General features: G+C 72.5%; 36 protein-coding genes, 1 tRNA gene and 1 riboswitch (1 of these 38 only partly in view). Of the genes, 22 read left to right on the top strand and 15 right to left on the bottom strand.

Translation table 11 applies throughout. The features are described from left to right. Positions 1–97: 97 nt before the first annotated feature. Positions 98–171 (bottom strand) — tRNA-Thr (locus ACZ6TB_RS29715). A 135-nt stretch (positions 172–306) separates the two neighbouring features. On the opposite strand from ACZ6TB_RS29715, the gene ACZ6TB_RS29710 reads away from it, so the two are divergent. Continuing rightward, on the top strand, positions 307–1,392 hold the full coding sequence (locus tag ACZ6TB_RS29710) for an ABC transporter ATP-binding protein (RefSeq protein ID WP_465559242.1): 1,086 nt from the start codon (positions 307–309) through the stop codon (positions 1,390–1,392). Between the two features lie 53 nt (positions 1,393–1,445). Here the strand turns inward: ACZ6TB_RS29710 and ACZ6TB_RS29705 are convergent, their stop codons facing one another. After that, positions 1,446–4,325: an Hsp70 family protein gene (locus tag ACZ6TB_RS29705; protein ID WP_465559239.1), complete on the bottom strand. Its 2,880-nt coding sequence runs from the start codon at positions 4,323–4,325 to the stop codon at positions 1,446–1,448. Between the two features lie 165 nt (positions 4,326–4,490). Here ACZ6TB_RS29705 and ACZ6TB_RS29700 point away from each other — a divergent pair, with 165 nt between their 5' ends. Then, positions 4,491–4,922, top strand: a complete 432-nt coding sequence (locus ACZ6TB_RS29700; RefSeq protein WP_465559236.1) for a GNAT family N-acetyltransferase — start codon at positions 4,491–4,493, stop codon at positions 4,920–4,922. Further along, positions 4,915–6,105 carry a low temperature requirement protein A gene (locus ACZ6TB_RS29695; RefSeq protein WP_465559234.1) on the top strand — a complete coding sequence of 397 codons (1,191 nt, stop codon included), beginning with the start codon at positions 4,915–4,917 and terminating at the stop codon, positions 6,103–6,105. The genes ACZ6TB_RS29700 and ACZ6TB_RS29695 overlap by 8 nt, the downstream gene beginning before the upstream one ends. Before the next feature lie 215 nt (positions 6,106–6,320). Here the strand turns inward: ACZ6TB_RS29695 and ACZ6TB_RS29690 are convergent, their stop codons facing one another. Further along, positions 6,321–6,962 (bottom strand): TetR/AcrR family transcriptional regulator, encoded by a 642-nt coding sequence (locus tag ACZ6TB_RS29690; RefSeq protein WP_465559231.1) that lies wholly within the window; start codon positions 6,960–6,962, stop codon positions 6,321–6,323. 69 nt (positions 6,963–7,031) lie between these two features. Here ACZ6TB_RS29690 and ACZ6TB_RS29685 point away from each other — a divergent pair, with 69 nt between their 5' ends. Beyond that, entirely contained in the window at positions 7,032–7,568 is a 537-nt protein-coding gene (locus tag ACZ6TB_RS29685) for a peroxiredoxin-like family protein (protein WP_465559228.1), read from the top strand. Here ACZ6TB_RS29685 and ACZ6TB_RS29680 read toward each other — a convergent pair. Then, on the bottom strand, positions 7,546–7,971 hold the full coding sequence (locus ACZ6TB_RS29680; protein WP_465559225.1) for a MarR family winged helix-turn-helix transcriptional regulator: 426 nt from the start codon (positions 7,969–7,971) through the stop codon (positions 7,546–7,548). The two genes, ACZ6TB_RS29685 and ACZ6TB_RS29680, sit on opposite strands and share 23 nt — an antisense overlap. A gap of 88 nt (positions 7,972–8,059) precedes the next feature. Between ACZ6TB_RS29680 and ACZ6TB_RS29675 the strand changes: the two genes are divergently transcribed. Next, positions 8,060–9,790: an FAD-dependent oxidoreductase gene (locus tag ACZ6TB_RS29675; RefSeq protein WP_465559223.1), complete on the top strand. Its 1,731-nt coding sequence runs from the start codon at positions 8,060–8,062 to the stop codon at positions 9,788–9,790. Between the two features lie 54 nt (positions 9,791–9,844). Here ACZ6TB_RS29675 and ACZ6TB_RS29670 read toward each other — a convergent pair whose 3' ends face one another. Beyond that, positions 9,845–10,810, bottom strand: coding sequence for a hypothetical protein (locus tag ACZ6TB_RS29670; RefSeq protein WP_465559220.1), 966 nt, complete (start codon positions 10,808–10,810; stop codon positions 9,845–9,847). A gap of 99 nt (positions 10,811–10,909) precedes the next feature. Between ACZ6TB_RS29670 and ACZ6TB_RS29665 the strand changes: the two genes are divergently transcribed. Beyond that, positions 10,910–12,697 (top strand): potassium channel family protein, encoded by a 1,788-nt coding sequence (locus ACZ6TB_RS29665; protein ID WP_465559218.1) that lies wholly within the window; start codon positions 10,910–10,912, stop codon positions 12,695–12,697. Here ACZ6TB_RS29665 and ACZ6TB_RS29660 read toward each other — a convergent pair. Beyond that, complete coding sequence (locus ACZ6TB_RS29660) at positions 12,677–13,897, bottom strand: DUF4032 domain-containing protein (RefSeq protein ID WP_465559215.1); 1,221 nt, start codon at positions 13,895–13,897, stop codon at positions 12,677–12,679. The two genes, ACZ6TB_RS29665 and ACZ6TB_RS29660, sit on opposite strands and share 21 nt — an antisense overlap. Before the next feature lie 114 nt (positions 13,898–14,011). Here ACZ6TB_RS29660 and ACZ6TB_RS29655 point away from each other — a divergent pair, with 114 nt between their 5' ends. Both ACZ6TB_RS29655 and ACZ6TB_RS29650 read left to right on the top strand, forming a co-directional pair. Further along, a complete protein-coding gene (locus ACZ6TB_RS29655) occupies positions 14,012–15,409 on the top strand; it encodes a trypsin-like serine peptidase (protein WP_465559213.1) in 1,398 nt (465 codons plus the stop codon). 10 nt (positions 15,410–15,419) lie between these two features. Further along, the gene (locus tag ACZ6TB_RS29650) at positions 15,420–16,109 is read left to right on the top strand and encodes a phosphatase PAP2 family protein (protein WP_465559210.1); all 690 of its coding nucleotides are present in this window, start codon (positions 15,420–15,422) and stop codon (positions 16,107–16,109) included. Here ACZ6TB_RS29650 and nagA read toward each other — a convergent pair. Genes nagA through ACZ6TB_RS29635 form a run of 3 tightly spaced genes read right to left on the bottom strand, consistent with a single transcriptional unit; the run spans position 16,075 to position 19,024 of the window. Continuing rightward, entirely contained in the window at positions 16,075–17,169 is a 1,095-nt protein-coding gene (nagA, locus tag ACZ6TB_RS29645) for an N-acetylglucosamine-6-phosphate deacetylase (protein WP_465559207.1), read from the bottom strand. The two genes, ACZ6TB_RS29650 and nagA, sit on opposite strands and share 35 nt — an antisense overlap. Next, positions 17,166–18,104 (bottom strand): ROK family protein, encoded by a 939-nt coding sequence (locus tag ACZ6TB_RS29640; RefSeq protein WP_465559205.1) that lies wholly within the window; start codon positions 18,102–18,104, stop codon positions 17,166–17,168. The genes nagA and ACZ6TB_RS29640 overlap by 4 nt, the downstream gene beginning before the upstream one ends. Further along, positions 18,101–19,024: an SIS domain-containing protein gene (locus tag ACZ6TB_RS29635; protein ID WP_465559202.1), complete on the bottom strand. Its 924-nt coding sequence runs from the start codon at positions 19,022–19,024 to the stop codon at positions 18,101–18,103. Before ACZ6TB_RS29635 ends, ACZ6TB_RS29640 begins: the two co-directional genes overlap by 4 nt. Positions 19,025–19,216: 192 nt before the next feature. Here ACZ6TB_RS29635 and ACZ6TB_RS29630 point away from each other — a divergent pair, with 192 nt between their 5' ends. The 4 genes from ACZ6TB_RS29630 to ACZ6TB_RS29615 all read left to right on the top strand — a co-directional run bounded on the left by ACZ6TB_RS29630 (position 19,217) and on the right by ACZ6TB_RS29615 (position 22,433). Beyond that, positions 19,217–20,002, top strand: coding sequence for a DeoR/GlpR family DNA-binding transcription regulator (locus tag ACZ6TB_RS29630; RefSeq protein WP_465559199.1), 786 nt, complete (start codon positions 19,217–19,219; stop codon positions 20,000–20,002). A gap of 53 nt (positions 20,003–20,055) precedes the next feature. Further along, positions 20,056–21,042: an ATP-binding cassette domain-containing protein gene (locus ACZ6TB_RS29625; RefSeq protein WP_465559196.1), complete on the top strand. Its 987-nt coding sequence runs from the start codon at positions 20,056–20,058 to the stop codon at positions 21,040–21,042. Then, complete coding sequence (locus ACZ6TB_RS29620; RefSeq protein WP_465559193.1) at positions 21,039–22,046, top strand: ABC transporter permease subunit; 1,008 nt, start codon at positions 21,039–21,041, stop codon at positions 22,044–22,046. Before ACZ6TB_RS29625 ends, ACZ6TB_RS29620 begins: the two co-directional genes overlap by 4 nt. 84 nt (positions 22,047–22,130) lie before the next feature. Then, positions 22,131–22,433 carry a DUF3263 domain-containing protein gene (locus ACZ6TB_RS29615; RefSeq protein ID WP_465559191.1) on the top strand — a complete coding sequence of 101 codons (303 nt, stop codon included), beginning with the start codon at positions 22,131–22,133 and terminating at the stop codon, positions 22,431–22,433. Here ACZ6TB_RS29615 and ACZ6TB_RS29610 read toward each other — a convergent pair. Then, the gene (locus ACZ6TB_RS29610; RefSeq protein ID WP_465559188.1) at positions 22,430–24,640 is read right to left on the bottom strand and encodes an AAA family ATPase; all 2,211 of its coding nucleotides are present in this window, start codon (positions 24,638–24,640) and stop codon (positions 22,430–22,432) included. The genes ACZ6TB_RS29615 and ACZ6TB_RS29610 overlap by 4 nt on opposite strands. A 236-nt stretch (positions 24,641–24,876) precedes the next feature. On the opposite strand from ACZ6TB_RS29610, the gene ACZ6TB_RS29605 reads away from it, so the two are divergent. The 4 genes from ACZ6TB_RS29605 (at position 24,877) to ACZ6TB_RS29590 (ending at position 31,244) form a co-directional block, all read left to right on the top strand. Beyond that, positions 24,877–27,624 carry an alpha/beta fold hydrolase gene (locus tag ACZ6TB_RS29605; RefSeq protein WP_465559186.1) on the top strand — a complete coding sequence of 916 codons (2,748 nt, stop codon included), beginning with the start codon at positions 24,877–24,879 and terminating at the stop codon, positions 27,622–27,624. Continuing rightward, positions 27,621–28,520, top strand: a complete 900-nt coding sequence (locus ACZ6TB_RS29600) for an ABC transporter permease (protein ID WP_465559184.1) — start codon at positions 27,621–27,623, stop codon at positions 28,518–28,520. The genes ACZ6TB_RS29605 and ACZ6TB_RS29600 overlap by 4 nt, the downstream gene beginning before the upstream one ends. A 77-nt stretch (positions 28,521–28,597) precedes the next feature. Continuing rightward, a riboswitch (SAM riboswitch) is annotated at positions 28,598–28,732 on the top strand. Positions 28,733–28,742: 10 nt separating this feature from the next. Then, on the top strand, positions 28,743–30,023 hold the full coding sequence (gene thrC / locus ACZ6TB_RS29595) for a threonine synthase (protein ID WP_465559181.1): 1,281 nt from the start codon (positions 28,743–28,745) through the stop codon (positions 30,021–30,023). 243 nt (positions 30,024–30,266) lie between these two features. Next, the gene (locus ACZ6TB_RS29590) at positions 30,267–31,244 is read left to right on the top strand and encodes a GNAT family N-acetyltransferase (protein ID WP_465559178.1); all 978 of its coding nucleotides are present in this window, start codon (positions 30,267–30,269) and stop codon (positions 31,242–31,244) included. Here ACZ6TB_RS29590 and ACZ6TB_RS29585 read toward each other — a convergent pair. Further along, the gene (locus tag ACZ6TB_RS29585) at positions 31,183–31,671 is read right to left on the bottom strand and encodes a hypothetical protein (protein WP_465559175.1); all 489 of its coding nucleotides are present in this window, start codon (positions 31,669–31,671) and stop codon (positions 31,183–31,185) included. The two genes, ACZ6TB_RS29590 and ACZ6TB_RS29585, sit on opposite strands and share 62 nt — an antisense overlap. Then, the gene (locus tag ACZ6TB_RS29580; protein ID WP_465559297.1) at positions 31,671–32,132 is read right to left on the bottom strand and encodes a GNAT family N-acetyltransferase; all 462 of its coding nucleotides are present in this window, start codon (positions 32,130–32,132) and stop codon (positions 31,671–31,673) included. The genes ACZ6TB_RS29585 and ACZ6TB_RS29580 overlap by 1 nt, the downstream gene beginning before the upstream one ends. Before the next feature lie 144 nt (positions 32,133–32,276). Between ACZ6TB_RS29580 and ACZ6TB_RS29575 the strand changes: the two genes are divergently transcribed. Beyond that, positions 32,277–33,179: a hypothetical protein gene (locus ACZ6TB_RS29575; protein ID WP_465559172.1), complete on the top strand. Its 903-nt coding sequence runs from the start codon at positions 32,277–32,279 to the stop codon at positions 33,177–33,179. A gap of 266 nt (positions 33,180–33,445) precedes the next feature. Further along, positions 33,446–35,068: a chaperonin GroEL gene (gene groL / locus ACZ6TB_RS29570; RefSeq protein ID WP_465559170.1), complete on the top strand. Its 1,623-nt coding sequence runs from the start codon at positions 33,446–33,448 to the stop codon at positions 35,066–35,068. A 306-nt stretch (positions 35,069–35,374) separates the two neighbouring features. Here groL and ACZ6TB_RS29565 read toward each other — a convergent pair whose 3' ends face one another. Then, complete coding sequence (locus ACZ6TB_RS29565; RefSeq protein ID WP_465559168.1) at positions 35,375–40,621, bottom strand: Ig-like domain-containing protein; 5,247 nt, start codon at positions 40,619–40,621, stop codon at positions 35,375–35,377. 40 nt (positions 40,622–40,661) lie between these two features. Further along, positions 40,662–41,597 carry a GNAT family N-acetyltransferase gene (locus tag ACZ6TB_RS29560; protein WP_465559165.1) on the bottom strand — a complete coding sequence of 312 codons (936 nt, stop codon included), beginning with the start codon at positions 41,595–41,597 and terminating at the stop codon, positions 40,662–40,664. A gap of 64 nt (positions 41,598–41,661) precedes the next feature. On the opposite strand from ACZ6TB_RS29560, the gene ACZ6TB_RS29555 reads away from it, so the two are divergent. Beyond that, entirely contained in the window at positions 41,662–43,476 is a 1,815-nt protein-coding gene (locus ACZ6TB_RS29555) for a glycerol-3-phosphate dehydrogenase/oxidase (protein ID WP_465559162.1), read from the top strand. After that, a complete protein-coding gene (locus ACZ6TB_RS29550) occupies positions 43,473–43,733 on the top strand; it encodes a DUF4031 domain-containing protein (protein ID WP_465559159.1) in 261 nt (86 codons plus the stop codon). The genes ACZ6TB_RS29555 and ACZ6TB_RS29550 overlap by 4 nt, the downstream gene beginning before the upstream one ends. Here the strand turns inward: ACZ6TB_RS29550 and ACZ6TB_RS29545 are convergent. Continuing rightward, positions 43,707–44,345, bottom strand: coding sequence for an HD domain-containing protein (locus ACZ6TB_RS29545; RefSeq protein WP_465559158.1), 639 nt, complete (start codon positions 44,343–44,345; stop codon positions 43,707–43,709). The two genes, ACZ6TB_RS29550 and ACZ6TB_RS29545, sit on opposite strands and share 27 nt — an antisense overlap. A 40-nt stretch (positions 44,346–44,385) precedes the next feature. Between ACZ6TB_RS29545 and ACZ6TB_RS29540 the strand changes: the two genes are divergently transcribed. Next, positions 44,386–45,534 carry an FUSC family protein gene (locus ACZ6TB_RS29540; protein WP_465559155.1) on the top strand — a complete coding sequence of 383 codons (1,149 nt, stop codon included), beginning with the start codon at positions 44,386–44,388 and terminating at the stop codon, positions 45,532–45,534. Between the two features lie 10 nt (positions 45,535–45,544). Further along, positions 45,545–46,892, top strand: partial view of a PrsW family intramembrane metalloprotease gene (locus ACZ6TB_RS29535; protein ID WP_465559152.1) — the 5' portion only. 59 nt of this gene lie beyond the right edge of the window; only the first 1,348 of its 1,407 coding nucleotides appear in the window; it begins with the start codon at positions 45,545–45,547; the stop codon falls past the right edge of the window.

The raw sequence follows: 46,892 nt of genomic DNA, 5'->3' as shown, positions 1-46,892 counted from the left end.
AACCCCCCACACCTTGGGGTTGGGGGGCGCGGCCCCAAGGTAGGCGGGCGGGCTGGTTCGGCTTGTGTTTTGTGAGGGCGTGGCTTCCCCTCCGGCGACCCCCCGGTCGGGATCGAACCGACGACCTCCCGTTTACAAGACGGGTGCTCTGGCCATCTGAGCTACAGGGGCGCGGGGGCCAGCATAACGTCTCATTACTTAGCGGCCACCTTGGCAGGTCGCGGAAAAAGATTTACGTTTACAGCGCTGTTCCTCCACTCGGATCGTCCGGCACGTTCCTGCCGGTGGAAAGGAAGTCGCTTCACCATGGCTACCGTCACTTACGACCACGCCTCCCGGATCTACCCCGGGTCTGAGCGTCCCGCCGTCAACGAGCTCAACCTCGAGATCGGCGACGGCGAGTTCCTGGTTCTGGTCGGCCCCTCCGGTTGTGGCAAGTCCACGAGCCTGCGCATGCTGGCCGGCCTCGAGGATGTCGACAAGGGTCGCATCCTGATCGAGGGCAAGGACGTCACCAACCTGCCGCCCAAGTCCCGCGACATCGCGATGGTCTTCCAGAACTACGCCCTCTACCCGCACATGTCGGTGTACGAGAACATGGCTTTCGCGCTCAAGCTGCGCAAGACGTCGAAGGCCGAGATCGACCGGCGGGTCAAGGAGGCGGCAGCCCTCCTCCAGCTCGACGAGTACCTGTCGCGTAAGCCGAAGGCTCTCTCCGGCGGTCAGCGTCAGCGTGTTGCGATGGGCCGCGCGATCGTGCGTGAGCCCCAGGTGTTCCTCATGGACGAGCCGCTGTCGAACCTCGACGCCAAGCTCCGCGTCCAGACCCGTTCGCAGATCGCCACCCTGCAGGCCAAGCTGGGCGTCACCACCGTCTACGTCACCCACGACCAGGTCGAGGCCATGACCATGGGTCACCGGGTCGCGGTCATGCTGGACGGCGTGCTCCAGCAGGTGGACACCCCGCGGGCGCTCTACGACACCCCCGGCAACGTCTTCGTCGCCGGCTTCATGGGCTCCCCGGCCATGAACCTCAAGACCGTCCCGCTGACCGAGTCGGGCGGCAAGTTCGGCGGTATGACCCTGCCGCTGACCCGTGAGCAGGTCGCGGCCGCGCAGAACGCCGGTGGCAAGGTCACGGTCGGTTTCCGCCCGGAGGCGGCCGACCTGGTGTCCGAGGCCGAGGGCGCGCTGCCGATCGTCGTCGACCTGGTCGAGGACCTCGGCTCGGACGCGAACGTCTACGGTCACGCCGACCTGGACGGCAGCTCGGAGCGTTTCGTGGTCCGCACCGACCGCCGGCACATGCCGTCGATGGGTGAGACCGTCTACGTGAAGCCGCAGGTCAACGGCATCCACGTGTTCAACGCCGAGAGCGGCGAGCGCATCTGAAGTTGAACGGCTGAGAAGGGCGGTCCTCCATCGGGGGCCGCCCTTCGTCGTTCTCAGCCGGCGAACCGCTGGATCACGAAGTCCTTCTCGGCGACGCAGGCCAGCACGGACAGGTCCCACGAGCAGGTGTCGGAGCGGACGTTGTCGAACGACCCGAGCGGCACCGCCTCGGTCCCGAGGCGCCGGCCGTAGAGCGCGGTCTCGCCCGGCGTCCGGGTCAGCGGCTTCGAGAACTCCAGCAGGTTGCCGGCGTTGAGCCGGGCCGCCTCGCCCGGGTGCGTCCAGACCTTCTTGCCGTCGCCGTCGACCAGCGTCATCTCCGGCGTCGTGGTCGTGACCAGCAACGCCTCGCCGACGGGCACGATCGTCTCGGTGTTCGCGAGGCGGTAGCGCCACAGCTGCTTCCCGCCGGCGACGTCCAGCGCCACCACGGTCGCGGTCTTCCCGTCGTACCCGATCTCCTCGTCGAAGCAGACCCGGTCGTCGCCGCACGGGCTGACGTCCTTCATCTGGCTGTTCTGCTCCTGGGTCGTGTAGAGCACGCGCGGTTCGCCGAACTTCTTGAGGTCGTACGCGACGATCCGCTGATCGTCGGGCTGGAGCACGATCAGCCGGCCGTTGTGCGCGACCACCTCGTCGTCGGGTTCGGCCACGTTCTGCCGGGATGTCAGGATCTTGCCGCTGTCGGCGTCGATCACCCGGGCCGACTTGTCCGCGCCGACCTGCACGATCCGCGGGTCGTCGGCGAAGTCGGGCTCGAACGCCCGCCCGAACACCGTCGCCGGCCCGTCGAGGTCCTTCGGCGTGCTCACCGTGATCACGTTGGTGTTCGCCGGGTACGTGCTCTGCGGGTCGGGCAGCGACCAGCGCTCGCTGCCGTCGCCGAGCTTGAGCCCGATGAGCTTGTGCCCGTCGCGGTCGGCGAGCACCGCGCTGTCCCCGGCGAACAGCACCGGGTCGTCGTCGCCGATGGTCCGCTCCCAGAGCAGCTTGCCGTCGCTCCTGCCGAGCACCGCGACACGCCGCTTGCTGGTGGTCGAGTCGACATCGGTGAACAGCGCCACCCCGACCGGCAGCGCGATCATCGATTTCCAGCGGGCCGCGTTCCCCGCGGCGGTGCTGGTCCAGAGCGGTTTCGAGTCGCCGACGCCCATCGCGACCACGCCGACGGCGCCGTTCTCGGAGTTGGAGCTGGCGAAGTAGACGCGCCCATCGAGAATCTCGGCGTCCGACCAGTCCGAGCTGACCGGCACGACCGCCGCGATCCGGCGCGGCTCACTGAGCGGCCGGTAGTCGATGCGCCCCTTGGGCCAGAAGATCGCCAGGCCACCGGCGGCCAACCCCAAGATCAGGACCAGACCGATGCCGATGTACGCCCGTGTGCCGAGCCGCCGCCGCGCCCGGCCGACCTTGGGTGGCGTCGCGCCGTGCCCGCTGCCCGGTCGCCACCCGGGCGGCGGCCCACCGAACGGGGGCCCCGACGTCGAGTAGGGCGGACCCGACGTGGCAAACGGTGGCCCCGACCCGGGCATCCCCGAGATGGCGCCCGGCCCACCCGACGGCGAGCTGGGCGCCGGCGGCGGTCCCGACGTAGGCGCCACATGCCCACCGGACGCGAACGCGGCCGCCTCGCCGGTAGCCCACGGATCGACGGGCGCTGCCTTGAGCCGCTCATCGGTGACGTCTCCCGGCGCGCGCCCACCCGAAGCCTGCGCCGGGGCCGCTCCCAAGCCGACAGAGGCCGGGTCGGCCTGAGTGTCTGTGATCGGCGGCGGGTTCTCGTTGACGGTGGGCGGGGTCGGAGTGGGGTTCGCGGCGGTGGCGACGCCCGAGGCGAAACGCGGTGGGGCGGCGGCGCCGAAGGCGAGGAGGGCGCCCTCGGCCACCGGGAGCTCGGGCTGTTCGAGGACGGTGGGGGCGATGCCGAGGTCGCTGTGCAGCAGGCGGGCCACCAGCGGCACCCGGGACGAGCCGCCGACCAGGAACGGGCCGGCCAGGTCGGTGGGCTTGAGGCCGGCCGCGGCGATCACGGCGGCGGCCTCGGCGACGCCGCGGCGGACCAGGGGGTCGGCGACCGCCTCGAGCTCGTCGCGGGTCAGGTGCACGGCGTGCTCGACGCCCGGGACCGGGACCGGGGCGAACGAGCTGCGCGACAGCATCTCCTTGGCGCCGCGCACGTCGTCCCAGAACTGTCGCCGCGCCCGCCACTCGGCCAGCGTCACCGGCTCGGTCAGCCGCCGCCACGCCTCGGGCTCGGCGCCGGCCAGGGTCTTGCCGAGGTGGTCGACCAGGGCCGCGTCGAGGTCGAGGCCGCCGAGGTCATCGGCCCCGCCCGACGCCGTCACCGAATAGCGGCGCTCGGCGTCGTTGCGGACGACGGCGACGTCCAGCGTGCCGCCGCCGAAGTCGAAGACGGCCAGAAAGGCGCCGGCGGGAACGGGACGGCGCAGGACATCGGCGAAGTAGCGCGCGGCGGCGACGGGCTCGGGAACCAGGCGGGTGTCGGCCGGCCAACCCGCCCGGGCCAGGGCGTCGGTCAGCACCGCGCGGCGCGGGGCGCCCCAGGCCGCCGGGTAGGTAAGAACGGCCGGGGGCAGCAGGCCCGCGGTCGCGACCGCCTCGCGGGCCACGGCGCCGAGCAGGGCCGCGAACAGGTCGGCGACCGGCACGGTGGCCCCGCCGAGCAGGACCGCGCCGTCGTCGACGTGGCGTTTAGGGTTGGGCTCCAGGCGGCCGGGCTCGGCATGGCCGAGGCGCAGCGCGTCGTTGCCGACATGCAGGCGGCCGGTCGTGTCGAGATAGACGGCCGACGGCAGCAGCGGCTGGCCGTCGAACAGCAGCGGCCGGGTGCGGCCGTCGGGGTGGCGCAGCATGGCGACCGTGTGGGAGGTGCCCAGGTCGACGCCCAGCACGAAGCCGTCGATGTCGGTCACGCTGCCACCCCCTCGGCCCGTCATGCTACGACCCGCCTACGACAACCTCTCGGCGCAGGCCGTCGAACACGATCGACAGCGTTCGCCGAGTAATCCGGGGAAGTCGAGCGGTGCCTCACCATACCGATGACCCGGTCGTGACCATCGGACAATAAAGTGCAGCTCATGCGCATCGAACGGATCTTGAGCGGCGAGGCCGTCCGGGCCGCGGCCGAGCTCTTTGATGCGCCGCCGATGGCGGCCGCGACCGAGCGTTTCCTCGCCGATCCCGGGCATCACCTGCTGTTCGCCTACGACGACAGTGGACGGGCGGTCGGCATGATCTCCGGCGTCGAGATGACCCACCCGGACAAGGGCACCGAGATGTTCATCTACGAGCTCGGCGTCGCGCCCGCGGCCCGCCTCCAGGGGATCGGGGCCCGGCTGGTCGCCGAGCTCGCCCGGATCGCCCGGCAGAAGGGCTGCTACGGGATGTGGGTCGGCACCGAGGTGGACAACGACGCGGCCCTGGCCACCTACCGCCGGGCCGGCGCCGGCGAGGAGACCACGTTCAAGCTGCTCAACTGGGATCTGATCGACGGGGCGGCCGATGTCTGAGGAGACCAAGCGCCGGTTCCTGGTGCCGATGCGGGGCCGGTCGTCGGCCGAGCCCTTCCGCGTCTCGACGCCGCTCGAGCTCTTCTTCGACCTCTGCTTCGTGGTCGCGGTCGCCCAGGCCGCGGCGCCGCTGCACCACAGCATCGCCGAGAACCACGTCGTCGACGGCCTGCGCGGCTACCTCATGGTCTTCTTCGCCATCTGGTGGGCATGGATGAACTTCACCTGGTTCGCCTCGGCCTACGACACCGACGACGACGTCTACCGGATCACCACGTTCGTCCAGATCGGCGGCGCGCTCGTACTGGCGGCCGGGGTGAGCCCGGCGTTCGAGAGCGCCGACTTCCGGGTGATCACCATCGGGTACGTGGTGATGCGGCTGGCCCTGGTCGGCCAGTGGCTGCGCGCCGCCCACGCCGATCCGCAGCACCGCCCGACGGCGTTGCGCTACGCGGTCGGCGTCGCCGGCGTCCAGGTGCTCTGGCTGCTGCGCCTGGCCCTGCCCGACTCGTGGCCCGTGGTCCCGGTGTTCGTGCTGCTGGCGCTGCTCGAGGTGGCCGTCCCGGCCTGGGCCGAGCGGGCGCCGGGCGGCCCGACCAGCTACCACCGCCACCACATCGCCGAGCGCTACGGCCTGTTCACGATCATCGTGCTCGGCGAGTCGGTAGCGGCGGCGACGGTCGCCTTCCGCGGCGCGCTGGACGAGGGCGAGCACGTCGCCGCGCTGATCCGGTTGGCAGTGGCCGGTCTCGTGGTGGTCTTCGCGCTGTGGTGGCTCTACTTCGACCGGTCCGCCCACAACCTGCTGACCTCGCTGCGCACGTCGCTGTTCTGGGGCTACGGCCACTACTTCGTGTTCGCGGCGGCGGCCGCGGTGGGCGCCGGGCTGGGCGTCGCGGTCGACCACGCGACCGGGCACGCCGAGATCAGTTCAACCACGGCCGGGTACGCGATCGCGGTGCCCGTGGCGGTTTACCTGTTCCTGGTCTGGCTGTTGCACATCCGGCCGCACCAGAGCGGGCCGCTGCTGGCCGCCTTCCCGGTAGCCGCGGTGCTCGCCTTGCTGACCCCACTGGTCCCGGCGTCGCTGGAGGTCCTGGCCGTCCTGCTGATCGCGCTGGTCGCGGTGAACGGCAGCCTGGGCCGCCGCATCCCCGACCGAGTCACCGCCCACGCCGAGTAGCACGAATCGCGCCGCCGCCAGGCTGAGGCGCGGGCGGCTGAGACGCAGGCGGCTCAGGCTCAGGCTCAGGCTCAGGCTCAGGCTCAGGCTCAGGCTCAGGCTCAGGCGGCCCACCCCCGCCCTTTTGGGTGGGGGCAGGTAACCAGCCGCCTACGACACTTTTCCGTGTTATCCACAGCGATACTTTTCCGGTATTCACGGCGGCGGCGAAACCGTCATGCGGGCCGGGTCGCGTCCAGGCCGCGCAGGAGGATGTCGAGGCCCCCGGCGAACTCGTCGTCGGGCGGGACTTCGCGGGCGACTGCCGCCGTCTCGCTCAGCAGGGGGAAGTCGGCGGGCGGAAGTGCGGCCATCAGGCCGGTCCCGGCGCCCGCCAGGGGACCCAGGTGCTCCTGCAGCAGGGCGCCGTTGAGATAGCCGGCCAGGGCGCGCATGGCGATCACCCGGGACGCGCCGCTGAAGCCGGCCGCGGTCAGCACGGCCAGGGCGGCCTCGGTCCAGCGCAGCAGCGGGCGGGCGCGCTGGCGGTTGGCGATCAGCAGCGGGACCGCCTGCGGATGCGGGGCTACTTCCCGCCGTACGCGATGGGCCAAGGTCTTGATCTGATCGGTCCACGAGGGATGGGAGGGACAAGAGGGAGCAGCGGGCGGGGTCGTGTCGAGGTCGCGCAGGATCCACTCGGCCACCAGGAGCTCGAGCTCGTCGCGGTCGGTGATGTAGCGGTACAGCGCCATCGTGCTCATGCCGAGCTCGGTCGCGACCGTGCGCATGGTGAGGGCGGGCAGGCCGTCACGGTCGATGACCGCCAGGGCGGCCGCGGCCAGACGGTCGGGTGTGAGCGAACGAGGGCGGGGCACGGCTTGACAGCGTACGGGATACGCTTACGCTTGTAGGTGTACGTGGTACGCCAACAGAGGGGAGTTGCCGTGCGCGAGCTGACCGCCGTGGGTGGCGCCGCCGTGCCGATCCCGGATCCCGAGCGCCTCGTCCATCTGCAGTTCCGGCGGTTCGCCGGCTGCCCGATCTGCAACCTGCACCTGCGCGAGATCGTCCGGCGGCACGACGAGATCGTGGCGGCCGGCGTGCGCGAGGTCGTGGTCTTCCACTCGACCGCCGAGGAGCTGGCGCAGTACGACCTGCCGTTCGCGGTGATCGCCGACCCGGGGAAGCGGTTGTACGCGGAGTACGGCGTGCAGGCGTCACTCCGTGCGTTGCTCAACCCGCGCGTTTACGGACCGTTGCTGAGGGGCGTCACGCGTAGTTCGATCGCGATGCTCCGTGGGCGCGAGAAGGGGCCGGCCGCGAGTCAGCCGGGCGGGCGGCTGGGGCTGCCGGCCGACTTCCTGATCGCGCCGGACGGGAGCACCCTCGCGAGCAAGTACGGCCGGCACGCGTACGACCAGTGGAGCGTCGACGAGCTGCTCGGGCTGGCGCGACCGGTCAGCGACCGGACAGGCCGCTGAGCAGCCCGCGCAGGCGCTCGATGATCGGGTCGAGGTCGGTCACGTCCTCGCCCCAGGCGTCGGCGAGCAGCTCCGACCACGAGGCGCGCAGGCGGCCGAGCGTGTCGTCGGCCTGCGGCGTCACCTCGAGCCGGACCACCCGGCCGTCCCGCTCGTCCTTGCGGGACGTCAGATAGCCGAGATCGCGCAACTCGGCGATCGCCGTGCTCACGTTGGCCCGCTTCACCCCGGTGTGCTCGGCGACCTCGGACGCCTTGCTGCCGGGGTGGCCGTGCACGTACCGCATGACCTGGCTCTGGGTCTGGTTGAGCGGGACGCCGGGGCCGGCCACCGCGCCGCGGATGCGCATCTCGCGGGCCACGTCGACGACGAGGTCGGCCAGGGTGGCGAACCGGGGATCCACGCGACGACCGCCTCTTGCTTCCGAGATAGTTATGCCAACATAATCATCTCCACCGCGGAACCGGAACCGCGGAAGCCGAGGAGATGCGATGCAGCCTATCGAGACGGAAGTCCTGGTCATCGGCGCGGGCCTGACCGGCGCGAGCGCCGCCGTGATGCTGGCCCGGCACGGCGTCCGCACGATGATGATCAGCCGTGGGCGCTGGGTCGCCGACTCCCCGCGGGCGCACATCATCAACCAGCGGACCATGGAGGTGATGCGCTCGATCGGGCTCGAGGAGGCCTGCGAGGCGGCCGCGACGCCGGGCGAGCTGATGGCCAATCACGTGATGATGACGGCGGTGAACGGGCTCGAGTTCGGTCGCATGTGGACATGGGGGAACGATCCGGCGCGGGCCGGCGAATACCTCGCGGCGAGCCCGGGCAAGGGGTGCGACCTGCCGCAGGACCGGTTCGAGCCGATCCTGGTCGACGAGGCGGCCAAGCGTGGGGTGGTCACCCGGTTCGGGACCGAGTTCGTGAGCCTCGAGCAGGACGCCGACGGTGTCTCGACTCTCTTGCAGGATCTGGTCACCGGGGCGACGTTCACGGTGCGGTCGAGGTACGTGATCGGCGCCGACGGCGGGCAGAGTCCGGTCGCGGCCGCGCTGGGCCTGCCGTTGACCGGTCAGTCGGGTATCGCGCCGGCCCTCAACGTACGCTTCGAAGCTGATTTATCGCGTTATTTCGAGGACCGTCCGGGGTCGATCTTCTGGATCCTGCAACCGGGCCGCGAGGGCGCGCTCGGCAACGCGATGCTACGGATGGTGCGGCCCTGGCACGAGTGGGTGATCGGCTTCGTGCACCTCGGCGCGGCCGCCGCCGATCTCAGCACCGAGCAGCTCACCGCCCAGGTGCGCGACGTCATCGGGGACGACACGATCGACGTGACGGTGACCGGCGCGTACCCGTGGCGGATCAACCACGTCGTGGCCGAGCGCTACGGCGAGGGCCGGGTCTTCTGCGCCGGCGACGCCGTGCACCGGCACCCGCCGATGAACGGGCTCGGCGGCAACACCTGCATCCAGGACGCGTTCAACCTGGCCTGGAAGCTGGCCGCGGTGCTGCGCTGGGGCGCCGGGCCGGAGCTGCTGGAGACCTACGACGCCGAGCGCCGGCCGATCGGGCGGGCCGTGGTCGACCGCGCGATCGCGAGCTGGCGGCAGAACCCGGATGTGATCCGCTCGCTCGGCATCGACCCGGCCGCGGACCCGAAGGAACGCACGGCCCAGTTCGAGGAGCTGCTCGCCGACTCCGAGGCGGGGGAGGCGCGCCGGGCCGCCTTCGCGGCGGCGAAGCGGTCGAAGGACTTCTCGTACCACGCGCACGGCCAGGAGATGAATCAGGTGTACGCGTCGAGCGCCGTGCTCGACGAGGGGGCGGCGCCGATCGCGTACGACCGCGATCCCGTGCTGTATTACCGGGCGAGCAGCCGGCCGGGATCGCGGGTTCCGCACTGCTGGGTGGGGATGAACGGGCGCACGGTGTCGACGCTCGACCTCTGCGAGCCGGAGCGGTTCACGCTGCTCACCCGGGCGCGCGGCGCGGTGTGGGTGGCGGCGGCGGAGGGGATCGAGGTGCCGCTGCGGGTTTTGCGCATCGGCCCAGGTTGCGAAATCTCCGACTTGTACGGGGGGTGGGCCGAGATCGCGGAGGTCGGTGAGACGGGATGCGTGCTCGTCCGGCCCGACCAGCATGTGGCCTGGCGTCGAGTGGAAGCGCCCGCGGACCCGGCAGCGGAGTTGCGTGCGGCCCTCCGCGCCGTGCTCTCGCGTTCTTGACCACGAAACCGGCCCGCCCGGAACAAACGGGCGGGCCGGCCGGGAAGCGCTGTCCTACTTGTACTGCTGGTCGACCCCGGCGACGGGACGGCCGTCGGCCGAGAAGGCCCGGCGCGGCGACGCCGACTCGCCGTCGACCGGCTCCTCGTGCAGGCGCGGGTCATCCGGCGCGGCGGCCGGCTTCGGCTTGCCCGGCTTCATCTGGGCGGGCTTGTCCTGATCGGGCTTGGCCTGCGGCTCGGCGCCCGCGGCCGGCTGGTCCGCGGCCGGCTGAGCGCCGGCGGGCAGTCCGGCGGCGGCGGGGTCGGCGGCCGGGTCGGTGCCGGGCTGAGCGGCGGCGGGCCGGCCGAACGTCGGCGCCGCGGCGTCGGCCGCGGCGGGCAGCACGGCCATGCCGCCGGCGGGAAGCCCGCTGGCGGTGGTGTCCGGGCCGTCCCCGTCGCGGGGCACGCCGTTCACCGGCAGCAGCCCGCCCAGGCCGCCGAGCAGCGGCACCCCGCCGTCGAAGGCCTCGGGCGCGGACGCCGAGCGCTGCATCAGGTCGGGCGTGCCGCCGTTCGGGAGCAGGCCACCCAGCAGCGGCAGGCCGCCGCCGAGGAGGTTGCTGACGGGCAGGTTCTGCAGCGGCGACGGCTGCATGTTGAAGCGCTGGAGCGCGACGCTGTTCCCGTGCTGGCGCAGCGTGCCGCCGACGACGTCGGCGGCCGGCAGGTCGGGGCCCGACTCTTGAGTAGTGGAGTCGGCGCCGGGCAGCACCGGGTTCACGTCCGGCGTGTTCTGGCCGGGGGCGAACTGCAGCAGCGGCGTCGAGCCGACCGGCGTGGTGCCGAGCGTGCTGTACTGCAGCGGGTTGTCCACATTGACACCGTTGCTCTGGCCGAGCAGCCCGGCGAGCTGATCGTCGGCCTGCTGGTCCGCCGTAGCGGTTCCGGGCAGCAGGTCGGCCTGCGCGGGCGTGGCGGCGCCGAACAGGAGGACCCCGCCCGCGACGATCGCTCCGGCATACCAAAACTTGCGCACTGAATCTCCTTCTGGCAAACGTGCAAACTCGGACGAATAGCGTCGGAAGGGGCAACGACTGGCCCCGTCGGCGGGTTCCGGCTGGCTACGATCGCGAACGTGGCTACCGATCCGATCAAGGAGGTCTCGCGGCGGTCGCTGGTGTCGCGACTGCGCGAGCGGAACGGTGACGACCGGCCGCATTTCGTGGTGTGCGGCGCCGACGCGCTCGTCTACACGCTCGCCGAGGAGCTGATCAATTCCGGCCGTCGGATCCGGCTCACCGTGATCGTCCCGCCCGATCTGCGGGGCGACGTGCCCGACTTCGACGATCTTCAGGCCAAGGGGGTACGCGTCTTCACCGCGGCCCGGCTCGACGAGCGCACCTTCCGGTCGGCCGGCCTGGCCGGGGCCGCGGCCCTGGCGCTGGTCATGCCCGACGACATGGTCAATCTGCACGCGGCGCTGTGTGCCCGGGCGGTCGAGGGCGATCTGCGGCTCGTGATCCGCATGTTCACCACCGGCCTGGCCCAGGGCGTGCGCAAGCTGTTCACCGACTGCGCGGTGCTCTCCGACGCCGGCATGGCCGCGCCCGCGTTCGTGTCGGCGTCCCTCGGCGGCGTCGCGCCCACCCACTTCCGCTACGCCGGCCGCACCCTCTACGTCGCCCGTCGCGGCGAGGTGCCGGCGAGCGCCGTCATGCTCTCGCTGACCGCCGCGGCCGCCGGCGGCCAGATCACCATGCTGCCGGCCGAGCCCGCGGCGGCCGAGGCCCGGCCCGCCGACCTGGTGCTGGTCAACGCCACCGGCCGAGCGGCCGACCCGACGGTGCCGACCCGACGCCTGGCCCGGGCCGGCCGGTCGCGCCGTCCGCGGCTGTCGCTGCGCCGGGCCATGCGCGTCGGCATGACCCGCAAGCTGGGCATCGCCGTGCTCATCGCGGTGGTGATCACGGTCGCCGCGGGCGCGGTGCTGGCCGGGCGCACCGGCGTGAACGGCTTCTGGGAGTCGATCTATCTGACCCTGCTGACCGTGGTCGGCTCGTCCGATGTGGAGCCCAGCCGCAGCCCGGTCGCCCAGGCCGCGCAGGTCGTCCTCACGCTGGCCGGCGTCGCGCTGCTCCCGCTGATCACCGCCGCGATCGTCGACGGCGTGGTCAAGACGCGGCTGGCCCGCGACCGCGGCGAGGTGCTCGGCTCGCACGCCGGCCACGTGGTGCTGGTCGGGCTCGGCAACGTCGGCACCCGGGTGTTGCGTCAGCTCATCGATCTCGGCGTCGACGTGGTGGCCATCGACCGCACGGCCGACGCGCGCGGCGCCCAGGTCGCCGACGAGCTGGGCGTCCCGCTGATCGTCGGCGACGCGGCCCGCGAGGAGACGCTGCGCGCCGCCTCGATCGACACCTGCAAGGCGCTGGTCGTGGTCTCCACCGACGACGCGGTGAACCTGCAGGCCGCGCTGCACGCCCGGGCGGCACGGCCGGACATCCGGGTGGTGCTGCGTCTGTTCGACGACGACTTCGCCCGCCGGGCCCAGGACGCCTTCAACATCACCATCTCGCGCAGCGTCTCCCGGCTCTGCGCCCCGGTCTTCGCGGCCTCGATGCTCGACCGGGAGGTGCTGGCCACGATCCCGGTCGACCGGCACGCGGTGCTGGTCGCGACCGTGCAGGTGCTGGCCGGCTCGGCATTGGACGGCGCGCCGCTGTCGAGCGCCGACAAGCCGGAGAGCACCCGGGTGATCAGCATGCGGGCGGCCGGGTCGGAGTGGGTCGACTGGGAGCCCGACCCGCGCCGGGTGCTCGCGCCCGGCGACGAGGTCGTGGTGGTGGCCCGCCGGGCCGGACTGCGGGTGCTGCTGGAGCGGGCGTCGCCGCCGCTGGCCGAGTTAGACGCCGCCGGCCAGTGAGCTGACCTCGACCCCGAGCACGGCCTGCTCGTCGGGCTTCTTGGCGAGCACGTCGGTCAGGTAGGACTGCACGGCCGGAGCCATGCCCACGTCGCGGCCGGCCTTCTCGGACAACAGCCACTTGTGCTGGATGATCTGCGTGAAGATCTCCTGCGGCTCGAGCTTGCGCCGCATCCCGGCCGGCACCGCCCGCACGACCGGCTCGAAGACCTCGGTGAGCCACCGGTGCGCGGCCTGCTGCTCGTCGGTGAGATCGCTCTCGGCCCGGTACGTGTCCAGGTCGTTGAGCAGCTGCCGGGCCTGGTTCTCCTCGGCGTCGAGGCCGGTCAGGCGGAGCAGCCGGCGGGTGTGGTAGCCGGCGTCGACGACCTTCGGGCGCACCCGGTACCCGCCGTCCACCGTGGACAGCGCCACCTCGGCCACGTCGAACCCGAGCTCGTTGAGGCGCCGGATGCGGCGCTCGATGTCGTGCCGGGCGTCGCGCTGGGCGACCTCCTGCTCGTACGTGACCTCGTGCCACAGCCGCTCGTAGCGGGTGACGATGTCGTCCACCACCGCCTCGGGGTCGATCGACTCGTGCAGCAGCTCGGCCGCCTCGAGGTCGAGGCACTCGCCGAAGATGTTGACCCGCAGGATCTCGACGTCCTCGCTGCGCTGCCCCTCGGACAGTTTCGGGTAGAGGTTGCCGGTCTCGGCGTCGACCAGGTAGGCCGCGAACGCGCCCGCGTCCCGCCGGAACAACGTGTTCGACAGCGAGCAGTCGCCCCACGAGAACCCGGTGAGGTGCATCCGGACGACCAGCGCGACGAGGGCGTCGAGCAGCCGGTTCAGCGTCTCGGGCCGCAACACGTGGGAGAACAGCGCGCGGTACGGCAGCGAGAACTGGAGGTGCCGGGTGATCAGCACGGTCTCCAGCGGCTCGCCGTCGGCGTCGGTGCGGTCGGTGACGGTGGCCACCGCCTCCACCGCGGGGAAGTCGATCCGCTCGAGCGCGCGCAGGAGGTCGTACTCCTTTTCGGCGATCCGCTCGCGCGTCTCCTTCAGGGCGTAGACGACGTCGTTGAGCTTGACGAACCGCACGATGTGCCGCGAGATGCCCTGAGGCAGGGCGACCAGGTGGTCGGCGGGCCACTCCTCGAGCGGAATGGACCACGGGAGGTCCAGCAACGCCGGGTCGATGAGGGCGGACGTGATGCGCACCGAACCAGTGTGCCCGTGTCCCCGGCGCGTCGCGGCCGCAGGTGGCTCGTTACACAGGTGCGAGAACGCCGGAATAGCACATATGTCCCTGATATGACGTGAATGGCGGTTGAGATGCGACGTAAGGCAGGCTTGGCCCTCGGCGCCTGTGTGGCCCTGGTCCTGGCCGGTGCCACGGGCGCGGCAGCATGGAACGTCGGCGGCACCGAGCGGATCGGCACCTGGCACGACGGGCCGGGCGTCGCGCGTACGCCGGTCGCAGCCGAACAGATGCGGCCCGCCGGCGCCGGAGATCCCGCCGCGCCGCCGGCCGCCGGCGGCAAGGCGGAAGGCCCCACCACCACCGGCCCGACGCCGACCGGAACCGCCGCCGGCGCTCACCGCCCCGGCATCCCCGAGTCGGCCTCCGCAACCTCGACCGACGGCCGGCAGCGCGTCGGCGAGCTGCTCAGCGTCGACCGCCTGCTCGGCTACCTGGGCAAGGGCCCGCGCCGCGAGGTGTTCGAGTACCCCGGCGCCTCGTACGTGAAGCTGCACTTCAACCGGATGGCGATGCTGCCCGGCGACTACCTGACCGTCGCGAATCCGGACGGCACCGAGTCGTACCGCTACGACGCGCCGAAGGTGCTCGACACCGGCGCGGCCGACAAGTGGGCGATGTCGGTGACCGGCGACACCGCCGTGCTCGAGATGCACCGGGCCGGCGGCGTGCCGGTGCTCGACAACCTGCTCGGCACGCTCGGCGTCGACGTCGACCGGGTGGCCCGCGGGTTCAGCCGCACCGAGCAGGCCCACCAGCCCGAAGGCCAGCTGGAAGCACCCGGCCGCACCGGCCGCGAGGAGTCCGTCTGCGGCGCCGACACCTCGGCCGACGCGGTCTGCTACCGCTCGGCCGACCCGGTCGCGTACACCAAGTCGAAGGCCATCGCCCGGCTGCTGATCAACGGCACCGAGCTGTGCACCGGCTGGCGGGTGGGCCCGAACAACCGCATGCTCACCAACAACCACTGCTTCACCACGTCGGGCGAGGCCTACGACACCGAGGTCTGGTTCAACTACCAGTGCGCGAGCTGCGGCGGGTACGACGTCTTCCAGCCGACCAAGGTCTGGGGCGCGAAGGTGCTCTCGACCGACCACACGTACGACTACACGCTGTTCTCGGTCGACAACTTCACCGCCGTGCGGAAATTCGGCTACCTCCAGCTCGACACCGCCCGCCCGGCCAAGAACCAGGAGCTCTACGTGCCGCAGCACCCGGCCGGGGAGCCCACACGGATCGCCGGCTCGCTGGGCGAGCGAGCCGGCAACTGCTCGGTGGCGGATCCGAACTACACCGGATACGCCGCCGGCTCCGACGTCGCGTACTACTGCGACACCGAGGGCGGGTCGTCCGGCTCGCCCGTGCTGTCCCGGGCGACCAACAAGGTGGTGGCGCTCCACCACTTCGGCGGATGCCCCAACTCCGGGGTCCGGGCCGACCTGCTCGCCGCCAAGTTGCGCAGCTACCTCTAACTTTGAGGGCGTGACCCAGACGATCGTGCCCGTCCGCCGCCGCCCCCGACTCGGTTGGTGGTTCGACGCCGTCCTGGTCGTGGCGTTCGTGGCGCTGACGGTCGCGCTGATCCGGGGCCACCTGCTGGCGCTCGACCGGTGGGTGGCCGACTGGGCGTTCGCGCACCAGCCGGCCCCGATCTACTGGACCGCCCGGGTCTTCAACTACCTGGGCCAGGGCGGTCAGATCCTGATGCCGGTCAGCATCATCCTCACCGGGGTGCTGGCGTACCGGACGAGGTCGTGGCGGGCCGGCCTGCCGTTCGCGGCGGCGTTCGTCCTCACGTACATCACCATCGGCCCGTTGAAGATCTGGGCCGACCGGGCCGCGCCGCGCTTCGACGGGCCGGACAAGGCGGTGATGTTCAACCCCTACGCTTCCGGCGTCAAGGCGATGAGCTATCCCTCGGGCCACATGGGCAACTCATTGGTCTGGTACGGGGTGATCGCCCTGCTCCTGGCGGCGCTGCTGAGCCGCGAGCTGACCCGCCGGGAGTCGTTCGCCGTCCGGGTCCTACCGGTCGCGATCCTGTTCGTCACGACGGTCTACACCGGGTTTCACTGGCTCACCGACTCGATCGCCGGGGTGCTGCTCGGCCTGGTGCTGATCCGCCTGATCGACCGGTTCATACCCAGGTTCCTGCCCGCATCACGCGCTTGACGGTGAGGCCGGCGTCGAGCACGACCAGGTCGGCCCGCAGGCCCGCCTCGAGCGCGCCGACCTCGTCGTCCAGGCCCAGCACGCGGGCCGGCGTGGTCGAGGCCATCGCGGCCGCGTCCGGAAGCGGGATGCCGGCCGTCACCGCGTTGCGCAGCGCCGCGTCCATGGTCAGGGTGCTGCCCGCGATCGAGCCATTGCGGGCCAGCCGGGCCACCCGGTCGGCCACGACGACCTCCTGGCCGCCCAGGTCGTAGGTGCCGTCCGGCATACCGGTGGCGTCCATCGCGTCGGTGATCAGCGCGGCGCGGTCCGGGCCGGCCGAGCGGGCCGCGAACGCCAGCATCCCCGGGTGCAGGTGGATGTTGTCGGCGATCAGCTCGCAGACCGCGAGCGACTCGAGCAGGCCGATCACGGGGCCGGGCTCGCGGTGATGCGGCGGGCGCATGCCGTTGAACAGGTGGGTGCCGACGCTTCCGCCGGCGGCCACTCCGGCTTCCGTCTGCTCGTACGTGGCGTCGGTGTGCCCGATCGCGGCCAGCACGCCGTGGTCGCGCAGGAAGGCGATCGCCTCCAGGGCGCCGGGCAGCTCGGGGGCGACGGTCACCATGCGTACGGCGCCCTCGCCCTGCTTGATCAGCGCCGAGAGCTCCTCGATCGACGGGTCGCGCAGGAAGTCGGGGTTCTGCGCGCCGCAGCGCGCGCCGGACAGGTAGGGACCCTCGAAATGCACGCCGGCGAGGACCCGCTCGCGAACCAGCGGCTGGTACGCGGCGACGGCGTCCCGCATGAGCTCGAACGGGGAGCTGACCAGGCTCGCCAGCATCGTCGTCGTGCCGTGTGCCAGGTGGAAGGCGGCCGCGGCGCGGGCCGACCCGACGTCGCCGGTGGTGAACGTGTGGCCGCCGCCGCCGTGGCAGTGGATGTCGACGAAGCCCGGCACGATGATGTCGTCGCCGGCCCGGTTGTCCTCGTGCACCCCGATGATCGTCGGGCCGTCGATCTCGAGGTGGCCGGGCACGACCGCGCCCGGCCGGACGATCCGGCCGCTGATCTGTGTCATGCGGGCTGCTCCAGATGGTCGAGGGCGAGCAGGGCGGCGCCGATGCAGCCGGCCGTGTCGCCGAGCGCGGCCCGGACGATCCCGGGCATCCGGTGGAAGGTGATCCGCTTCTCGATCCCGTCCTGGACGGGGGTGAGCAGGGCGTCCCCGGCCTCGGCCAGTCCGCCGCCGAGGACGATGACGTTGACGTCGAAGAGGGCCTGGGCCGTGACCAGGCCGTCGGCGAGAGCGTCGACGCCCTCTTGCCAGACCGCTTTGGCGACGTCGCTTTTCGCGACGTCGCTCGAGCCGAGATCCTTGACGACGTCGAACGCCGTCGCGTCGGCTATACCCGATAAATCGCGATATCTTTGGCCGATTGCCCGGGCCGAGGCCACCGACTCGAGGCAGCCCACCTGGCCGCAGGGGCAGGCCACGCCGCCCGGCCGCACCACGATGTGGCCCAGCTCGCCGGCCGCGCCGTGCGCGCCGTTGTAGCCGGCGCCGTTCACCACCAGGGCGGCGGCGATGCCGGTGCCGACGGCGACGAAGAGCACGTGCCGCTCGCCGCGGCCCGCGCCGAGCCGGGCCTCGGCGATGCCGCCGACCCGCACGTCGTGGCCGAGCGTGGCGGGCAGGCCGAGCCGCTCCTCGATCAGGGCGCGCAGCGGCACGTCCCGGAAGCCGACGTTGGACGACCAGACCGCGACGCCGTTCTCCTCGTCGACCACGCCCGGCACCGCGATGCCGACCGCGACCGGCTCGAGTCCGTCGGCGCGGGCCTTCCCGGCCAGGCCGGCCGCGATCTGGAGGATGTTCTCGGTGACCGCCTCGGGGCCGCGGGCCGCGAGCGTGGGGTGGCGTTCCTCGTGGTGGACCGTTCCGTCCGGGCTGACCAGCGCGCACTTCATCCCGGTGCCGCCGACGTCGAGGGCAACGACGACGCTCGCGTTCACCCCAGGACTACCGAGCGGGTCAGGTTGCGCGGGTGGTCGGGGTCGAGGCCCTGGCTCGTGGCGAGCAGCACGGCGACCCGCTGGGCGAGCACGAGGTCGGCCATCGGGTCGAGCGGCGCGCGGCCGCCGCACCAGCTGCCCAGGGCCGCGTACCCGCCGTGGTGCCGGCTGTGCACGAACGCCGCGCCGGTCGCCTCGACGTCGTCGGCCAGCCCCGCCGGGATCTCGCCGAACGCCCAGACCACGCGGCCGGGCCCGGCCAGCGCGATCGGGCCGTGCCGGTAGTCCATGGCCGGGTACGCCTCGGCCCAGTAGGACGCGGCCTCCCGGCACTTGAGCGCCGCCTCGTGGGCGAGGCCGATGGTCCAGCCCCGGCCCAGGAACGTGATCTGCTCGGCGAGCGCCGGGTGCACCGGCAGCGGCAGCCGGACGGCGACCTCGGCGTCGGCGATCACCGGCTCGATGTCCTCGCCGAGGTGGGCGCGCAGCAGGGCGAGCGTGCTGGTGGCGAACCGGGTCTGCACGACCGACCGCTCGTCGGCGAAGTCGAGCAGCACCGCGTCGGTGGCCAGGGCCGCGGCCGGCTGCTCGGCGTCGGCCGTGAGCACGGTGGTCGGGGTGCGCCCGTCGAGCGCGTCGAGCAGCTCGATGATCTCGGTGGTGGTGCCGGAGCGGGTGATCGCGACGACCCGGTCGTAGCGCCGGTCGTGCGGGAACTCGCTCGCCTGGAACGCGTCCGTCTCGCCCTCGCCGGCCTGTTCGCGCAGGGCCGCGTAGGCCATGCCCATGAACCACGACGTGCCGCACCCGACGACCGCGACCCGTTCGCCGCGGGTCGGCAGCCCGGCCGAGTCGGCGAGCTTGGCGGCCAGTTGCCAGCAGTCCGGCTGGCTCGCGATCTCCGCCTTGACGTGCGTCATGGGCCACCCTTCACAGCATCGCGGATGCGCATAAGCGCTCGGATCCCCGCATTTTCGAGCGCCATTCTGCGTGGAACGTCGCCGCGGGCGCAACAGTCATCCCGCGACCGCGCAGCGCGGAGCTTTGCTTCCCGGGCTTTCGCGCACTAATGTGCACACACTTATCACATAACGTGCATCGGGAGTGAGTTGGTGGACCGGTACGCGCGGTGGAATGCCCTGCTCGAGTTACTCGCCGAGAACGGCCGGGTCAGCGTCGAGGACGCGTCCGAGCGTCTCGACGTATCCCAGGCCACCATCCGGCGTGACTTCGATCAGCTCGCCCAGCAGCAGATGATCACCCGTACCCGCGGTGGCGCGGTGGCCAACGGCGTGTCGTACGACCTGCCGCTGCGCTACAAGAGCGCCAAGCACTCGGCCGAGAAGCAGCGTATCGGCGAGGCCGCGGCCGGCCTGGTCACCCCCGGCACGGTGGTCGGCCTCAACGGCGGCACGACGGTCACCGAGGTGGCGCGGGCCCTGGCCGTGCGCCCCGACCTCAACGCCGGCGGCGAGGGCAGCCAGCTCACGGTCGTCACCAACGCCCTCAACATCGCGAACGAGCTGCTGGTCCGTTCCCGGATGAAGATCGTGGTGGCCGGCGGCGTGGTCCGCCCGCAGTCCTTCGAGGTGGTCGGCCCCCTGGGCGGCGCGCTGCTGAAGGAGGTGACCCTCGACATCGTCCTGCTCGGCGTCGACGCGGTCGACGTGGAGCTGGGCGCCGCGTCCCACCACGAGGGCGAGGCGGCGATGAACAGCCTGATGGTCGCCCGGGCCAAGCGGGTCGTGGTCATCGCCGACTCGTCGAAGCTGGGCGGCCACGCGTTCGCCCGGATCTGCCCGATTACGAAGATCGAGACGCTGGTGACCGACAACGGTGCCCCGCCGGCGACGGTGGCCGCGTTCCGCGAGGCCGGCGTCCACGTCATCACCGCGTGACCGTGCGTCGCGGGGCTGCCGGATATTGACGAAGCTGCCTAGAGTCTCGCGGCATGAACGCCGTACTCGAGATAGCTGGGCTGCAGAAGACCTATCGCAGCCGGAAAGGTGTGCGCCGGGCTCTGGACGGCTTCGACATGGTGGTCGAGGCCGGTCAGGTGCACGGCTTCCTCGGTCCCAACGGCTCCGGGAAGACGACCACCCTGCGTACGCTGCTGGGGCTGATCCGGCCCAACGGCGGGCGCATGGCGCTCTTCGGCCAGGAAGTTCCCGCGCACCTGCCGGCGGTGGCCGGGCAGGTCGGGGCGATCGTGGAGAGCCCGCAGTTCTTCGGCAACTTCTCGGCCTTCGACACCTTGTCGCTGCTGGCCGACGCCGGCGGGGTGCGGCGCGAGCGGGTCACCGCGGTGCTGGAGCTGGTCGGGCTGCGCGACCGGGCCAAGGAGCGGGTGCGCACCTACTCACTCGGCATGAAGCAACGCCTCGCCGTCGCGTCGGCGCTGCTCAAGGAGCCGCGGCTGCTGATTCTCGACGAGCCGGCGAACGGGCTCGACCCGGGCGGCATCCGGGAGATGCGCACGCTGATGCGCAACCTGGCCGAGTCGGGCATGACCGTGCTGCTCTCCAGCCACATCCTCGGCGAGATCCAGCTGATCTGCGACCAGGTCACGATCATCTCGGCCGGGCGGCGGGTGGCCGCCGGCTCGGTCGAGTCGGTGCTGGCCAGCCACGCGTCGAGCGCGGTCAGGGTGCGGCTCGAGCCCGGCGTCGACCTGCTCGGCGCGGCCAAGCTACTGCTCGCGAAGGGCGCCGAGGTGACCCTCCAGAACGACCATTTCCTGGTCGGCAACGCCGGAAACCCGGCCCAGATCACCCGGATCCTGGCCGAGAACGAGATCTACGTCAGCGAGCTCAGCCCGGTCTCGGCCGACCTGGAGAGCGTCTTCCTCGAGCTCACCGGCACCGCGCCGGTGGAGGGTCAGAACCGCCAGGTCGACCAGACCGCGATGGCGCCGGCACCGGGTGGGTGGGGTCAGTGAGCCTGTATCAAGCGGAGACGCGCCGGCTGGTCAAGCGGCGGTTCACCAAGCTCTTCGTCGTCTGCGCTCTGCTCGTGCTGGCGGCGATCGCGGCCGGCGTCTTCCTCAGCAACCAGAAGGCCGGCCCGGACACGATCGCCAAGGCCAACGCCGAGGCGCAGAACAGCTACCAGCAGGCGCTGGCCGACACCAACCGGCTGATCGAGCAGTGCCGGGCGGCCCAGGGCACGGCCCAGGCGAGCCAGTACCCGCCGAACTGCGAGATCCAGCTGCCGACCCAGTCCGATTTCGACCCGCGCTGGTACATGCCGGCGACGTTCGACTTCCAGGAGTCGTTCCCGGGGATGGTCACCACGCTGGCGGCGGTGCTGGCGGTCGTCGCGTACATCATCGGCGCGTCCTTCGTCGGCGCCGAGTGGAACAGCGGCGGCATGATGAACCTGCTGCTCTGGCGCCCGAAGAGGTTGCAGGTGCTGGGCACCAAGCTGGCCGCGCTGCTGGTCGCCACCACCGCGCTGACCGTCGTGCTCAGCGCGATCTGGACGGCCGGCTTCTACTTCATCGCGCAGGCCCGGGGCTCGACCGCCGGGATGACCAACGGCGCCTGGCAGTCGCTCGGGCTCATGGAGCTGCGCGCACTCGGGCTGGTGCTGGTGGCCGGCGCGGTCGGCTTCGGGCTGGCCTCGCTGGGCCGGCACACGGCGACGGCGCTGGGCGTGGCGATCGGCGTCATCGTCGTGCTCCAGTTCGGCCTGGGCGCGGTGATCGCGCTGGCCAAGGTGAAGTTCCCGGAGCTCTACCTGGCCCCGTTCTGGATCTATGCCTGGATGAACAAGCAGTACATCGCCCAGGACTACAACTCGTGCAACTTCTCGGGGACCGACGGCTGCAAGCCGGAGACGCTGACCATCACCTGGCAGATGGCGGGCGGCGCGCTGACGATTCTCATCGTGCTCGTCGTCGGCGCCGCTATGTGGACAATGCGTAGGCGCGACATAACGTGAGGTAACGGAAACCCGGCCATACGCGGGTGCCGCCGGCGACCTATGCTGCTGGCGGCCCCCGCCAGGTCCAGCCCGAGGAGCACCATGCAGCCCGAGGAGTCCACCCAGCACATCCCGGCCCCTCGGGAAGCCGACGTTCCGGCCACGGCGGACCAATCGGGCCTCACCGATCGCGAGCGCGAGATCCTCGGCTTCGAGAGCCGCTGGTGGAAGCACGCCGGGTCCAAGGAGCAGGCCATCCGCGACACCTTCGGCCTCTCCTCGACCCGGTACTACCAGGTGCTCAACGCGCTTCTCGACAAGCCCGAGGCGACCGAGCACGATCCGGTTCTCGTCGGCCGCCTGCGGCGCCTCCGGGCCACGAGAGCACGCACGCGCCGTCGTTAGCCGGGTTGGTGCTCTTTCGCGTACGCCGAGAGCCACGCCACCTGGGCCGGATCAAGTGAGGGCCGGACCCGTTCGCGCGCCGTCGCCACGTTCGCCGCGGTGACCGTGGTCGCCTCCAGCGAGTCGCGCATCGCGGCCAGCGCCGCCTCCCGGATCAGCGCCGCGCAGTCGGCGGCCGAGAAGCCGTCCAGGTCGTCGCCGAGCGCATCGAGGTCGACCGCCTCGTCCAGCGGCACCTGCTTGGACGAGGCCCGCAGGATCGCCGCGCGGGCCGAGCCGTCCGGCGGCGGCACGTAGACCAGCCGTTCGAGCCGCCCCGGCCGCAGCAGCGCCGGGTCGATCAGATCGGGCCGGTTGGTCGCGCCGATCACCACCACGTTGCGCAGCTCCTCGACCCCGTCGAGCTCGGTGAGCAGGGCCGCCACCACCCGGTCGGCGGTGCCGCCGTCGGTGGCCTGCCCGCGGGTCGGCGCGAGCGCGTCCACCTCGTCGAGGAAGACCAGCGTCGGCGCCGCCTCCCGGGCCCGGCGGAACAGCTCGCGCACGGCCCGCTCGCTGTCGCCGACCCACTTGCTGAGCAGCTCGGCGCCCTTGACCGAGAGCACGTTCGCCTTGCCGGTGCCGGCGATCGCCTTGACCAGGTACGTCTTGCCGCAGCCGGGCGGGCCGTAGAGCAGCACGCCGCGGGGCGGGGAGACGCCGAGCCGGGCGAACGTGTCCGGATAGGTCAGCGGCCACAGCACCGACTCGGTGAGCACCTGCTTGACGTCGGCGAGGTCGCCCACGTCGTCGAGGGTCACGGCGGCGACCTCGAGCGTGGAGTCGGCCATCGAGGTGGGACGGACCACGTCGAGCGCGGCCTCGAAGTCGGCCATGGTGACGGTCGGCGACTCGGCCTCCTTCTGCCGCAGGGCGGCGCGGACGCCGGCCTCACGGGCGAGGGCGCCGAGGTCGGCGGCGACGAAACCGGGCGTACGGCCGGAGACGTCGTCCAGCCGTACGTCCTCGGCCAGCGGCATGCCGCGGGTCAGCACGCCGAGCTGCTCGCGCCGCATGGCCGCGTCCGGCAGCGGCACGGCGAGCTGCACGGCCAGCAGGTCGGGCGCGCGCAGCGACGGGTCGACCGACTCGGGCCGGCTCGTCGTGCAGATCACCGCGACCCCGGCCCGGACCGTCTCCTCGAGCACCTGGTGGAAGACGGTGGCGAGCGGGCCCGGCTCGTCGCGCGGCGCGAGGGCCTCGACGTCGGAGAACAGCAGCACCGAGGGGCTCTCGCCGCGGGCTTCGCGGGCCAGGGCGCGCAGCTGCTGGGCGGCGGCGTCGTTGGTGAGCGCGGCCAGCGAGGGCGCCCAGACCGGCAGCACCCGCGCGCCCACGGCGGCGGCCACCGCCCGTACGAGCGCGGACTTGCCCGACCCCGACGGCCCGGAGATCAGCACGCCGAGCGAGACCTTCGTGCCCAGCCGGGCCAGCACCTCGCCGTGGTGGAAGCCGAGGTCGAGCAGTTCCTCCAGCTCCTTGGCCTGAGCCCGCAGGCCGGGCAGGTCGTCGAGGCTGGGCGGCGGCACCTCGGGATCGGTGGCGGCCGGCGCGCCCGCCCGGACGGCCGGGGTCGACGCCGTGCCGCCGGTCGTGTGGTAGCCGTCGGCCCAGCCGACCACCGTGTCCATGGTCACCAGGGCGGCGTCGGTGTCGTCGACGGCGGTGACGGCGAGCAGCGCGCTGGTCCAGCCGTAGCCGACCCGGTTGGCGAGGCTGCGCCGGGCCGCCTCGACCAGCGACCGGTTGCCGGCGTCGGGCAGCACGTCCTGCGGCAGCAGCGAGACGTCGTCGCCGGCGCTCACCACCTTGCCGAGCAAGGCCAGCCGCAGCATCTCGGGGGAGACCACGGCGACGATCTCGGGCGGCCCGGTGAGCGTGACCCGGCGGGCCTCGACCACCGGCAGCGGCGCGACCGTGACCTGGCCGCCGTCGCGCATCTTGAGGTTGCCGATGGTCAGGTCGTCGGCGTAGAGCAGCGCCCGGCTCGCGCCCGTCTCGGCCCGCGCGGCCACGCCCGCGGTCGTGCGGGCGCCGGCCAGCCGCACCGGATCGCCGGGGTTGATCGCCAGCGCGGCCATCACCTCGGGGTGGAGGCGGACAATACCGCGGCGGGCGTCGAGGGCCGCCGGCCGCAGCGTGACGGTCAGCGTGAGTTCGGGAGACACAGTGATACACGCTATCGCCGTCGCGCTGTGGACGTCGCGCTGTGGATGAGTCACCGAAGTTGTCGTACCCCCGCCGTAGATTGGCCGCCCACCCAACAGGGCGGGGGAGGGGGTGGGCCCGGTGGGCCCGGTTGGCCCGGTTGGCCCGGCGGTCACGGCGGTCACGGCGGTCACGGCTGAGACGGCTGAGACGGTTCACAGCCGAGGCTCAGATCCGGGCGGCTAGCTTTGGCCGCATGTCACTCTCGGGCCGGCTGCGCCAAGCGGTCACTCGTCGCCGGATCGTGGCCGGCTCGGTGGTCCTCGTGCTGGTCGCCGCGCTCGTCGGCTGGGCGGTGTGGCCCGACACGCCGGGCTGGACGGCGACCGACCAGCGGATCACCGTGCGCTCCGGCCCGGCCGGCGGGCAGCCGGTCGAGCTCGACACCCGGTTCTACCTGCCGCGCGACCGCGGCGGGCGGGTGCCGGCCGTGCTGCTGGCGCACGGCTTCGGCGGCACCAAGGACTCGGTGAGCGACGACGCGCAGTCCCTCGCCGACCGCGGCTACGCGGTGCTGACCTGGACGGCCCAGGGCTTCGGCCGCAGCGGCGGGCAGATCCACCTGGACAGCCCCGACTACGAGGTGAAGGACGCGCAGGGCCTGCTCGACTGGCTCGCGGCCCGGCCCGAGGTGCGCCTCGACGCGCCCGGCGACCCGCGGGTGGGCGTGGTCGGCGGCTCCTACGGCGGCGGCCTGGCCCTGATGCTGGCCGGCCAGGACCGGCGGGTCGACGCGATCGTCCCGTCGATCACCTGGAACGACCTGACGAAGGTGTTCCTGCCGCAGTCCGCCGACACGACCGCGACCGGGGTCTTCAAGAAGGGCTGGGCCGGGCTCTACTTCGGCAACGGCGCCGCGATCGGTCAGCCCGACGCCGAGGCCGCGGCGCCGGCCGCCGACCCCGCGTGCGGCCGGTTCGCGGCCGACGTCTGCGCGGCCTATCTCCAGCTCGCGGCCGCCGGCGAGCCCGACGCCGCGACCCTGGCCCTGCTGCGCCGGTCGAGCCCGGCCACCGTGCTCGACAAGATCAAGGCGCCGACGCTGCTGATCCAGGGCGAGGTCGACACGCTCTTTCCGCTCTCCGAGGCGGACGCCAACGCGCGCGGCATCGCGGCCAACGGCACGCCGGTGCGGGTGGCCTGGTTCACCGGCGGCCACGACGGCGGCGCCGGTCCGCAGACCGATCAGGACCGGGTGAAGTACCTCACCGTCCAGTGGCTCGACCACTACGTGAAGGGCGAGGGCGCGGCGCCGGAGAACAGCTTCACCTACTCCCGGGTCGCGGGCTTCAGCGCGCTCGACCGGGGCCTGGTGACCAACGGGTACTCGACGAAGGCCTATCCGGGGCTGCGCGGAACGGAGACGACGCAGGTCGCGCTCGCCGGCGCGGCGCAACCGATCGCGAATCCGCCGAACGGCAACCCCGGCGCATTGTCCTCCCTGCCCGGCGCCGGCGGTCGGCTGAGTGAACTGCTCGGCGGCGTGGCCGGGGATATCCCCGGGCAATACGCAACATTTACGTCCAAGCCGCTCGACGGCGCGATCCAGGTGGCGGGCGCGCCGGCGGTCCGGCTGCGGGCGGCCTCGCCGACCGGGGAGGCGACGCTCTTCGTCAAGCTCTACGACGTCGACGAGTCGGGCGTGCAGACCCTGAGCGCGGGCCTGGTCGCGCCGGTCCGCCTCACCGGTCTGCCGGCCACGATCGACAAGGCGCCCGAGGTGACGGTCACGCTGCCGGCGATCGTCCGGCAGATCGAGGTCGGGCACTCCCTGCGGGTCGCGGTCGCGACCAGCGATCAGGCGTTTCTCACCCCGGCGCGGCCGGCCGTCTACACCGTGGCGGTGGGTTCCACGGTCACCCTGCCCACGGTCGTCGGGACCCCGATCGCCAACCCGCAGACCATCTGGCGATACGTGCTGGCCGGCCTGATCGTGGCGATCGTGCTCGGCCTCGCCGTGGTGCTGCTCGTGCGCCGCAAGCTGCGGCGCCGCCGGCACGACGAGGTTCTCGCGGAGTACGCGGACACGCCGCTGGTGGTGCGCGACCTCCGCAAGGCGTACGGGGACGGCTTCGTCGCCGTCGAGACGATCAGCTTCACCGTCGAGCGCGGCCAGGTCGTGGGCCTGCTCGGGCCCAACGGCGCGGGCAAGACCACCACCCTGCGCGTGCTGATGGGCCTGACCATGCCGACCGGCGGCGACGCGCTGGTCTTCGGCCACCGCCTGACGCCCGGCGCGCCGATCCTGTCCCGGGTCGGCGCCCTGGTCGAGGGCCCCGGCTTCCTGCCGCACCTGAGCGGCTACGACAACCTCAAGGCGTACTGGCAGGCCACCGGCCGGCCCGAGGCGGACGCGCACTTCGAGGAGGCGCTCGAGATCGCCGGCCTCGGCGACTCGGTGCACCGCAAGACCCGCAAGTACAGCCACGGCATGCGTCAGCGGCTCGCCATCGCCCAGGCCATGCTCGGCCTGCCCGAGCTGCTGGTGCTCGACGAGCCGACGGACGGGCTCGACCCGCCGCAGATCGCCGAGATGCGCCGGGTGCTCAAGCGCTACGCGACCGACGGCCGGGCGGTGCTGGTCTCCAGCCACCTGCTCGCCGAGGTGGAGCAGACCTGCACGCACGCCGTGGTGGTCAACAAGGGCCGGATTGTGGCGTCGGGCCCGGTCGACGACATCGTCGGGGAGTCGCCGTCGGTGCTGCTCGACGTCTCCGACGTGCCGGCCGCTTCCCGGGTGCTGGAAGAGCTGGGCGTGCGCTCGGTGACCCCGGACGGGCCGTCCGGCCTGATCGTGGACATGAACGGCACACCCCGGGCCGAGGTGGTGGCCTCGCTGGTGCGGGCCGGCGTCGACGTCGACCGGGTGGTGCCGCGCCGGCGGCTCGAGGACGCGTTCCTGGCCCTGGTCGGCGACAACTCGCGGGGAAGTGGGGACCGATGAGCGCGGCAGCGGGCAAGCCTTCAGTCCGTACCAGGGCGGTGGGCGGGGCGGTGGGATGGCGGGCGTCGGCGACGCTGCCGGTGTGGGCCGAGGTCAAGCGGCAGGCGACGCGTCGGCGTACCCAATTGGCCCTGGGTTTCATGGTTCTGTTGCCCTTGATCATTTTGGTCGCGTTCGAGTTCGGCGGCGGCAACGGCGGCGACGACAACAACGGCGGCGGGGCGTTCGGCAGCCTGGTCGACCTGGCCACCTCGGGCGGGCTCAACTTCGCGCTGTTCTGCCTCGCGGTCTCGGCCGGCTTCCTGCTGGTCGTGGTGGTGGCGCTGTTCTGCGGCGACCCGGTGGCCAGCGAGGCGAGCTGGGGGAGCCTGCGCTATCTGCTGGCGATCCCGGTGCCACGGGCGCGGCTGCTGGCGGTCAAGCTGGTGGTGGCTCTCGCGTACGCGCTGCTGGCGCTCTTGATCTTGACCGCAACCGGCCTGCTCGTCGGCACCCTGCGGTACGGCTGGCACCCGCTCGGCAGCACGGTGGCCGCCGCCATCCCGCCCGGCCAGGGGCTGCTCCGGCTGCTCGGCATCGTCGCCTACCTCGCCGTGATCATGATGGTGGTGGCCGGGCTGGCGTTCCTGCTCTCGGTGCTGACCGACGCGGCGCTGGGCGCGGTCGGCGGCGCGGTGCTGCTCTGGATCCTCTCCAGCATCCTCGACCAGATCACCGCCCTGGGCAGCATCCGGGTCGGCCTGCCGACCCACTACAGCGACGCCTGGCTCGGCCTGCTCTCCACCCCGCCACAGGTGGATGACCTGGTCAAGGGGGCGATCGCGGCGGTCTGCTACGCCACGCTGTTCTGGTCGCTGGCGTTCTGGCGGTTCACCCGGAAGGACATCACCTCGTAGGGAGGTCGCTCACACCTCGGGATACCGGGATCGCCTTTTCCTGAGGGCGACGTAAGGTGTTGGAAACACAACTGAATACCTCATCCAGAGGGGCAGAGGGAACGGCCCGATGAAGCCCCGGCAACCACCGTGTTTGTCTCGATGACGAGGCCGCACGCGGCAGGTGCTAATTCCGTCCCCGCCCGGCAGGTCGCCGCGGGGAAAGATGAGAGGAAGGCCTCGATGACGTCTGCCGTCAGCACACCCTCTGCCACCGACTCCCCGGCCCGTGGCCTCGTCTGCCGCGCGTGCGGCGCCGAATACCCGCTGGTCGCCCAGCATGCCTGTTACGAGTGTTTCGGCCCGCTCGAGGTGGCCTACGACCAGGCCGCTCTCGCGCGGGTGACCCGTGAGCAGATCGAGGCCGGACCGCAGAACATCTGGCGCTATGCCGGGCTGCTGCCCGCCGGCCAGGACCCGGCCACCCGGGTCACCCTCGACCCCGGCCTGACCCCGCTGGTGAGCGCGCCGGCACTGGCCGCCGCCGTCGGGCTGCGCGCGCCGCTGTTCGTCAAGGACGACTCGGCCAACCCGACCCACTCGTTCAAGGACCGGGTCGTGTCGGTGGCGCTCACCGCCGCCCGCGGCCTCGGCTTCACCCGCTTCGCCTGCGCCTCGACCGGCAACCTGGCCAACTCGGTGGCCGCGCACGCCGCCCGGGCCGGCGTGCCCAGCATCGTCTTCATCCCGTACGACCTGGAGCAGGGCAAGGTCATCACCACTGCGGTCTACGGCGGCGAGCTGGTCGCGATCGAGGGCTCGTACGACGACGTGAACCGCCTTTGCGGCGAGCTGGTCGAGACCGACGAGTTCGAGGACACCGCGTTCGTGAACGTGAACGTCCGCCCGTTCTACGCCGAGGGCTCCAAGACGCTGGGCTACGAGGTCGCCGAGCAGCTCGGCTGGCGCATCCCGGCCCAGGTCGTCATCCCGATGGCCTCCGGCGAGCTGCTCACCAAGGTGGACAAGGCGTTCTCGGAGCTGGTCGAGATCGGCCTGGCCACCGCGCCTGAGGGCGGCTGGACCGTCTTCGGCGCCCAGTCGGCCGGCTGCAACCCGATCGCGGTGGCGCTGCACAACGACACCGACGAGATCGTCCCGGTGAAGCCGACCGGCATCGCGAAATCGCTGAACATCGGCGACCCGGCGGCCGGCGCGTACGCCATCGAGTCGGTCCGGCGCACCGGCGGCTGGATGGACTACGCCGACGACGACGAGATCCGCGCCGGCATCCGGCTGCTCGCCGAGACGACCGGTATCTTCGCCGAGACCGCGGGCGGCACCACCGTCGCGGTGCTCAAGAAGCTGGTGGCGAGCGGCAAGCTCGACCCCGACAAGGAGACCGTCGTCTACAACACGGGCGAGGGACTCAAGACCCTGGACGCGGTGGCGGGGCTCGTCGGACCCACTCATGAGATCAAGCCGTCGCTGCGCGGGGCCCGAGAGGCCGGCCTGCTGGGATGACTGTCGGTAATCGACTGTCTGCCAATAGTTGAAGATTCCATCCCCGGAGGACTTGCGCGGGCATCTCAGCGTCGGCAAGATGCTCTCTGCGGGAGGGCCGACGCCGTACGAGGCCCCTCACCTTTCGAGCTTGGCGACAATCTCTCGAGGTGCCCAACGACCCCAGTGCCGGAGGCGCTGTGCGTCCACCCTCCCGACCAAATTCGTTCGCGTCATGGCCGTCGACCCGCGAGGGTGGCGGCCATGACGCTTTCCACGGGCCCGCTCGTCTCGGCGGCCGACGCCTACGAGATCTACCGCGCCTGTGCCGTCCGCGACCGCGGTGACATCGAGCCGCTCACGCCGGCGGCGTTCGCGGCCACCGTGGCGACGCCGGCCGCGAGCTACGCGGTCGAGCACTACCTGGCGCGCCTCGCGGGCGAGCCGGTCGGCCACCTCGAGCTCGCCTTCTCTCAAGCCGACAATTTGGGCACTTTGGACGTCGAGCTGCGGGTGCTGCCGTCCGCGCGGCGGCGGGGCGTGGGCCGGGCCCTCTACGAGCTGGCCGTCGACCGGGCCCGAGCCGACGGCCGGGTGCGACTCGTCGGGCGCACGATCCAGCGTCACCCGGACGGGTCGTCCTTCGCGACCGCGATGGGCGCGCGGGCCGGGCTGGAGGAGATCCGCAGCCGGCTCGACGTGCGCGCGGGCGATCAGGCCCGGCTCGACGGCGAGCTGGCCGAGGCGTGGGAGCGGGCCACCGGCTATCACCTCGTGCAGTGGACCGGCGTGGCGCCCGACGAGATCATCGAGGACGCCGCGGCCCTGGACAGCACCTTCCTGACCGAGGCGCCCACCGGCGACCTCGACCGGGAACCCGAGCGGATCGACGCCGACCGGCTGCGGGCGGACGAGGCGGCCCGCGCCCGGCGGGGCCGGAGCACGTTCCACACCGGCGCCCTGCGGGGCGAGCGGCTGGTCGCCTGGACCACCATGAACTGCTCGTCCTACCGGCCGGCACACGCCTGGCAGAACGCCACGCTGGTGGCGCCCGGGCACCGCGGCCACCGGCTCGGCCTGCTCATCAAGCTGGCCAACCTGGCCCAGGTCCGCACCTACCGGCCGGGCGTCGAGGAGATCGACACCTTCAACGCCGCGACCAATGAGCACATGATGCGGATCAATCGCGCGATGGGCTTCCGGCCGGTGGAGTCGGTTCTGTTCTGGCAGCGGGACCTCTGAGACGCGCGAGCCATGGTCGCAGCGGCAGGTCGGTGGGGTAGCCGCCGGCCGTGAGCCCGGCTCGCCGCTCGAAGACGTTGTGGGCGCCCCACGAGCCGGTCGCCGTGTAGGACCACAGGCAGGCCGTCCAGTAGGCGGGCCAGAACAGCGGTCCGAGCCACGCGTACTGCCCGGCGTGCCGGCTCTCGTGGCCGAACAGGGCCGAGCGCTCGTCCGCGAGCAGCCACTCGGCGCTGCGCCGGCACATGATCACCGAGCCGACCGTGAAGCAGGTGGCCGGCGGCGCCTTGCGGCGGTAGTTCTCGCCGATCAGGATGCCGTCGCGGCCGCGCCGGACCCGGGCGCCGCCGAGCACGGCGACGATCAGGCCCACGGCGGTGGTGGCATTGGCGGCGGTGACCGCGGTGCGCAGGTGATGCCGCCGCATCAGATGCGCCGGCGCATGCGCAGCTCGGTGAGGGCGGGGAGCACCGGATGCGGCACGCGCTCGCCGGTGTCTTCAAATCCCAGCTTCTCGTACGCGCGAACGGCCCGCCCGTTGCCGACGACCACCTCGAGCATGAGGCTCTCCCGGCCGCACGAGCGGGACCAGGCGGCCACCGCCTCGACCAGCTCGGCCAGCACCTTGCCGCCGCGGTGTGCCGGCGTCACGTAGACCGCGAACACCACCGTCGACTCGGGCTCCTCGGGCAGGACGGTGCCGCCGGCGTGGCCGATCAGCCGGCCCCGGCCGCCCGGGTCGGCCACGAACTGGGCGGTCTGGCAGCCGGTCGCGGCCTGGGCGAGGCGCCGCCGGAAGGCCTCGTGCGGGCGGGCCGCGGCCTGGGCGAGGGTCTCGAGGAACGCGAGCGGGGTGTCGGCCAGCATCTCCAGGCGCAGGGCACGCATCCGCGCGGCGTCGTCGACGGTCACCCGGTGCACGCGCCAGCTGTTCACGGTGTTCTCCCTACCCTGTGCCGGGGTCGGCGGCAACCCGCTTGGCCGGAACCGGACGGGTGGCGGACCGGCGCCGGGTTGGGGCAAGGTGTGTCGATGGACGAGGGCGAGGACCGCTTCACGATGGTCGAGGGCCCGGTGGTGACGGCCGCCGACCCGTGGGACCCCGAGTCGCGTACGGCCGAGCTGAGTCACCCGGCGGCGTTGATTCTCGACGAGAACGACCCGCTGGTCCCGCCGCCCGGCCCGGTCCCCGTGATCACTCGCGCCCGGGGCGTCCTCCGGCGCTGCGCGACCCTGCTGCTGGCCGTCGGCGCGCTCGCCGCGGTGCCCATGCACTTCTTCGTCGGCCGGGTCGACGACACCGTGATCGCCGCGCCCGCCCTCTCCGATCTGCTCGGCGGCTTCGGCCTGCTGCTGCTCCCGCTGATGTGGCTGGCCTACTTCACGGTCTCGGCGCTGCCGCTGGTGATCTGCCTGGCCGGCGTGGTGGCGGTCGCGCTCGCCGAGGCGGCCACCGGCTCGCGGCCGTCGCCGCGGACGGTCTGGTGGCTGGTCGCCTACCGCCTGCGCCCGCTCTGGCTCTGGTTCGCGCTCTTCGGCGTGGTGACCCAGGCGCTGCCGCTGCTGCTCACCACCGACACGCTGGGCCTGGCCGTGGCGGCGCCGCTCACGGTGCTCTCGACCGGGGTGCTCACCTTCACCGGCATGCTCGGCTGCGTGGTGCTGATCGAGCGCGGGCACGGGCCGCGCCGGGCCGCGCATCTGTGCTCGAAGGGCTCGCTCACGGTTCCGGCCCTCGCCTCGCTCGCGGTCACCGTGCTGCCCCGGCTGGCCGACGCGGCGTGGGGCGCGCTGGCGTCGACCGTCGTGGCGGTGGCGGCGGTTCTGCTCTGGGCGATCACGGCCGTGCTGGCGTACGCGCAGGCCCGCCGAGCCGAAGGCCCGGTGACCAGCCGATCCCTGTTCGCCGAGCTCTCCCGGCCGGAGCTGGACTGATCCGCGCAAGGTGGCGTTTCCTTGCACTCGCCCCCCGGGAGTGCTAAACAAGTCATTGGCACTCGCGACTGGTGAGTGCCAAGCAGGTCGGGACGGTGGGGTTCCGGTCGCGGCGCCGCCATCGGCGCCGGGGCACGGGGCCGGTCGTCGCGGGCTATCCGGCTCGGCCTGAGGACGTCACATCGCCAGGTGGTGACGTCCGCAGAGTTCCGCAATGTGCGGGCCCATGCGGCCCCCACCGCGAATGTCCAGGAGGACAACGCCGTATGGCCAAGATCATCGCATTCGACGAGGAAGCTCGTCGGGGCCTCGAGCGGGGCATGAACCAGCTCGCCGACGCCGTCAAGGTGACGCTCGGCCCCAAGGGCCGCAACGTCGTGCTCGAGAAGAAGTGGGGCGCCCCCACGATCACCAACGATGGTGTATCCATCGCCAAGGAGATCGAGCTCGAGGACCCGTACGAGAAGATCGGCGCCGAGCTGGTCAAGGAGGTCGCGAAGAAGACCGACGACGTCGCCGGTGACGGCACGACGACGGCGACCGTCCTGGCCCAGGCGCTGGTTCGTGAGGGCCTGCGCAACGTGGCCGCCGGCGCCAACCCGATGGCCCTGAAGCGGGGCATCGAGGCCGCCGTCGCGAGCGTCTCCGAGGGTCTCACGCAGATCGCCAAGGACGTGGAGACGAAGGAGCAGATCGCCTCCACCGCCTCCATCTCCGCCGGTGACTCCACGGTCGGCGAGATCATCGCCGAGGCCATGGACAAGGTCGGCAAGGAAGGCGTCATCACCGTCGAGGAGAGCAACACCTTCGGCCTCGAGCTCGAGCTCACCGAGGGCATGCGCTTCGACAAGGGCTACATCTCGGCGTACTTCATGACCGACGCCGAGCGGATGGAGGCCGTCTTCGACGACCCCTACATCCTCATCGCGAACAGCAAGATCTCCGCGGTCAAGGACCTCCTGCCGATCCTCGAGAAGGTCATGCAGGGCGGCAAGCCGCTGGTCATCATCGCCGAGGACGTCGAGGGCGAGGCCCTGGCGACCCTGGTGGTCAACAAGGTGCGCGGCACCTTCAAGTCCGTCGCCGTCAAGGCCCCGGGCTTCGGTGACCGCCGCAAGGCCATGCTGGAGGACATCGCCATCCTGACCGGTGGCGCCGTCATCAGCGAGGAGGTCGGCCTCAAGCTCGACGGCGCCGACCTGAGCCTGCTGGGCACCGCTCGCAAGGTCGTCATCACCAAGGACGAGACCACGATCGTCGACGGCGGCGGTGACGCCGAGCAGATCCAGGGCCGGGTCAACCAGATCCGCGCCGAGATCGAGAAGTCGGACTCCGACTACGACCGTGAGAAGCTGCAGGAGCGCCTGGCCAAGCTGGCCGGCGGCGTTGCGGTCATCAAGGTCGGCGCGGCCACCGAGGTCGAGCTCAAGGAGCGCAAGCACCGCATCGAGGACGCCGTTCGCAACGCGAAGGCGGCCGTCGAGGAGGGCATCGTCCCCGGTGGTGGCGTCGCGCTCGTGCAGGCCGGCAAGACCGCGTTCGAGAAGCTGGACCTGGTCGGCGACGAGGCGACCGGCGCGACGATCGTGAAGCTCGCGCTCGACGCCCCGCTGCGTCAGATCGCCGTGAACGCCGGCCTCGAGGGCGGCGTCGTGGTCGAGAAGGTGCGCAACCTCGACGCGGGTCACGGCCTCAACGCCGCGACCGGCGAGTACGTCGACCTGCTGGCCGCGGGCATCATCGACCCGGCCAAGGTCACCCGCTCGGCGCTGCAGAACGCCGCGTCGATCGCCGCGCTGTTCCTCACCACCGAGGCCGTCGTGGCCGACAAGCCCGAGAAGAACCCGGCCCCGGCCGGCGCCCCGGGCGGCGGTGACATGGACTTCTGAGTCCAGTCAGTTTTACCGAACGGGCGGGTCGCTTCGGCGGCCCGCCCGTTTCGCTTTGCCCGCCCGGCCGCGACCCATGGCGCTGCTCGCCCGGCGCGGCCCATCGCGTGGCCGTCGCTCTGCTTACCTATGCGCGCGTGGCCGTCGCTCTGCTTACCCATGCGCGCGTGGTGGTCGCTCTGCTTACCCATACGCGCGTGGGCTTTGCTCTGCTTACCTATGCGTGCGTGTGGCCTGTCGCTCTGCTTACCCATACGCGCGTGGCCGTCGCTCTGCTTACCTGCGTGCGGGTGGCGGTCGCTCTGCTTACCGATACGCGCGCGGGTGGGCCTCGGGGCGCGATTTCTTGGCCGGCGGGAGTGGCAGCCAGCAGAGCAGGCCGCCGACGGTGAGCGCGAGGACGCCGGCCTTCAGGACGGCGAGGGTGTCGCGACCGGTGATCGGCAGGCTGGCGGCCGCGGTGATGCGGATGGTCACGGTCGCCTCGGCGGTGCCGCCCCGGCCGTCGGCGACGGTGTAGCCGAAGGCGTCCGTGCCCTCGGCGGCGGCGGTGTAGATCACGGTTCCGTCGGGGGCGGCGCGCGCGGTGCCGTGGGCGGGGTGGTCCAGGCGCGTCACGGTGAGCGGGTCGCGGTCCGGGTCGTGGTCGTTGAGGGCGGGGCGCAGCGTGACGGTGTCTCCGGCCAGCACCGTGACCCGGTCGTCGGTCGCCACCGGGGGCCGGTTGACGGCGGGCGGCGAGGTCGGTGGCGGCAGGGTGATGGTGACGGTCACCGAGGCCTGCGCCACGTTGCCGTCGGCGTCCACGACCTCGTACGTGAACGTGTCGACGCCGGTGAAGCCCGGATCCGGCGTGTAGGTCACCGTGCCGTCGGGGTTCAGGACCGCGGTGCCGTGCTGGGGCTGCCCGATCGATCGCACGGTGACCGAACGGCCGTCGCGCGCGGTGCTGGGGAGCGCGATCCCGACCGCTGCGCCCGGCTTTCCGGTCACGGCGCGGTCCGGCACCGTCGGCGGCGTCCCGACCACGACCGTGACCTGGGCGCTGGTCCGATGGCCGGCGTCGTCGGTGGCGGCGTAGAGGAAGGTCGCCACCCCGTTGAAGCCGTCCGGCGGGGCGTAGCGCACCGACCGCCCGGCGACGGCGGCCGTGCCGCGGTCGGGCCGGCCGACCGAGCCGATCACGAGCGTGCCCGCGGGATCGAGGTCGTTGGCGAGCACGTCGACGTCGACCGGGCGCTCGAACGCCGTCGTGACCTGGTCCGGCGCCGCCACCGGCGTGCCGTTCGAGACGACCACGGTGACGGTCGCGCTGGCCGTTCCCCCTGCCCCGTCGTCGATCGTGTATGTGAACGAGTCGGTCCCCGTCCACCTGTATATAGGCAAATATCGGACTTGTTCGGGTGCGACGGCGACGGCGCCACCGTGCGCCGGGGCGCCGACCGCCGCGACGGTCAGCGTCTGGCCAGGATTGGCGTCGACGTCGTTGGCGAGCACGTCCACGAGCACGGGCCGGTCGGCGAGCACGGCCGCGAAGTCGGCCCGAGCCACCGGAACAGCGTCCGCCACGGGCACGGACACGGTCGCCGAGGCCGTATTGCCGATCGGGTCGGACACGGCGTACGAGAACGAGTCCGTACCGAAGAAGCCCGCGTCCGGCGTATAGGTCACCGTCCCGTTCGCGTTGACCACGGTCGTCCCGTGCCCGGGTGACGACGCCGAGGTGACCGTGAGCGGATCCGACTCCGGGTCCCCGTCGTTGGCCAGCACCGGCACGTCGACGGCAGTGTCCGCGGCGGTCGGCGCCACATCGCCGACCGCGACCGGCGGGCCGTTGATGGTGATCGTGACGTGGCCGACGTCGGTGCGCCCGAGGTCGTCGGTGACCACGTAGTCGAAGCCGTCCGCCCCGACGCTGCCCACCGACGCCCGGTAGGTGACCGTCCCGTCGGCAGCGAGCGCCGCCGTCCCGTGGCCGGCCGGCCCGACCGACGCCACCGTGACGCGCTGCCCGGTGTTCGGGTCGTGGTCGTTGCCGAGCACCCCGAAGGTGGCGACCACCCCCGGCCGCACGGTGAAACTGTCGTCGACCGCGACCGGCGGCGCGTCACGCACGGTCACCGTGACGATGGCCGAATCGGTCAGCCCGGCGGGGTCGGCGATCGAATAGAGGAAGGAGTCGCTGCCGTAGAAGCCGGCCTCCGGCGCGTACGTCATCGTGCCGTCGAAGTTGTCCACCACCGTCCCGTGCCCGCCGCCGCCCACCGCGGCCGCCGTGATCACATCGCCGTTGAGGTCGCCGTCGTTGGCCAGCACCGGGATCACCACCGGGGTGTCGGTGTCGGTCACCGCCGCGTCCGGGCGGGCCACCGGCGCCGTGTTCACCACGGTGACCGTCACGGTCGCGCCCGCCACGCCGCCGGCCAGGTCGTCCACCTGGTAGTGGAAGGTGTCCACGCCGAGGAAGCCCGCCGCCGGCGTGTACGTGATCCGTCTGTCCGCCCCCACCGCGACCGTCCCGTGCCCCGGCCCCGCCGAGACCGTGACCGTCAGCGGCTGCCCGTTCGGATCGTCGTCGTCGTTCGCGAGCACGTTGATCGTCGTCGGCACGCCCCCGATCCCGGTCGCCGAGTCGGCCCGCGCCACCGCCACCCCGTTGGCCACCGTGACGGTGACGGTCGCGGTGGCCGATCCGCCGTTCCCGTCGTCGACCGTGTACGCGAAGGCGTCGACCCCCGAGAAGCCCAGGTCCGGCTGGTACGTGATCGTGCCGGCCGGGTCCCGGGTGACGACGCCGTGCGCCGGGTCGGTGCCCCCCGAGACCCGCAGCGTGTCCCCGTTGGGGTCGGTGGCCGCCGCGAGCACGTCGAACGTCGCCGCCGCGCGGTAGGCGACGCTCCGCGTGAACGGCGCGGCGACCGGCGGCGCGTTCCCCACGGTCACCGTTACAGTCCCGGTCGCCGAGCCGCCGTTCCCATCGCTGATCGTGTACGCGAAAGTCGCGTCCCCGGAGAAGCCGGCCGGCCCGGTGTACCGGACCCCACCCGGATCGATCGCGGCCGTGCCGTGGTCGGCCGCACCCACCGCGGCGACGGTGAGGTGGTCGAGGTTGGGGTCGGTGTCGTTGGCGAGGACGGGCACGACCACGCTCGCGCCGCCCAGATACGGCACGGACAGCATGTCGTCCGCCGCCGTCGGGGCCGCGTTGGCCACGTCCACGAAGACGTTGCCGACCGTCGTGGCGCCGCCCGGGTCCCGGACGGTGTACGTGAAGGCGGCCCGCCCGGCGAAGGCGACCGTCGGCGTGAACGTGACCGAGCCGGCCCCGAAGGTAACCGAGCCGGACGCCGGCTGGGTCACCGCCACCACCGTGAGCGGGTCGCCGTTCGGGTCGGTGTCGTTGCCGAGGACGGCCAGCGTGACCGGCGTGTGCGGCGGCGTGTTGACCATGTCGTCGTTGGCCACCGGCGGCGCGTTCGCCGTGGTCACCGTGACGATGGCGGTTGCCGTGCCGCCGTGCGCGTCGTCCACCCGGTACGTGAACGTGTCCGCCCCCGCCCAGCCCGGCGCCGGCGTGTAGGTGACGGTCTGGTCGGCCTCGACCACCGCCGCGCCGTGCCCCGGACCTGAGGCGATCGAGACGGTGAGCGCGAACCGGGAGCTGTCGTTCGCGAGCACCGGAATCGCGACCGGCACGCCGTCGGTGGTCGCGGCGGCGTCGGCGACCGGCAGCGGCGGCGAGTTGACCACGAGCGCCGCGGTCGCCGCGTCGTTGGTCGCATCGGCGTCCGCGCCGGTGCCGGAGGCGCGAACCGTGGCCGTCGCCGACGCGGCCGCCGTCGCGTCGACCACCGCCGGGATGACGGCCGAGGCCGAGCTGCCGGCCACCAACGGCCCGAGCGCGCAGGTCACCACCGCTCCGGCCGCCGTGCACCCGGCCGGCAGCGTGCCGGGGGCGACGCCGGCCGGCAGCGTGAGCGTGGCCGCGGCGGCGGGCTCGAGGTCGCCGGAGAGGTTGGTGACGGTCGCGGTGTAGGCGACCGGCGCGGGGGTGGCGGCCCGCTGCACGAAGGCCGGGCTCACCGTCAGCGCGGCCTTGAGGTCGGCGTGCGGCCGCAGCACCGGGGTGGCCACCGAGCCGCCGAGCGCGGCCACGGCGACGCTGGTGGTGTGCCCGCTGTAGCTGACGTTGACCAGGTTGGTGATCGCGTAGCCGGGCGGCGCGCCGACGTCGACCCGCACCCGGAACGTCACCCACGTCGTCCCCAGGTACGGGATGCTGCCCACGGTCCAGCCCGCGGCCCCGGCGGCGTACGAGCCGGCGTCGTCCCCGGTCGCGTCCGAGACCGGCGACCCCAGCACGGTGAGCGAGCCCGGCATGTAGGTCGTGTACGGCGGGATCGCGTCGGCCAGGGTCACGGCGTCGGCGGTGTCGCTGCCGTCGTTGCGGACGGCGACCCGGTACTCGAGCACGTCGCCGGGCAGCAGATCGCCCCCGTCCACGTCGGCGCCGGTCACGGTCGTGGTGATCTTCGGCGCGTACAGGTCGATGGTGAAGGTGATGACGCCGGGGAAGTACTGGTCCCCGGCCGTGGTCACGGTGAGGTTGGCCGAGGTGACGCCGTGCCCGAAGATCCCGTTCGCGTCCACCTGGTCGACGTCGAAGCCGAGCATGTTGGGGTACGGCGGATTGCGTCCGCCCACCGGCGCGCCACCCTCGCTGGCCGTGCTGTTGAAGAAGTTGTCGGCGTCGTTCTGGCCATCCACCAGCGGCTGCCCGTTGACCAGGAGGCTGTCCCCGGGCGTCCCGCTGTCTCCCTCGTACGCGATCGCCCCGATCTTGGCATGCACCACGCCCGTGTGCGGGGTCTCGAATCCGGTCACCGGGATGGTCGCGCTGCCGGTGTCGACCTTCCCGAAGCCGTCGAAGATCCGCAGGCTGCGCATGTCCTCGGCCGGGTTCCGGTACGCGATGGCGAGCGCCCACCCCGCGTACATGCCGCTGCCGAGGGTGGCCTGGATGTTGGCGACCCCGTAGACCCCGTTCCCGGCCATCAGCCCGGTGACGTCGGCGAACCCCTGATAGTTGCCGCCGCTGGCGTACAGGCTGCTGGCGGTGATCGGTTTCCAGGTGGCGCCCGCGGGCGTACGGAAAAGGATCTTGTTCCGCAGGGAGGCAGTGGGGGCCAGCGACGAGTCGGCGCCCCAGTAGAGGCCGGCGAACAGGACCGTGCTGCCCACGGGCATCGTGATCGTCGCGTCGCTGTCGTTGAACGTCGTAGGGTCGCCGTCGGCGTTGGTGGACTCCATGAGGTAGCTGTTGTTGTTCGGCGCGCTACCGCCGCCGTTGCGGGCCGCCGCGCAGGTCAGCACCGCGGCGGGACAGGTGAGGTTGCTGTTGCCGCGCAGCAGGATCGAGCCGTTCGCGTTGACGTCGAACCGGGTGGCGAACGCCGTCGTGATCGCCGCGGCGCGGGCCGGATCGACCGGCAGGGCCGTCGCCGCCAGCACGGCGAGGACGACCAGCAGGGCCGCCGTCGGCCGCCGGAGCACACCTAGACGCTAGATCAGAGCCGCGGCCGGCACAGCCGGATCAGAGCCGCTTGCGATACAGGACGAACACCCGCTCGATCCGGGCGCCGACGGCGAGCGAGTAGAACGGCACCGGGCCGACCCAGCCGATCTGCGCGGTCTCGTGGCCCTCGGCGTGCTGGTCGGCCAGGCAGCGGCGGAGCAGCACCGAGCCGATCCCGCGGCCCTGGGCGGCGGCGGTGGTGCCCATCGGGCCGAACCAGCTGGGGCGGGACGAGCCGTACGCGGCGAAGCCGAGCAGCGTGCCGTCGGCCTCGACGGCGATGTGGCAGCCGGCCCGTTCCCGGCCGATCGAGTGGCTGATCTCGCCGGCCCAGCCCGCGGTCCAGTTGGCCAGCGCGAACGCCACCAGCGTCGCGGTGTCGGACGGCTCGGCGCGGCGGACGGTGACGCCCTCCCCGGCGAGGCGCTTGACCGCCGCCTTCGTGTCGAAACCGGAGCGAAGGTCCACGGTCATGTTCCAGGCCGGCTGGTCCTCGGCGAAACCGAGCGCGGTCGCCGCGCAGATCGCCGGGGTGTAGCGCGGGTCGATGCCGGGCCAGGCGTAGTACGGCGCGTTGCCGGCCAGCACCACCTCGCCGGCGCCCAGGCCGGCCAGCGCGGCCTCGACCCGGGCCAGCAGGGCCCGCCCGACGCCGCGACGGCGCTCGGCCGGGTCGACGGCGACGAGGTCGACGTGCCCGATCGAGGCGTCCCGGTGCGAGAGCGAGCCGAGCACCACCCCGATCACCCGGTCGCCGGGCGCGACGGCCAGGAAGCCGGTCAACGTGCGCGGCACCGGCGACCAGCCCTCGGCGCCGGTGCGGTCGCGCAGCCGGCGCACGATCTCGTCCGCCTCGGCCGCGTCCTCGGGAAGGTCGAGGGCGGCTCGGCACAACGCGATCACCGCGGGCTCGTCGTCGGCGGTCAGCTCGGTAATCCGGCACTCACGATCCACAACGCCGAACGTACGTGAGATTTCCCCCGCCTGGGTGACGCGCGCGGGCGCTAACGTGGGACGGGTGCGCGATCCCTCCGTCTCCCGCTTCACGGCCGGCCGTCTGTCCCCGATCCGCCGGGTGTCCGATCTCCGGCGACTGCGCGACGAGCAGTTCGACGTCCTGGTCATCGGCGGTGGGGTCACCGGCGCCGGCGCGGCCCTCGACGCCGCCTCCCGCGGCCTCAAGGTCGCCCTGGTCGAGGCCCGTGACCTGGCCGCCGGCACGTCCAGCCGGTCGAGCAAGCTGATCCACGGCGGGCTGCGCTATCTCGAGCAGCTCGAGCTGCACCTGGTGCACGAGGCGCTCACCGAGCGGGGGCTGCTGTCCACCAGGCTGGCGCCGCACCTGGTCCGCCCGGTGCCGATCCTGGTGCCGCTGCCGGCCGGAAAACCGCCGGCCCGCGTCTGGCACCGGGCCTACTACGGGCTCGGCGTGGCGGCGTACGACGTCTTCGCCGGCATGTTCGGCACCGGCCGGGGCATGCCGCTGCACCGCCATCTGACCCGCGCCGGCGCCCGCCACCTCTTCCCGAGCCTGCGGGCCGACGCGGTGGCCGGTGCGATCCGCTACTACGACGGCCAGGTCGACGACGCCCGGCTGGTGGTGACCCTGGCCCGCACCGCGGCGAGCCTGGGCGCGGCCGTGGTGACCAGCGCCCGCGTGGTCGGCTTCGTGCGCCAGGCGCGCGAGGTGGTCGGCGTCCGGGTGCGCGACCTGGAGTCGCCGGACGCGCCCGAGTTCGAGGTGCGGGCGCGCACGGTGGTGGCCGCCACCGGCGTGTGGAGCGACGACATGTCGCGGATGCTCAGCGACGTCGGGGTTCGCCCCGGCATGCGGGTGCGGGCCTCCAAGGGCGTGCACCTGGTCGTGCCGCGCTCGGCGATCACCGGCGAGGCCGGGCTGATCCTGCGCACGCCGACCTCGGTGCTGTTCGTGATCCCGTGGGGCGGTCATTGGATCATCGGCACCACCGACACCGACTGGAAGCTCGACCGCTCGCATCCGGCGGCCTCCGCGCGCGACATCCGCTACCTGCTCGACCAGGTCAACACCGTGCTCGACCGGCCGCTGACCACCGACGACATCGAGGGCGTCTACGCCGGCCTGCGCCCGTTGCTCTCCGGCGAGGCCGAGTCGACCTCCAAGCTCTCCCGCGAGCACGCGGTGATCGAGCCGATGCTCGGGCTGCTGCTGGTGGCGGGCGGGAAGTACACGACGTACCGGGTGATGGCGGCCGACGTGATCAATCGCGCGGTGCGCCGGCTGGGCGGTCCGGCGCGCCCGTCGCGCACCGCCGAGCTGCCGCTTCTCGGCGCGGACGGCTTCGCCTCCGCGTGGCGCGACCGGCAGGACACGGCACGGCGGCACGGCGTCACCGGCGGGGTGATCGAGCACCTTCTCGAGAGGTACGGGACCCTGGCCGTACACCTGCTGGCGATGGTGGAAGCCGACCCGTCGCTGGCCACCCCGCTCACCGGCGCGCCGGAATATCTGGCCGCCGAGGTCGCCTACGCCGCGCTCGCCGAGGGCGCCCTGCACCTGGACGACGTTCTCACCCGCCGCACCCGCATCTCGATCGAGACGACGCACCGCGGCACCGAGACCGCCGAGCACGCGGCCGCGGTGATGGGCGACGCCCTGGGCTGGGACAAGGAGGTGCGCGCCCGCGAGGTCGAGCACTACCTGGCGCGGGTGGCCGCCGAGCGGCAGTCGCAGACCATGCCCGACGACCTGACCGCCGACGCGGCCCGGATCGGGGTGCCGGACGTCCGGGGCTTCGCCGCCGACCGGGGGATCGACCTCCTCGCCGAACTCCCGGTGATTGGCGATCTTTGATCCTCGTCGACGAGCCGCTCTGGCCGGCCCGGGGCCGCCTCTGGTCCCACCTCGTCAGCGACCTGTCCTACGCCGAGCTGCACGTCTTCGCCGAGATGCTGGGCGCGCCGCGCCGGGCCTTCGATCGGGACCACTACGACATCCCGGAGCAGCGGTTCCGCTCGGCGCTGTGGCTCGGCGCGACGCTCCTGCCCTCCCGCGATCTGGCGTCCCGCCTGCGGTCCTCCGGGTTACGCCGGCCCAAGCATCTCGCGTGACAGGTTGGCGCGCGCCTTCTCCTCCCAGGCCGCGCGCAGCGGCGCGAGGCGGTAGATCGACGGCAGCTCGAGCAGCGCCTTGAGGACCTGCGCCCGGCCGTCCTTGAAGGCGGCGTCGGGCACATGCGCGTACTCCCGCCGGATCGCCGCGGTGTAGGCGTCGTAGGTCTCCTCGTCGCTGGCCAGGATGGCCAGGTCGGCGTCGCAGAGCAGCTCGCCGTCGGGGTCGTCGTCCTCGGTGGCGTGCCCGGCGGTCAGCCCGACCAGCCGCGCCACCTCGGCCGCCACGTCGTCCGGCACGCCGAGGGTCGCCAGCAGGCCGGCCGCGAACTCGGCGCTGTCCCGCTCGTTCGCGTCGCCGAGTGCCCGCGGGTCGTAGACGGCGTCGTGCATCCACGCGGCCAGCCGAACCCGTTCCGGATGCGGAGCGAGTTCGGCATGGCGATCGATCACCTCGAGTACGGCCGAGAGGTGCGCCGCGGTGTGATAGTGCCGCTGCGGCTCGGACCAGCGGGCGAGCAGGTACTCGCCGGCCGCGTTCAGATCGCCGTCGTCGGCGGTGGCGCCCGCCTGCCGGGCCGCCGCGCCGAAACCGTCCACGAGAGAAGTCACGCCCGCAATCCTGGCACGACCCTCAGTAGGGTCAGTGACCATGAGGTCCGTTATCGCCGCCGGTCTGCACCGGGTCCGCGGCGGCCTCGCGCTCGCCCTCCAGGCCGGCGTGGCCGCGGGGCTGGCCTGGTGGGTGGCGCACGACCTGATCGGCCGCCCCCAGCCGTTCTTCGCCCCGATCGCCGCCGTGATCACCCTGGCGTCCTCGGTCGGGCAGCGCGCCCGGCGCACGGCCGAGCTGGTGCTGGGCGTGGCGATCGGCATCGGCGTGGGCGACGCCCTGATCCTGCTGATCGGCAGCGGCCCGTGGCAGATCGGGCTCGTGGTGGTGCTCGCGATCCTGATCGCCACCGCGGTCGGCGGCCGCACCCCGCTGGTCGTGCAGTCCGCCTCCTCGGCGGTGCTGGTCGCCACCCTCACCTCGGCCACCGGCCTGCCCTGGACCAGGTTCTTCGACGCGCTGGTCGGCGGCGGCATCGGGCTGGCCGTGATGACCGTGCTGCTGCCGCTCAACCCGCTGACGGTCGTGCAGCGGGCGGCCGACCCGGCGCTGCGCGGGCTCACCGGCGGGCTGCGCGACGTGGCCGGCGGCATGCGGGACGGCGACCGGGACGCGGTCGACGAGGCGCTGGGCCGGCTGCGCGCCTCCGAGACGTCGTTCGCCGCGTTCTCGGAAGCGGTCAAGGCGGCCCGGGAGAACGTCGCCTTCGCGCCGGCCCGGTGGCGCGCCCGCGGCGCCCTCGCCCAGTACGTGGACGGCGCCGATCAGGTCACCTACGCGCTGCGGAACGTCCGGGTGCTGATCCGGCGGGTGAGCACCGCGCTCGGCGACCAGGAGAAGATTCCCGGCGTGCTGGCGACCGGGGTCGATCTGCTCGGCGACGCGGTCGACCTGCTGCGGCAGGAGTGGGCGCGGGCGGCCGAGCCGATCGCGGCCCGGCAGCGGGTGCTCAGCGCGGTCGCCGAGGCGGCCAAGGCGTACGACGAGGGGGTCGGCTTCTCCGGCGGCGTCGTGGTCGCCCAGGTCCGCTCGATCGCCACCGACCTGTTGCGGGCGAGCGGCGTCGAGTTCGCCGAGGCGCCCCGCCTGGTCCGGAAGGCCGCGGGGTGGCACAACCGCCCCCGGGCCACGCGCCGGCCGGGCCGCCGGCCGCCCGCCCCGGGCCACGGCCCCAGCATCGGTGGCTAGGCTGGCTGTCATGGTCGACGTTTCGCCGGGCGGGCTGCCCGACGCCTACCCGCATCCGGCGGTCAAGGCCCGCGCGATCGGCTGGCGCCGCTGGCTGCCGATGGCCGGCGTGGTCTCGTTCCTGGTCGCCGGCGCGGTCGGCATGCTGCTGTTCCTCGGCGTCGACATCGGCATCACCGGCCTGCTGGTCGGCCTGGCCGCCGCGGTCCTCCCGGTGCCGCTGCTGGTCGCGAGCTTCCTCTGGCTCGACCGCTACGAGCCCGAGCCGATCCGCTACCTGGCCTTCTGCTTCTTCTGGGGCGCCGCGATCGCCACCGCCGCCGCGCTCTTCGTCAACACCGAGGCGTCGATCTGGTTCGAGAAGTGGGGCCTGCCCGACGCCCTGGTCGCGGTGCTGGTGGCGCCCTTCATCGAGGAGTCGATGAAGGCGCTCGGCCCGATCCTGCTCTCCTGGCGGCGCCGCAGCGAGTGGTCCGGCATCACCGACGGCATCGTCTACTGCGGCATGTCCGCGCTCGGCTTCGCCATGGTGGAGAACGTGCTCTACCTCGGCAAGCACGGCTACGCGACCGGCGTCGAGGAGTACGGGCCGGCCACCGGCCTGCAGAACCTCTTCCTGATCTTCATCGTGCGCATCCTGTTCACCGGCTTCGCGCACCCGCTGTTCACCTCGATGACCGGCATCGGCCTGGGCGTCTCGGCGCGCTCCGGCGACCGCCGGGTCCGGTGGCTGGCGCCGATCGCCGGCCTGCTGAGCGCGATGATCCTGCACGGCACGTTCAACCTGATCCCGACGCTCGCGGCCAGCCTCTCGCAACCGCTGATCATGCTGTACGGGTACCTGGGCTTCATGGTTCCGCTGTTCTTCGGGGTGGTCGGGTTCGCCATCGCCCTGCGCGCCTGGGAGGGCCGGCTCACCGAGCGGATGCTGCCGCTCTACGTCCGTTCCGGCTGGTTCTCGCCGCCCGAGGTGGCGTCGCTGGGCAGCCTCGGCCGCCGGCATTCGGCCCGGCAGTGGGCCCGGCGGGTGGCCGGCACCGCGGGACAGCAGGCGATGCGCGACTTCCAGTTCGCCGCGACCCAGCTGGCGCTGCTGCGCGACGGCATGCAGCGGGGGCTGAACCCGGCGCTGCGCGACCGCTACCGCGACTCGGCCGAGGAGTACCGCCTGCTGCTGGACGTGCAGCGGTACCGGACGGCGTTCACGGCCAAGGACCCGACGACGCCACGCGCGTTCTGGAACGGCGAGTCCTACCAGCTCCAGTTCCCGGACGGCTCGACGCACGTGGTCCCGCCGCCGGCCGACCCGGTCGTCCCGGTGCCGGTGCGCCTGGCGCCCGCCTACCCGCCGCCGCCGT

The sequence above is a fragment of the Actinoplanes sp. NPDC051537 genome, assembly GCF_055586105.1.
Note: the sequence above shows the minus strand (reverse complement) of the source record. Positions and strands in the feature narration are given on the sequence as shown.

Bases quoted from the DNA above. Each gene is read 5' to 3' on its own strand.
- ACZ6TB_RS29635 (WP_465559202.1), bottom strand. From the start codon at position 19,024: ATGACGCACGTCAAGGCGGAGATCGCGAGCCAGCCGGACTGCTGGCAA.
- ACZ6TB_RS29585 (WP_465559175.1), bottom strand. From the start codon at position 31,671: ATGCGGCGGCATCACCTGCGCACCGCGGTCACCGCCGCCAATGCCACC.
- nagA (WP_465559207.1), bottom strand. From the start codon at position 17,169: ATGACACAGATCAGCGGCCGGATCGTCCGGCCGGGCGCGGTCGTGCCC.
- ACZ6TB_RS29615 (WP_465559191.1), top strand. From the start codon at position 22,131: ATGCAGCCCGAGGAGTCCACCCAGCACATCCCGGCCCCTCGGGAAGCC.
- ACZ6TB_RS29600 (WP_465559184.1), top strand. From the start codon at position 27,621: ATGAGCGCGGCAGCGGGCAAGCCTTCAGTCCGTACCAGGGCGGTGGGC.
- thrC (WP_465559181.1), top strand. From the start codon at position 28,743: ATGACGTCTGCCGTCAGCACACCCTCTGCCACCGACTCCCCGGCCCGT.
- ACZ6TB_RS29575 (WP_465559172.1), top strand. From the start codon at position 32,277: ATGGACGAGGGCGAGGACCGCTTCACGATGGTCGAGGGCCCGGTGGTG.
- ACZ6TB_RS29710 (WP_465559242.1), top strand. From the start codon at position 307: ATGGCTACCGTCACTTACGACCACGCCTCCCGGATCTACCCCGGGTCT.
- ACZ6TB_RS29675 (WP_465559223.1), top strand. From the start codon at position 8,060: ATGCAGCCTATCGAGACGGAAGTCCTGGTCATCGGCGCGGGCCTGACC.
- ACZ6TB_RS29580 (WP_465559297.1), bottom strand. From the start codon at position 32,132: ATGCGTGCCCTGCGCCTGGAGATGCTGGCCGACACCCCGCTCGCGTTC.
- ACZ6TB_RS29540 (WP_465559155.1), top strand. From the start codon at position 44,386: ATGAGGTCCGTTATCGCCGCCGGTCTGCACCGGGTCCGCGGCGGCCTC.
- ACZ6TB_RS29695 (WP_465559234.1), top strand. From the start codon at position 4,915: ATGTCTGAGGAGACCAAGCGCCGGTTCCTGGTGCCGATGCGGGGCCGG.
- ACZ6TB_RS29655 (WP_465559213.1), top strand. From the start codon at position 14,012: ATGCGACGTAAGGCAGGCTTGGCCCTCGGCGCCTGTGTGGCCCTGGTC.
- groL (WP_465559170.1), top strand. From the start codon at position 33,446: ATGGCCAAGATCATCGCATTCGACGAGGAAGCTCGTCGGGGCCTCGAG.
- ACZ6TB_RS29700 (WP_465559236.1), top strand. From the start codon at position 4,491: ATGCGCATCGAACGGATCTTGAGCGGCGAGGCCGTCCGGGCCGCGGCC.
- ACZ6TB_RS29625 (WP_465559196.1), top strand. From the start codon at position 20,056: ATGAACGCCGTACTCGAGATAGCTGGGCTGCAGAAGACCTATCGCAGC.
- ACZ6TB_RS29590 (WP_465559178.1), top strand. From the start codon at position 30,267: ATGACGCTTTCCACGGGCCCGCTCGTCTCGGCGGCCGACGCCTACGAG.
- ACZ6TB_RS29605 (WP_465559186.1), top strand. From the start codon at position 24,877: ATGTCACTCTCGGGCCGGCTGCGCCAAGCGGTCACTCGTCGCCGGATC.